Source organism: Streptomyces milbemycinicus, assembly GCF_002154605.1.
Taxonomy (GTDB): domain Bacteria; phylum Actinomycetota; class Actinomycetes; order Streptomycetales; family Streptomycetaceae; genus Streptomyces; species Streptomyces milbemycinicus.
The window spans coordinates 1-56,671 of record NZ_MUNE01000251.1; the positions used below are offsets into that span (position 1 = coordinate 1).

Here is a 56,671-nt window from a genome sequence, read left to right on the forward strand (position 1 = left end):
GGGCGTGGGGGGAACACCACTCACGGGGGGAAGCCTCCTTGCTCCATGATTGCGGTCTGCGTGCAAGTCAACCCAGTGCACTTCGATCAGTCAATCGACTGATTTAAATTTAGCCACGGTGTCTGCGCGGTGTCTGCCGCGGCGTCCGCCACGGCGACGGCGACAGGACGGGCGCGGATCAGGAAGACGCGCGTACCACAAGGCGCGGCACGATCACCGTCTCGCGCGCCTGGGCGCCGGTCATCAGTGCGGCGACCTGCTGCACCGCCGCCCGGCCGAGGAGTTCCTTGTCGACCAGCAGGGTGGTCAGCGGTGGGTCCACCAGCCGGCTGAGGGTCAGCCCGTCACAGCCGACGAACGCGCAGTCCTCCGGCACGCTCACCCCGCGGTCGCGGGCGCGACGCATGGCGCCGATGGCGATCAGGTCGTTGTACGCGAGCACGGCCGTCGCCCCGAAACCGGTGTCCAGTACGTCGTCCATGGCCGCCGCGCCACCGTCGAGGGAATTGGCGGCCGGGAACACCCACCCCCCGTCGGCGGGCAGCCCGCATTCCGTGGCGGCCCGGAGGAACAGCGAGTGCCGGGTGCCACGGTCCCCGGCGTCCGGGCGCCCGCGGTCGTCGAGCATCGCGATCCGGCGGTGGCCACGCTCGACGAGATGGCCGACCGCCTGGCGCATCCCGGTGGCGAAGTCGATCCGTCCCCCGCTCACCGCCGGCGGCCGGTGCTCGTTGTCGAGCAGCACGAAGGGCATACCCGAGCGTTGGATGAGCTCGATGTCGGCGGGGTCGAGCAGAAAGGCGACACAGGCGTCCACATGGTCCACCACGGTCGCAGCCACCGCGCTCTCGCGTTCCAGAGCGGACCCGGTGCTGTAGATGGCGACCTGCCAGCCGCGCTCGTCGGCCGCCGACAGCACGCCGGAGACCACCTCGGGGAAGAAGGGGTTGAGCACATCCGCGATGACGAGGCCCAGCGTGGTGAGCCCCGGGCCGACCATGCCGCGGGCGAACCGGCTCGGGCGGTAGCCCATGGCCTGGGCCACCTCCAGCACCCGCTGGCGCGTGGTGGGGTCGATCTCCGGTTTGTCGTTGACCGCGCGGGAGACGGTCTACCGGGACACCCCGGCCGAACGCGCCACGTCGTCGATGGTGATACGGCGCGACCTGGCGTTCGGGGGCACGGCCCCACCCCTCTCTCCCTCTCCCCACCCCGCGGACGTGGCGCACGAGAGCGCTCACGGATGCGCTCCCGCCACGATCATCGCTGCGGCGACGACGGGCGTCAACGGATCGCATCCGCGTAACATCCCGCCGTTTCACGCATATTGACACAGCGGGCGAGTGGGCCGGACAGTGCTCCATGAACGCTCACGGGAACGTTCACGGAGGACAGGACATGCCCACGCTGAGGATCCCGCTCCGCCCCCTACGCATCCGAGCAGCCCGAGCAGCCCGAGCCGCGCGCAGTTGGTGGCGCACCCTGTGCGCGGCACTCGTACTCGCCCTGGCCGTCGGCCTTCTCACCGCCCCCGCGGCCGACGCCGAGGTCCAGCATCCGCGGCAGGAGTGGCTGCGCGCGTCCACCGCCGGCCTCTTCCTGCACTGGGGCATGTTCACCCACCCCCGCCACCTCGACTGCGCCGAATGGGAGCGCGATGTCACCGAGGGCGGCTGGAGCGCCGACTACTGGGTGGACGAGGCACGCAAGCTCGGCGCCTCGTACATCGTGCTCGCGACCTTCCACAGCAGGCTGGGCTACGCCCGCCCCTGGCCCTCGAAGATCCCCGGCAGCTGTGCCACCGAGCGCGATCTGCTCGGCGAACTGGTCGCCGCCGGCAAGGCCAAGGGCGTAAACATCATCCTCTACATGACCGACGACCCGCAGTGGCACAACGAGTCAGGCACCGAGACGCTGGACTCGGCCGCCTACTCCGCGTACAAGGGCCGGCAGGTCGACCTGACCACCCGCCGCGGCTTCGGCATGTTCAGCTACGACCTGTTCTCCGAGGTCATGGATAACTACCCGGATCTATCGGGCTTCTGGATCGACAACGACAACGAGTACTGGGAGGAAAAGGGCCTCTACGAGCAGATCCGCGAGCGCCGCCCTGACTGGCTGCTGAGCAACAACAACGAGGACACGCCGATCATGGACACGGTCAGCAACGAGCAGAAGACCGGCATGACCCCGGCGTACGACTACCCCGCCGCCGTGACCGTCCCCATGCCACGGCTGACCGAGGCCGACTACAAGCTGCCGACCACCGGCGACTGGTGGTACGACGGCGGCGACCACCAGGTCGACGCCCGGCTCAGCACCGGCCGTTACATCACCAACGCCGGGTCCTCCATCAAATCGCTCATGGCCGAAACACCGATGGTGAACGGAAAACTGCCGCCACAGCAGGAGGAGTTCAACGACTTCATGGGCCGGTGGGTCGAGCCCATCCGGGAGTCGGTGTACGGAGTCGAGGGCGGCGGCTATATGTACGGCGGTATGCAGCCCGGCTTCTGGAACGACGGTGCCCACGGCGTGGTCACCGTGGGCCGGGGCGAGGACGGCGACCGCACCCAGTACGTACACGTGGTCACGCGGCCGCGGACCGACCTGCTGCGGCTGCGCGACAACGGGTACACCGTGCGCCGCGTCACCGACCTGCGCACCGGCGAGGCGATGCGCTTCAGCCAGTCCGGTGGCCACCTGTCCATCCTCGGCATCCGCGACTGGGATCCGTACGACACGGTGTTCAAGGTCGAAACCGACGGCCGTCAGCCCTACTACAAGCAGTCCGGCGTCGACGCCACCGCCTCGTCCGCGGGCGCCGGACACCCGGCGGGCGACCTCGCCGACGGAAACCACGAGACCTACTGGGACAGTGACGGCGAGCTGCCCGTCTCCGTCACGCTCGACCTCGGCGCGCGCAAACACGCCACGGCGCTGGCGGTGAACCAGCGCGAATGGTCCCCGACGCACGCACGGTCGTCCTTCGGCCGCCCCGAGGACTCCGCGCGCATCAAGGACTACCGCATCTACGCCAGTGGCGACGGCAAGCGCTGGACGCAGGTGCGCGCGGGCGCGCTGCGCAGCGCCCGCGGGATGCAGACCATCGACATCGGTGACCACGACGCCCGCTATCTCAAGCTGGAGGTGCGCAGCCTGTGGGGCGGCCCGCAGGCGCCGGAGTTCTTCAACCAGCTGCGCATCGACGAGATCCAGGTGGCGTACGGCCGCCCGAAGCCCACCCGCACCCCGCTGCCGCTGGAGGCCGAGGCGCGGGAGAACCGGCTGACGGGCGCGGCCCGCTCCGTCGAGTGCGGCGCCTGCTCAGGCGCGCGGCGCGTCGTCGGCCTCGGTGGGGGCCTGAGCAACTCCGTGACGTACCGCGATGTCCGGGCCCCCGAGGACGGCGACTACCGGCTCCAGCTGGACCACACGGCGGCTGCCACCTCCTCCCTGTCCGTGAGCGTCAACGGCGCGGCGCCGGTCGAGGTGCCCGTCGTCGCGAACAACCCCGACAGGGCAGGAGGGGCGCCGGAGAGCACGGCGGTGTCCGTGCCGCTGAAGGCCGGCGCCAACACCGTACGGATCTTCTCCACGGCCGCCCGCGGTCCCGGCCTCGACCGGATCGCGGTCGCGCCCCTGCCCCCGGCCTCGTACACGCCCAAGACCACGCTCACCGTCCGGCCGCACGGTCTGCAGTGGGTCGGCCCCGGCCGGCGGTCGATCACCGTCACGGCGTCGCTCCGGCTCGACGACGACGAACAGCTCGACGGCGTCAGCCTCGCCCCGCGGCTGCCGGCCGGCTGGACCGCGGACGGCGGCCCGGTCACGGCCCGCTCGCTACGGCTCGGCCAGACGCTGACGGGCAGCTGGACCCTCACCTCGCCACCCGGTCAGGACGCGGGCTCGCCCGACATCCCCGTCACGGCGGACTTCACACTGCTCGGCCGGCAGAAGTCCGTCTCGGACCCCGTCCGGGTGCGGCCGCTGCCCGACGGCCGGATCTGGGCGCGCGAGGCGGAGGACTCGGCCAACCAGCTCGGCAGTACGGGCATCACGAGCTGTGGACCCTGCTCCGGGGCCGAGAAGGTGCGCAACATCGGCGGCAGCGAGCGGGCTGCCGTGACCTTCCCCGACGTCGTCGTCCCCGACGGCGGGCAGCGCACGCTCTACCTCGACTACACGGTCAACGGCACCCGCTCGTTCCATATCAGCGTCAACGGCGGCCCGCCGACCGTGGTGACGGTGACCGACACCGGGAACACCACCCCGCGTACGGCCTCCGTCCCCGTCACCCTGAAACCCGGCGCCAACACGATCAAGATCTCCAACGCCACCGAGTCCGCCCCGGACCTCGACCGGATCTCCCTCGGCTAGGAGTCAGGCCATGCACCCGAGACCTTCCCGCCGCTCCGCGCTGCGCACCGGCGGTCTGCTGGCGGCAGGCGCGCTGCTTCCCCTCCTGCCCACGGGTCACGCATACGCGGCTGCCGCCCCGTACACCGGGGCGTGGAGCCCGGTGCCGAAGATCCTGGCCCGGATCAGGCCGCCCGCCTTCCCCCGCCGGACCTTCACCATCACCGACTACGGCGCGGTCGGCGACGGGCAGACGATGAACACCGAGGCGTTCCGGGCCGCCATCGCCGACTGCCACCGCGCCGGCGGCGGCCACGTCCTCGTCCCCGAAGGGCGCTTCCTCACCGGCGCGATCCATCTGCGCAGCGGCGTGGACCTGCACGTCACCGAGGGCGCCACCATCGCCTTCAGCCCCGATCCGCGCGACTTCCTGCCGGTGGTGTTCACCCGCTGGGAGGGCACCGAATGCTACAACTACTCGCCCTTCATCTACGCCTACGGTGAGCGCAACGTCGCGGTCACCGGTCCCGGCACACTCGACGGGCAGGCGCGGCTCGGGCCGTGGGAGAGCTGGTACCGCACCAGCGGACCGCAGGGGCCCGACCAGAGCCTGCTGCGCCGGATGGGATCCGCGGGCGTGCCGGTGGCCGAGCGTGTCTTCGGCGACGGCCACTATCTGCGGCCGAAGATGGTGCAGTTCTACCGCTGTCGCAATGTCCTGGTCAGCGGCCTGACCATCGTCGACCCGCCGATGTGGACCGTGCACCCCGTGCTGTCGACCAACGTCACCGTGCGCGACATCACGGTGGACAGCACGCTCTACAACACCGACGGATGCGACCCGGAGTGCTGCTCCGACGTGCTCATCACCGGCTGTCGTTTCAACACCAACGACGACTGCGTCGCCGTCAAGTCCGGCCGCGACGAGGACGGCCACCGCGTCGGCGTGCCGAGCCGGAACATCGTCGTACGCGACTGCCGGTTCTCCGGCCGCTGGGGCGGGATGACGGTCGGCAGCGAGATGTCCGGCGGGGTGCGCGATATCTTCGCCGAGAACTGCGAGATCAACTCACCGGACTTTCCCGGCCGCTACCCCGTCAAGCACGCGCTGTACGTCAAGGCGAGCAAGAAACGCGGTGGCTGTATCGACGGTGTGCACATCCGGAACTTCACCGGGCAGAACGTCGAGCGCGAGGCGGTGTTCGTGAACATGAACTACAACGGTGGCGAGGGCGGGACACTGCCGGTGTCCGTACGGAACATCCACATGGACCGGATGGAGATCGACGGCGCCCGCGCCGTACTGCAACTGGTCGGCCTGGAGACCGACCATCTGCGGGGCGTCAGCCTCTCCCGCTCCACGTTCACCGGCATCCTCAACCCCGACAGCATCGCCTACACCGACGAACTGACCTTCCGACGGGTCTACGTCAACGGTCAGGAGGTGCCGTACCCCTGATTGACGCCTGCCCGACCAGAAGATGGGGCGGATCGATCCCCGTGGTCGAGTAGCCGCCACGCGGTGAGGGCGAGCCTGGCCCGTGTCAGTCCGGTGGGCTCGGTGAGTTCGATGTCCAGGGTCTTTCCGAGCTGTTCGATGCGGCGGGCGACGCTGCTGTGGTGCAGGTGGAGAAGGTCAGCGGCGCGGCGCAGGGAGCCGGTGACGCAGTAGGCGTCCAGAGTCTCCAGATCTTCTGGGCTGCCGGCGATTCGGGCGATCCCTGCCACGTCGGCGTTGTTGCGCAAGGCGTCCTGAGGTATCTCGGCCAGGAGCGCCACTGCGCCCAAGTCGGTGTAGCGGATGACAGGTTCGCGCGGGTTGGTGAAGCGCAGGGCGGTGCGGGCTTCCTGCCAGGACTGGTCGGGGCTGTCGGCGGCGCCGATGCCCGCGCGTACGCCTGCCGGAAACCGCGCCCGGTCCACGGTGGTGGCCAGGATGACGCCGACGTCGGCAAGTGGTGCCGCCTTCACCGGGCGGGCTGGGCAGATCAGGCCGCCGATCTGGTCGAGCGGGAGCTGCGCCCGTACGGCGACGACGCGGACCGGCAGGTCGGCGGCGAAGCCCAGGAGGCGTAGCGCCCGTGCTCTGGCCGCCTCGTCGCTGTCGGAGCTGATCACCAGTTCGACGAGGGCGGGGTCGGCCATGGTGGTGCGGGCCGGGCCGTACCGCTCGACGGCCGCGGCGGTGGCGATGGCGAGCCGGTCCAGCAGCACTTCGTCGAGCGGGTCGGGCGGGCCCGGGCGTTCCAGCCACACCGTGCCGATCTCCTCCTCGTCGAGTGTGATCGGCGCCGTGGTGGACGCGGGTGACGGCGGGTTGGACGCTTCCGTGCCCTCGGGTGAGACGCGGATCGCCCGCCCCGTGCCGTGGAGCCGCATCCCGGCCACACACTCGGCCAGGCCCGCCGAGGCCCGGGCGAGCGCCGGGAGATCCACCCGTCGGCGCATCAGCGTGTCGTAGAACGCGACGATGCGGATCGCGCCGTCGACATACGAATCCAGTCCCGAGAGCCGTACGGCCAATGCCTCCATGGCAAGACGGTAGCGCCGATCGGTGCGTGATCGGGGCAGGATGCGCGACGGATGGCGGCTGATCTCGAGCGCGCCGACGGTGAGGATGGCCGACATGGATCCCGAACTCGAAGCATTCATTCCCCTTCTCCCGCACATCGACATGAACGACCCGGTCACCGCACGTAAGAACTTCGCCGAGCGTGCTGCCGCGCGGCCCGCGCCGGACACCGCGAACATGGAGGTCGAGGACCGCACGGTGTCCGCCGATCCGGATGTGGCAGTGCGGGTCTACCGCCCGCACCAGGCCCAAGGCGCCATCGTCTGGCTGCACGGCGGCGGACTTGTCATGGGTGACCTGGACACCGAGCACCATTGGGCCGCCCATATCGCCGACGGTTCCGGCGCGGTGGTGATCTCGGTGGATTACCGCCGGACCCCCGAGCATCGGTTCCCGGCCGCCCTGGACGACGCCTACGCCGTGCTGGCCTGGACGGCCGAGCACGCAGCCGAACTCGGTATCGGCCCGGAGCGGATCGCGGTCGGAGGGCACAGTGCCGGCGCGGGGCTTGCGGCCGCGGTGGCGTTGCGGGCGCGTGACCAGCAGGGGCCGCCGATCTGCTTCCAATTGCTCAACGAGCCCGGGCTCGACGACCGGCAGGAGACGTGGTCGCAGCGGCACTTCACCGATACGCCCTGGCAGGACCGCGACAAACTCGCCGCGGTGTGGCGGCACTACCTGGGCTCCCAGCCCGCCACCCCGTACGCCGCCCCGGCCCGGGCCACCGACCTGTCGGGCCTGCCACCGGCCTACATCGCCACCGCGGAGTTCGACCCGCTTCGCGACGAAGACATCGACTACGCGCTGCGCCTGCTGCAGGCCGGCGTGTCGGTCGAGCTGCACCAGTGGCCCGGCACCTTCCACGGGTCACTGGCGATCCAGTCCGCCGAGGTGTCTCAGCGGCAGATCGCCACGCTCGTCGCCGCCCTGCGCCGTGCCCTGGCCGAGTGAGGTCATGGGGCGATGACCACCACCGACCTTGCCCAGGCGAGGGAGCAGTCCGCGCCATCACCGGATGCCGATTCCGGGGCGGGACAAAGCGTGACACAGCTGCTGCGCCCTTACCTCCGGAGTTTCGCCGCCGTTGTCATCCTCCAGGTCATCGGCGCTGTCGCGGGTCTGGCACCGCTGCTGGCGGTCGTCGAACTGGGGCGCGTTCTGTTGCCGCCCGGCCCGGTCGATCACGGTCATGTCCGGATCGTCGTGATCGCGGGCGCGGTCGGCTTGTTCGTGCGACTGCTGTTCACGGCCGCGTCGTCGGCAATCGGGCATGTTCTCGACGGCCAGGTGCAACTGTCGTTTCGACGAGCTCTGGCCGCGCGGCTGGGGCGCGTGCCGATCGGCTGGTTCTCCCGGCGCCGGACCGGCGAGCTGGCAAAGGTGGTGGGGGAGGACGTCAGTGCCGTGCACCCGTTCATCGCCCACACCCCCGGCGAGCTCGTCTCCGCCTTCGTGGTACCGCTGGTGTCGCTGATCTACTTGTTCACCATCGACTGGCGGCTCACGCTGATCACGCTGATACCGGTGGTGCTCGCAGTGGCGCTGGTCCCGTTGATGATGACCCCGACCCGGCTGCGTGAACAGGAGGAGTTCGACGGGTCCTTGGGGCGGATTTCGAGTTCGGTCGTCGAGTTCGTGCAGGGTATCTCGGTGGTCAAGGTGTTCGGCGGATCCGGGCGCGCCCACCGTAAATTCCGCACGGCCGCAGACGATTTCGTCGGCGTCTTCTACCGGTGGGTGCGCGGTGTCTCCGGAATCGCCGCGGGGATGCAACTGGTGCTGTCGCCGCCGTTCGTGCTGCTGGTCGTGCTGATCGGCGGTGCGGCTCTGATCACGACCGGTGGCATGGCCCCGGCCGATCTGCTGCCCTTCCTGCTGCTCGGACTGGGCCTGACCGCTCCGGTGGCGGCCCTCGGCCACGGTTTCGACGATATGCAGGCCGCCCGGCGTGCGGTCGGCCGGATCCGGGACGTGCTCGAGGTGCAGTCGCTACCGGAGCCGGCGCACCCGGTCGCACCACAGGGTCACCGGGTGGAACTGCGTGACGTTCGATTCGGTTACGAAACCGATCATGAGGTGCTGCGCGGGATCGACCTGGTGCTCGAGCCGGGGACGGTCACCGCGATCGTCGGGCCGTCGGGAAGCGGAAAGTCCACGCTGGTTCAGCTGTTGCCGCGGTTCTTCGACCCGACCCACGGTTCGGTCGTCCTGGGCGGTGTCGATCTGCGCGAACTCGGCAGCCGGGAGCTCTACCGGATGGTCTCCTTCGTCTTCCAGGACGTTCGCCTGCTCCGCGCGTCGGTCGCGGACAATATCGCGCTGGCAGTACCGCATGCCGACCTCGATGACGTGGTTCGCGTCGCCCGGCTGGCGAATATTCATGATCGAATTCTCGAGCTGCCACGCGGATACGAGTCGGTGATCGGTGAGGATGCCGGACTGTCGGGCGGCGAGGCACAGCGGATCTCGATCGCACGCGCACTGCTCGCCGACGCGCCCGTTCTGGTGCTCGACGAGGCGACCGCCTTCGCGGACCCGCAGACCGAACAGGCGGTGCGCAGGGCCCTGGCGACGCTGGAGGGCGAGCGGACCATTGTGGTCATCGCCCATCGCTTGGAGACGGTCGCCGACGCCGACACCGTCGTCATGCTGGCGAGCGGGTCGATCGTCGAGCGCGGCAGGCCCGCCGAACTGCTGGCACAGAACGGAAAGTTCGCCGCGTTCTGGCAATCCCACCGATCGGCGGTCGCCGACGAGACCGAAACCCACGGTGGCGTGCTGCAAGGAGACGAGCCCCGATGATTCGAATGCTGCTGCGTGTGCTGGGCCGCGAGTACGCCCAGCCGATGCGTCGCACCGTGGCCCTGATGACGACGACCGCGATAGCCGAGGGTCTGTCCTACGCACTGCTGGTTCCCGTGCTGCGGGCACTGCTCGGGGACACGCCCGGAGATGCCTGGCCCTGGCTGATCGCGTTCGGGACCGCGGTCGCGGTCTACACGGCGCTGCGCTATATCAGTGATCTGTCCGGTTTCCGCGTCGGGTCCGCGCTGTTGCGTGGTATGTACCACCGTCTCGGCGATCATCTGGCCCGATTGCCCATCGGCTGGTACAGCGCAGGCCGCCTCGGGGAAGTGTCCGTCCTGGCCGGCCGAGGCGTCCTGCAGGCGATGGCCGTGATCGCGCATCTGCTGGCACCGTTCATCTCCGCCTGTGTGACTCCCCTGACGATCGTTGTCGTGATGCTTGCCTTCCAATGGCAAATGGGGCTGGCGGCGTTGGTTGCCGCACCGATCGTGGCGGCGATCCAGATCTGGACGGGACGCTCGATGGCCGCAGCCGATGCGGAGCGCTCCGAACGCGACCAAGAGGCCACCGGGCGGGTCATCGAATACCTCCAGGCCCAGCCGGTGCTGCGAGCCGGCGGCCGGACCGCCGAACGCTTCCGGTTGCTCGACGACTCGCTGCAGGAAGTCCAGCGCGCGTCCCGCCGTTCCACGCTGGCGTCACTGCCTGGTGCATTGGGTTTGACGCTCGCGGTGCAGGCGATGTTCACCGTGTTGTTGGTCCTGGGCGCCTACCTCGCGCTCGGCGGGAATATCGGTGCCGCAGAGATTTTGACGATCCTGGTGCTGGCCGCCCGCTGCGCGGATCCGCTGCTGTCGCTGTCGGATATCGGCGGCAAACTCCGCGGCGCGCGTTCCGTGCTGGCGAGACTCGACACGGTATTGCGCACCGAGCCGCTACCGGAAGCTTCCGAACCGATCCAGCCGGTACGCCATGACCTGGAGTTCGAGTCCGTCGCATTCCAGCATGGCGGCCGCACGGTGATCGACAACGTGTCGTTGTCCGTGCCGGAGGGACAGCGGCTCGCCGTTGTCGGACCGTCGGGTGCGGGCAAGAGCACATTGCTGCAGTTGCTCGCGCGCTTCTACGACGTGGACGCGGGCGCGGTGCACGTGGGGGGTGTGGACGTGCGCGCGATCAACACTGAGGTGTTGATGGCGCAGATCGCCATTGTCTTCCAGGATGTCTATCTCTTCGACGGCACGATCGAGGAGAACGTGCGTCTGGGCCGTCCCGACGCCGACGAAGCCGAGGTACGGGCGGCGGCGACCGCGGCGCGGTTGGACGACGTGATCGAGCGACTGCCCGGCGGATGGGCGACGAATGTCGGCGAGGGCGGGGCACTGCTGTCGGGTGGTGAGCGCCAGCGTGTCGCGATCGCGCGAGCGCTGCTGAAGAATGCGCCCATCGTGCTGCTGGACGAGGTGACCTCCGCACTGGACCCGGTGAACGAGGCGGCCGTCCACGAGGGCATCGAGCGCCTGATGGCAGGCCGGACTGTGGTGATGGTGGCGCACCGGATGCGGACCGTCCGGCGCGCCGATCGCGTCGTCTTTCTGGACGGCGGCCGGATCGTGGAGGAAGGCAGCCACGACGAGCTGCTGCGCCGCGGTGGACGCTACGCCGACTTCTGGAATATTTCCCTGACACCGGCAGCGAGTGAATGAGTCGGCGCCTCAGCTGCTCGGTTGCGTGCCGCTGGTGTGACGGCCGAAGGAGCGGCGGTAGGCGGCCGGCGTGGTGTGCACCATGGCGTGGAAGCGTCTGCGGAGGTTGGCTGCTGAGGACAGGCCGACCCTGGTGGCGATCGTCTCCACGGGGAGGTCCGTCTCCTCCAGGAGGGCGCGAGCCGTCATGACACGCTGCTGGAGCACCCACCGGCCGGGGCTGGTGCCGAGCTGGTCGGCGAATCTCCGGGCAAGGGTTCGCGGTGAGATGTTGGCCTGTGCGGCGAGGTCGCTGGTGGTGAAGGGCTCGTGCAGCCGCTCGGTGGCCCAGTCGAGGATGGGGGCCAGGGACTCGGGCGGGCGGTCGGCGCGGGGTGGAGCGGCATACTGCAGCTGCCCGCCCTCGCGATGCGGCGGCATGACCATGTGCCGGGCGATCTGCGCGGCGTGGGCCGCGCCGTGGTCGGTTCGGGCCAGGTGCAGGCACAGGTCGATGCCGGCGGCAGTGCCCGCGCTGGTGGCGATGTCGCCCAGGTCGATGTAGAGGGTGTCGGGCTCGACCTGGATGTCGGGGAAGCGGGCGGCGAGTTCGGCGACCATCCGCCAGTGGGTTGTCGCCCTGCGGTGGTCCAGCAGTCCCGCCTGGGCGAGGAGGAAGGCGCCGGAGCAGATCGCGGCGATGCGGGCGCCGCGCCGGTGGGCCTGCCGCACCGCGTCGATCACCGCGGGCGGGGCGGGCTGTTCGCCGTGCTGCCAGCCGGGGATCACCACCGTGTCCGCGGTCCCGAGGTCCGGCAGTCCGCGGCTCACCGCCATGTCGTAGCCGGCCAGGGTCGGTACGGCGCCCGGGTGCTCTGTGCACACGGCGAACTCGTAGCGAGTGGGTAGACCTGGTCGGCTCATGCCGAAGACCTCGGCGGCGCACGCCAGCTCGAACGTGGACTGCGGCGGCAGGACCAGGGCGACCACCCGGTGAACACTCATGGCAGAAAAGTATCCGCCGGCGTCATTCCTGACACTGGGCCGAGGCAGGATCGTCCGCGACGATTGGCTCATGCCGAAAGAGTCCAGTGATGTTCAGATCCTGCACGTTGACGAGGTCGAACCGGTGGAGGTCGTTCCCGGGATCGTTCGGCGGCGCCTGCCGGCCACGGAGTGGGCGCGCGGGTGGATGTACGACTTCGCTCCGGGGACGGAGTGGCCCGAGGTGGATGTGCACGAGGGCGAGGAACGCTATTACGTGGTGTCGGGGGAATTCATCGACCGAGGGCAGCGCCTCGGGCCGGGCAGTTATGTGGTGTTCGCGCCCGGCAGCACGCACCGCCCGCGTACGGAGACCGGCGCACGCATGATCGGAATCAGCATCCTCCCCCGCTAGCCGGCTCGCCGTCGCGCGCCGACCGCAGGGTGCCGGCAGTGCTGGATCTTGGCGCGCCACCCTGGTGGGGCTGATCGCCGGTATCGCCGCGGCTTTCGCCGTGGTCGGCGGATCCCTCGTGCGTGGCGGGTGTCCACCGGATGCGCGTACCGCACAGGGACACCACGGCCGCCGAAGCGGCCACGACACCCAGGCCCCACACCAGACTGCTGGAGTTCGCCACGAAGCCGATGACCGGGGGACCGGCCAGCAGGCCCGTCGTGCCCATGGCGGCGACCAGGGCCAGAGCGTCCGGGCCCTGCTTGGCCGCCGCGACATAGACGCAAGGGGTCACGGCCGCGATGCCGAGGCCGACGCAGGAGAACCCGATCAGGGCCGGAATCACACCGCCACTCAGCAGGGCGAGGGCCAGCCCCGTCCCGGCCAGGGCGCTGCCGAGGACGACGACCCGCCCGTCGCCCCAGCGCTCGCGCCAGCCGTCGGCGAACAGCCGGGCCAGCACCATCATGCCCGAGACGACGGCGATCCCCAGGGGCGCCAGCTGTGCCGACGCCTTGACGACATCCGTCATATAGAGGGCCGACCAGTCGTTGATGGCGCCCTCGGTGACGGTGCCGAAGACCATGGCGCAGCACATCCACAGCGTCATACGGGTCGGCAGGGACCATCCGCTGCGGCTCTTCGTCTCGTCCCGCTTCTCCTCGGCGGCCTCGTCCTCCGTCAGCAGCCCGGTCCGGGCGTACGCGAACAGGAGCAGTAGGACGACGGCGGCCATGCCGAAGTGCACGGCGACCGTCGAGGTCACCGCGTTGACGCCGGAGGCCAGGAGGGCGGCGAGCAGCGAGCCGCCGCTGAACGTCGCGTGCAGTTTGGCCATGGCGTTGCGCTTGTGCCGGACTTCGAGTGCGGCGCCCTGTGCGTTCATGGCGACGTTCAGACAGCCCACGAGCACTCCGTCGCAGCACACGACGGCCAGGGCGACGGGGTAGTTCGGCGCCACGGCCAGGGCGATGAGTACCAGCGTCAGGCCCAGGGCCGACAGGAGTGCGAGGCGCTGTGAGCCCAGCCGCCTCATCAGCACCGACACAAGAGGGAACGACACACTCGCGCCGACCCCCGCGGCCATCAGGAGAAAGCCCACCTCCGCGGCCGTCAGGCCGAGATCGGCCTTGAGGGCGGGGATGCGCGAGGCCCAGGTGGCGTACTGGAAACCGAGGGAGCAGAACAGCGCGGCGATCGCCAGTTGGCTCCGGTAGAAGGGATCTCGGACCCGCGGTATATGGATCAAGCCTGCTCCTCCTGCGATGACGTGCCATGAGCGGACACGCCGGACGGCACCGCCCTCGACATGTAGATGACGTCCGGGCCGTAGCCGTCCGGGGGGACGACCTCCTGGTGGGCGGTGAAGCCACGCGCCGACCAGTACGTCGCGCTGCCCCCGACGGCCACCAGCGAGATCTGCTCGTACCCATGTGCCCTGGCCGATGCGGTGAGGTGGCGCAGCAGGCGCCGTCCCAGCCCTTTGCGCCGGAAGTTCTCCGCGATGACCAGGTCGTGCAGATGCAGATTGGTGGACGGGTACGCGGTCTCCTCAGGCCGTTCCAGGTCCGGGTACCGGTACATCGGATAGGGCAGCGCCAGTGCATAGCCCACGAGCCGGGGGCCCACCTCCAGCGCGCGGCAGGTGGCCGGCGACACCCGCGCGCGGGATTCGAGCGCCACCCGTCCCTCGGACAGGCCGAGGCCGGTGTAGGCGTGGGACTCCAGCGCCGCGATGCCGTCCCAGTCGTCGTCCGAGATGTGGCGGATGCGCACCTCGTCGTTCATCCGCCACCCGTCTTCCCGGACCCGCCCGTGGCGCCGCCGTCGATGCAGGTGTAGGGGAGCGGGCCGAAGCCGTTGAAGCCCTGGGTCGTATAGCTGATCGCGTACGCCCCGCAGGACAGCACCCAGACCGGGTCGCCCGACGCCAGCGCCTCGGGCACCTGGACCAGGCCGTCCTCGTGGGAGTAGGCGTCGTCGCTGTCGCAGGTGGGTCCGGCCACGACGGCGGGCACATGGCGGGTGCCGGGGCCGCCGTGGGTGGGGAAGACGAGCGGGTACTGCAACTCGTCCATCTCGTACAGGCCGTTGAACTTTCCGCAGCTCAGATACAGCCAGTACTGGCGCCGCCCGTCGGGTCCCTGCCGCGCGGACAGCCGGGACACATGGGCCCGGATGGCCCCTTGTCCGGCGACGAGATAGCGGCCCGGCTCCACGACGAAGCCGAGGTGGTGGCCGCCGATGGTGCGCAGGTGGGCCATTCCCTCCCGGATGACGGCGAACAACTTGTCGATCGGGGGATCGAGCGGTCTGCCGTGTTTGTCGAGATACCCCGGGACAGGGAGGCCGCCGCCGAGGTTGATGTGGTCCAGGGCGATCCCGCGGCGGTCCAGGGCGGCCAGGACGTCCGCGAGGCGTTCGAAGGCGTCGCGCCAGGCCTCGGGTGTCATCTGCTGCGAGCCGACGTGTACGGAGAGGCCGGAGGGCACCAGCCCCAGCTTCCGCGCCGTTTCCAGAATGGTCACCGCGTCGGCGGTCGAGCATCCGTACTTGCCGCTCAGCTCCCAGAGCGCTCCCCGGGTGTCGGTGGAGAGCCTGCAGAACACCCGGGCGCCGGGGGCGTGTTCGGCGATGGCCGCCACGTCCTCCAGGCTGTCGGTCGCGAAGTCCCTGATGCCGAGCCGATGGGCGTCGGCGATGTTCCGGTCGGACTTCACGGTGTTGCCGTAGTGCACTCTGCCGATCGGCACACCCGCCCGCAGCGCCTGTTCCATCTCCGGGACGCTTGCCGCGTCGACCCCGGCGCCCGCCCCGGCCAGCCGGGCCAGCACCTCGTCGACCGGGCAGGCCTTCATCGCGAAGCGGACGGCGACCCCGGGCAACTCCCGGAGCAGGGACTCGTAGCGCTCCTCGATTCCGGTGAGGTCGAAGACGATCCGGTCGTCGGCGGTGGCCGCGAGCGCGGCGGACAAGGGTGTGCCCGCTACAGGCTCTATGCCTGCTGTTCCTTCGTGCGTCATCGTGACCTTCGACCCGGATGTCCCGGAGCCTGCACGAGGGCGGTGTCGCGGGCCGCCCGTATCAGCGCCTCCCACGTCTCGATCAGCAGGGCGAAGTCGGCGATGTCGCTCTGCGCCTCGTCGAGCAGACGCTCGCGGCGCGACGCCAGGAAGGCGGCGAAGGTGGCGTATCTGCCGCCGAGCTTCCGGTACGCGGCCTCGATGGTGTCGAGGCGCTGGACGTTCTCCGCCCGGTCGAGCAGGGTGCTCTTCCTGGCCAGCTCGGCGATGGCGGACGCCCGCACCTGACCTTGACCGTCGAGGAGCGTTTCGCCGGCCTCGGCCATCTCGTCGTAGAGGAAGTTGAAGTAGAGCATCGACAGGAAGAACTTGGCGAACCGCAGCTGGTAGGCCATGAACCCCGGGTCGGTGCGGCGTTCCCCGGTGTAGAAGTTCACGATGTGGCGGTTGTGCAGTACGCCGGGCAGCGCGGCGGCGTGGACCAGGTGGATGAGGAAGTAGTCGCTGCCGATGGTGTCGGTCGCGGGCGGCAGCGGCACTCGTTCATGCACCTGGTGGAAGCTGATGTTGCACATGTCCACGTGCATGGGGTCGACGACGGTCAAGGTCGTCCGGTCTCCGGTGAACGGGCCGGTCCTGGGCCCTTGGAAGGACTCCTCGACGAGTTCCCGCTTCTGCTCGTCCGACCAGTGGCCGGGCGCCCACAGGCCGACCACGTCGTAGTAGACGTCCGGGTCGAGCCGGCGGATCTCGTCGATGTCCACGGACAGCTCACCCAGGAAGGAGCCGGCCACCATCGCCACCCGCTTGTGGGTGTTTTCGGGAGCGAGCACCGTCTCACCGACACCGTGCGCCGCGTCGGCCGCACGCTTGCCGAGCGACAGAAGCTCCTGGTGGACGGGGAACACGGTCTCGCCGCGCAGCACCTGGTAGCGGCTGTCGGAGTCCCTGCGGTGGACGGATTCGCATCCGAGGGCCACGGCGATCAGGAACGCGCGGTTGGTACAGGCGCCGTAGGAGAGCCCGGCCGGAAGCATGAGGTCGAGCAGCAGCTCATGCTTGGTGTGCTCGGTCCGGTGGATCACCCGGCGCAGAAAGTCGCGCTGCTCCGCCTCGTCGAGGTGGCGGACGAAAACGCGCGGCAGCCCGTGCGCGGAGCGCAGGGCCCGTGCGTGTTCCCGATACGCGTCGGAGGAGTCCAGGACGAGCAGATGCACCTCGACGTCGAAGTGCGCGGCCGCGTAGGCGGCCTCCTCACCGATGGCGGTGACCATCGCAGGGCACGCCCGGTTGGTGGGGAGTGTCAGGCAGATGCGTCGCACGCTACTTCCCCGCCGCTTCGGTCGCCTTGGTTGACGTTTTTCCCGTCCCACGAGGTGAGCCCGAGCAGCTTGGCGCCCAGGTCGCTCAGCGTGGCGGTGTCGTACCTGAGGGCTTCGGGCTTGTCGGCGTCGCCGAGCAGGGTGCCGTTCCAGGTCGGCGTGGTGAGGTGGCGCCATGACTCGACCCGTGAACGCCGCAGCTCCTCATGGGATTCGAGGGCGGGCATCATCGCGAGGTACTGGACCGCCCGCACACCGTTCTGCGAGGTGTTGGGCGCCACTCCATGGGCCAGCAGCCCGTTCCAGATGAGCAGGTCCCCGGCCTCGAGTTGCGGCCGTACGACGGGCATCTCGGCCCGGTCGATCTTGGGCCGGATCGGATCGCGGTCGGCCGGCTGGAGCGTCCGCCACTGGTCGAACCGGTGGAACAACTCGGGGCAGCACTGGAAGCCGCCGAGCTCCGGCTCGGTGTCATGGAGGGCGATGATGCCCTGGACCCGCTGCGGCAGCACACTGAGCGTGGTGTCGACATCCCAGTGCAGTGTGATGTCGAACCCCCGCTCCGTGGGGGCGATCAGGGCCCGGTCGCGGTTCTTGACGTTCGGCGGGTTCAGGTTCAGCCGGTCCAGGCTGACCCACAGTTCCTCGCAGTCCCATACGTCCACGAACGCGTCGTAGACCCGCTGCGTCTGGCGGCTGTCCCAGATGAGCTGGTGGTGGTACGCCTCGACGAACCCGTAGATGTGCAGCTCACGGTCCAGGTCGGAGCGGTACTCGCGGTCCTGGTACCAGGTGTCCGGGCGGCCGGGGTCGAGCCCCTGGAAGTCCCAGGTGAAGTCCAGTAACCGGCGCGCGGCCGAGGCGGGGATCGCCTGCTTCACCACGACGTAGCCGTAGGTCTGCCAGAAGGCGAAGTCGTCCTCGGACAACACGCGCAGCTGGTGGGTCTTGGTGAGGTCCCGCAGCTGAGTCCGGGCGAGGTATGTCTCGCCGTCCGAGCTGAAGTAGGGGACGTCCGAGGGGGATCGGTACAAGTAATGGTCGGGCTTTGGCATGCAGTGCTCCAAAACTGAAAACTCTCCGTCGCAGACCGCGAACAGTGCCGTGTCCGCCGGGCCTGCTGATGACGAAGACAGGACGGCGTCAGATGCCGGAGCGTAGTGTCCGCTGCGCTCCTTGGTGGACTGACGCCTTCATAAAAATGGACTAGACCATATACGTTGTCAACAAGGGAATCCCCTAGTGCTGTTGGCCGAAGCCCACCGCGTGGACCGCTCCTTGACACCGGTGATTCGACTGGGCGAGTATCCGTTGGTCTGTACCAAAGATCATCGATGTCGTGGGCGGCGTCGGTGTTATCGGTGTGTTGGCGCTCTTCGAAAGGCGTGATCGATGTCCACCAGCAAGCCCGGCACGGACCTGCGACGACTCGCACTCTCCGTCCTGCAACCGGGGTTCGTGGGCACGGAGGCGCCGGAGTGGATCCTGCGTGACATCGGTAACGGCCTGGCGTCCGTCGTGATCTTTTCACGCAATATCGAATCCCCGGACCAGCTCGCCCGGCTGACCGCGCAACTCCGCGCCGAGAACCCGTCGTTGATCGTAGCGATCGACGAGGAGGCCGGTGATGTCACCCGGATCGAGTCCGCGACCGGCTCCACCCGTCCCGGCAATCTCGCCCTCGGGACGGTGGACGACACCGAGCTGACCGAGTCCGTCGCCGCCGATCTGGGCCGCCAACTGCGTGGAGCGGGCATCAGCCTGAACTTCGCGCCCACCGTGGACGTCAACTCCAACCCGGACAACCCCATCATCGGGGTCAGATCCTTCGGGGCGGACGCCAAAACGGTGTCCCGGCACGCCGCCGCGTGGATCAAAGGACTCCAGTCGGCCGGGGTCGCCGCCTGCGCCAAACACTTCCCCGGCCATGGGGACGTCGCCGTCGACTCCCACCACGGCCTGCCCAGTTACGACGCCGACCTCGACCGGATCGCCGCACAGGCCCTGCCGCCGTTCCGCGCCGCGCTGGACGCGGGGGTCCGCGCGGTCATGAGCGGCCACCTGCTGGTGCCCGCCTACGACCTGGATCTGCCCGCCACCCTCAGCCGCCGAATCCTCGACGGCCTGCTGCGCCAGGAGCTCGGATTCGACGGGCTGATCGTCACCGACGCCATCGAGATGGGGGCAGTCGCCGACCGCTACGGGATCGACGCGGCCGCGGTGCGCGCCGTCGCCGCCGGGGCCGACGCCGTCTGCGTCGGCGGGGAGAGCGCCGAGGAGGCCACCGCCCAACTGCTCGCCACCGCCCTCGTCGACGCCGTGGCCGCCGGGGAACTCGCCGAGGAGCGGCTGGCGGAGGCGTCGGAGCGGGTCCGGGCGTTCGCCGAGTGGTCGACGGAGCTGGGCCGGTCCGCCCCGGCCGGTGCGGTCGACGGCGCCATCGGCTTCGTCGCCGCCCGCCGGGCCATCCGTATGACCGGCTCCGTAGCGGGGTCGCTGCCCCTGGCCGCGCCGCCGCATGTGGTGGAGCTGGTGCCCGCCACCAACCTGGCCATCGGCAAGGAGACCCCCTGGGGCGTCGCCGCACCGCTGAGCGAACGGCTTCCCGGCACGACCTCCGTCCGGATCCACCCGCAGGAGTTGCGGACGCGGGCAGCCACTCTGGAGGCGTCCGCGCTGACCCCCGCCTCCGGACGTCCGCTGGTGGTCGTCGTCAGGGATGCTTCCCGGCACCCGTGGATGGGCGGCGCCCTGACGGACCTCGTCACCGCGCGCCCGGACGCGATCGTCGTGGAGATGGGCCTGCCGGGCGCCACCGCCCCCGGCGCGGTGCACATCTCCACCCATGGCGCGACCACCGCGTCCGGGGTGGCCGCGGCGGAGGTCCTTGCGGGGACGAGGTAGGGCCCCGCGCGCCACGGCCCGTACGCGGGCGCTACGAGGACTTGCCCCGGGCCGATGTGTTGATGAGCTCGTCGGCGACCCACCGTGCCACGTTGACGGGGTAGGGCGTCGACAGTCCGAGGACGATGTGCAGGAAGCCGGCGTCGATCGCCTCGCCGATCGCGTCCCGGGTGGCGCCGGGCCGGTCGTACGAGACGGGCAGGTGGATCGAGCGGGTGATCGAGGCGGGGTCGCGACCGATCTCGGCGCAGTAGCGGTCCAGCAGCGCACTGCGGCTCACGACGTCGTCGATGTCGCCTCCGGGGATGTTCCACAGATCGGCGTGTTCGGCGGCCACGCGCAGTGTCGGGGCCGAGCGTCCGCCGATGAGGATCGGCGGATGGGGGCGCTGGACGGGTTTCGGGTTGCCGAACGCCCCGGTGAGCTGGTGGTAGGTGCCGTCGAAGTCGAACGGCTCCTGCTCGGTCCACAGCCGCCGGATCACCGTACAGGCCTCGGCGAGGCTCCCCACGGCGTGCGCGGTGTCATGGAAGGGCAGGCCGTGTGCCGCGTACTCGCGGTGGGCCGCGGGAGGGCTGGGGCGTGAGCCGACGCCGATGCCGAAGTCGAGCCGTCCACCGGAGACGATGTCCACGGTCGTGGCGATCTTGGCCAGCATCGCGGGCGGCCGGAACCGGTTGCTGGTCACCAGCAGGCCGAGCCGTAGCCGTCGGGTGTGGGCGGCGAGGGCCGAGAGCAGTGTCCAGCCCTCGTACGTCGGTCCGTTCGGGTCGCCGCCGATCGGCATGAGGTGATCGAACAACCAGGCGTGCTCGATCTCCGGGATGGTGTCCGCCTCGCACCAGACCCGCAGGACGTCGTGGTAGTCGACCTGCATGGGGGCGGTCATGATGCCGAAACGGGGTCGGGGTGTATGCGGCATGGAGCTGTTGATCCTTTCCGGACGGTCAGCGGCGCCGCAGCGACGGGTCGAGCAGCGCGGGCGGAGTGTCGTGCTTCTCGTGCGCGGCCAGGTCGACACCGGGCGCGACGATCGCGTCGATGGCGTCGAGCACATCGGCCGAGAGCACGGTGTCGGCGGCGGCGAGTTGCGTGTGCAGATGGTCCAGGGTGCGGGGGCCGATGAGCGCGCTGGTCACGGCGGGATGCGCGGTCACAAATCCGAGTGCGAGCTGGATCATGGTCAGACCGGCCTCTTCGGCGACTTCGGCCAGCCGCTCGACGGCGTCGAGCCTGGCCCGGTTGGCGGGGATGGTGGTGTCGAAGCGTTCCGGCATGAACGTCGAGCGGCTGGTGGCGATCTCCCGGCCCTCGCGGATCGCGCCCGACAGCCAGCCCGAGGCCAGCGGGCTCCACACCAGCACACCGAGCCCGTACTGCTCGGTCACGGGCAGCACATCGCTCTCGATACCGCGCTGCAGGATCGAGTAGCTGGGCTGCTCGGTGACATAGCGGCTCAGGTGGTGCTCGCGGGCGGCCCACTGGGCCTGCACGATGCGGTATGCGGGAAACGTCGAGGAGCCGAAGTGGCGGATCTTTCCGGCACGCTGGAGGTCGGTGAGCGCCGACAGCGTCTCCTCGTCGCTGGTGTTCGGGTCCCAGCGGTGGATCTGGTAGAGATCGACATGGTCGACACCGAGCCGGCGCAGGCTGTTGTCCAGTTCGGTGACCAGCCAGCGGCGCGAACTGCCCCGATGGTTGCGCTCGTCGCCCATCGGCATGCCCGCCTTCGTGGCCAGCACGATGTCGTCGCGGCGGCCGGCGATGGCCTTGCCGACCATCTCTTCCGACTCGCCCGCGCTGTACATGTCGGCGGTGTCGATGAGGTTGATCCCGCCCTCGAGAGCGGCATCGACGATGGCGGTGGCCTCGTCCTGGGTGGTGCGCCCGATCCTGCCGAAGTTCATGGCGCCGAGTGCGAGAGAGCTGACCTGCACACCGGTGCGGCCCAAGGTGCGGTACTGCATGACTGTGTTCCTCCACTGCGGATGAAGCGTGGCGGTTTCGCGTGATGACAATGCGTGGTTTGGAAGCCGGGTCCCCGCTCTGGCATCATGAGCAAGCGGAACCTCGTTCCGGAAAAACGATACGGAACGTTGTTCCGCTTTACAAGTCCGGTCATGGCTCGGCAGCGATTCGGCAGTGGGCTTGGCGGCGGCTCGGCAGTCTCTGCAGTGGAAGGAGCGGTGCGGTGAACGACAGCGACGGGGGCGCGGGACGCGCGGCCCGGTCCAAGCGGGCGGACGCCCGGCGCAACGAGGAGACCCTGCTCGACGCGGCCGCCGCGGTCTTCGTGGCGTCAGGCGTGGAAGCGCCTGTACGTGACATCGCGGCCAAAGCCGGCGTCGGGGTGGGCACGATCTACCGCCACTTCCCGACGCGAGCGGATCTGATCATCGCCGTCTACCGGCACCAGGTCGAGGCATGCGCCGAGGCCGGTCCTGCCCTGCTGGCGAGCAGCGCGACCCCGCACGCCGCGCTGGGGCAGTGGATCAACCTCTTCGTCGATTTCCTGGTCACCAAGCACGGACTCGCCGCCGTGCTGCAGTCCGACAACGCGGGCTTCGAGACGCTGCACGCCTACTTCCTCGACCGCCTCGTGCCCGTGTGCACCCAGCTGCTCGACGCCGCGGTCGATTCCGGCGAGATCCGATCCGACGTGGAGGCCATCCAGCTCATGCGCGGCGTCGGAAACCTCTGCATCGGCGCCGAGCACAACCCCCACTACGACGCACGACGACTGGTCGAACTCCTCATCGCGGGGCTGCGCCTGCCGCCTGGGTGACTCAGGCGGTGCCGGGCGCCGCCACGGTCAACGCATAGTCCACTGCGACCGTGAAGTCTGCGGACCTGCCCCGGATTTTCAGCGTGTGCTTCCCGGCCTTGAGCGGGGGCAACTGAACCCACAGCCCGCACCCCGTCCCGCTGAACCGGCCGCTCGAATCGGTCACGGGGTTTCCGGGCGCGGCCGTCCCCGTGATCGTCGTCCCGAGGTAGCGATCCGGGCTGATGTCCCGGCCGTCCAGGCTCGCCGTGCCCGAGGCCGTTTCCATGAAGTCGGCGCAGTCCGCCGGGCCGCCCACGAGGTTGATGAGGGGAAAGGCGACGGGACGGCCACTTGGCACGGTGCAGGTCCGTTCGGCCTGCCCGCCGAAGGTCCCGGCCAGAAACCACACATCGTCCGGCTGGTTACGGTGGCACGACCGCCCGTCCTCGTCGGCGACCGGGTTCGTCGACGTCTCTTCCGACGCCGCCCATGTCCACCACCGCCCCTGCAGATCCGCGGGGGAGAGCCGGGTGGCGGCCGGTGCCGAGGGCGAGGAAGCCGAGGGCGACGGTGCCGATGGGGAGGGCGCCGCTGACGTCCGCTGCGGTTCCGATGGCCGGTCGGACTCAGCGGCCCGCGATCCGCTGCCGCCCCCTCCACCGCATCCGGCGACCGCGACCACCGCCGCGGCGGCGACCCCTATCCATCCCGTCCGGCTGCTCATCCCCTCGCTCCTCTCAGGCACCGGACACGATATCCCGGCGTGGCGACGCACGGAGAGCCATTGTCGTAATGTTGACAATGATTCCAACATGCTCAAGTTAACATTGCGACATTGGGGAGGTTGAGATCATGGGTGAAACGGGCAAAGTGTCCCCGGCGCGGCGTCGTGGTCTTGCCGAGGAGGTGGCGGACCAGATCCGGGAGGCGATCTTCAACGGAGCCTACGCCCCTGGTGCGCAGCTGCGTGAGGTGGAGCTGTCGGGCGTGATGGACGTCAGCCGTGGCCCCGTGCGGGAGGCGCTGCGGATCCTGGAGCGCGAGGGCCTGGTCCGGTGTGCCTGGCACCGCGGCACGGTGGTGACCACCCTGTCGTCCGAGGATGTGGCGGAGCTGGAGAGTCTGCGCGGCGCGCTGGAGCGGCTGGCCGTCGAGCGGATCATCGCTCATGCCTCGGAGGAGGACTTCGTGTCCCTGGAGAAGGTGGCGGGGCTGATGGAGCGGGCGCGGGACGAGCACGAGATGGTCCGTCTGGACATTGGATTCCATGACGCGGTTTTCGCCACTGCCGGCCATCAGCGTCTGGCGGAGGCGTGGGAGGCCATCCGCTGTCAGGTCCATCTGTTTCTGCTGACCCGGATCGGTCACAGCACCGAGGGCTACCTCACCCGGGTCCCCGAGGAGCACCGCGAGCTCGTCGCCGCGCTGCGGTCGCGTGATGTTCAGGGCGCGCTCGACCTGTTCGCCGCCCACCGCCGCGTCGCCGTCGACGTGGTCAGCGCGGAGCGCGTTCCGGGCTGACCCGCGTCTCGTCCCCGCGACCGGTGACGGTCAGCCGGGCTGGGCGGTCCGTCAAACCTTGACGCTCGTCGGCATTCGACGGGCGTCGTACTATGACCTGAACACGCAGAAGTCGCTCCAAGGAGTCGCCATGGCCCGCCCCCGCTCCTCTTCACGGACGGTGGAGCACCCTGCCATGGCGGAGGTCTCGTTGCAGCAGGTGCTGGACGCCCTGGTGGATCCGGTGCGGCGCGCCGTGGTGTCCCAACTGGCCCGCGCCGACGAGGACATCAGCTGCGGCACCTTCGATGTGTCGGTGTCCCGGTCCACGCTGACGCACCACTTCAATGTGTTGCGGGAGGCGGGGGTGATCCGGCAGTACTACGTCGGGACAACGAAGATGAACACGCTCCGCACGGACGAGATGGAGGGGCGCTTCCCGGGCCTGCTGTCGGCGCTGGTGGCCGCATCCGCCCCGGAGACAGGCGTCTCCGCCCGCTGAGACATCCGGTCGCAGTCGCTTCCGGACAGTCGCTGCGCAAAGCATTGACACGATTCAACTCTGACGCGACAGTGAACGTCGCTGCTTCCGGGCGCCAAAAGTGTCCACCGTTGTCGTGTAGCACTCACATGGGTGTGCGGGTGTGAGTCGCAGTGCGCCCAGTGATTGAATCGTTTCACGTCGCGGATAGGTGCAGCCCTGCCCTGCTCTTGCCAAGCCCTCCTCACCCGGGAGACGCATGTGATCAGCAGAAGGAACCTCCTCGGCACCGCCACCGCTGCGGGCCCCGCCCTGACGGGCCTGACCGCCCTCGCGGCAACCACCGGGAAAGCCGAGGCAGCCGAGCCCGGATACGGCGGGCTCCGGGTCGAGAAGACCACCGTGGAATACGCCGACCGCCCGCTCGGTCTGGACGCCCCGCACCCTCGCCTCAGCTGGCAGCTCGGCTCGGACCGCCGCAACCAGTCGCAGAGCGCGTACCAGCTGCGCGTCGCGACCTCCCCGGGCCGGATCGGCGCCCCGGACGTCTGGGACAGCGGCAAGGTGAGCTCCCACCAGTCCGTTCTGGTCCCGTACGACGGCCCGAAGCTGCGCGCCCGGACCCGTTACCACTGGGCCGTCCGGGTCTGGGACGGCCAGGGCCGGCCCTCGCCCTGGAGCGAGCCCACGTGGTGGGAGACCGGGCTGGGCACCGAGGACGAGGGGGCGGCGAGGTGGGTCGCCGCGCCGGACACGGTGACCCGGGGCCCCGACCTGGCCAAGGCCGACTGGGTCTGGTACCCCGAGGGCGACCCGGCCTCCAGCGCGCCCGCCGGGACCCGGTACTTCCGGGGCTCCCTCGACGTGTCCGGAAGTGTGCGGCTCGCCCGTCTGGCGCTGGTCGCCGACGACGGGTTCACCGCATGGGTCAACGGCACCGAGATCGGGGGGCGCGCTCCCGTTCAGGAGAACTGGCGCCATCCGGTGGTCGTCGATGTCACCGCCCTGCTCCGCGAAGGGGCCAACACCATCGCCGTCGCCGCGGTCAACGCCTCGTCGAGCCCCGCCGGACTGCTGGGTGTCCTGGAGCTGACGGACACGGACGGTGTCCGTTCCCTCACCACCTCCGCCGCCTGGAAGGCCACCGACACGGAGCCGTCCGGTGACTGGCACCTGCCCGCATACGACGACGGCGGCTGGGCCGCCGCCAAGGTGCTCGCCCCGTGGGGCGGCGGGCCGTGGGGCAGGGTGCGGGCGGCGCAGCGGCCCGCCCTGGTGCGCCGCGACTTCCGGCTCGCCGCGAAGCCCGTCGCGCGGGCGCGGCTGTACTCGACGGCACTCGGGCTGTACGAGGCCGAGATCAACGGCCACCGCGTCGGCCGGGACCAACTCGCCCCCGGCTGGACCGACTACCGCAAGCGCGTCCAGTACCAGACGTACGACGTCACCGATCTGCTCCGGCACGGCGCCAACGCCATCGGCGTGATCCTCGCCTCCGGCTGGTACTCCGGCAGCGTCGCGTGGTTCGGGCAGGAGCTGTACGGCGAGCGGCCCGCCCTACGGGCGGAGCTCGAGGTCACGTACGCCGACGGCAGCACCGACCGCGTCACCGCCGACACGCACTGGCGCTGCGCCACGGGCCCGATCCTGACCGCCGACCTGATGGCCGGAGAGGAGTACGACGCCCGGCTGGAAGTGTCCGGCTGGTCCTCTCCCGCGTTCGACGACTCCCTCTGGCAATCCGTCGACGTGGTGCCGGCCGACACCACATCCGCCGTGTCCGTGGTGGCCCAGACGGATGCCCCGGTCCGGGTGGCGAGGGAGCTGGCCGCCGTCCGCGTCACCGAGCCCAAGCCCGGTGTGTACGTCTTCGACCTGGGCCAGAACATGGTGGGCTCGGTGCGGCTGCGGGTCCGTGGCGAGGCCGGGCGGACCGTGCGGCTGCGCCACGCCGAGGTCCTGGACAAGGACGGCATGCTCTACACCGCCAATCTGCGCACCGCCCAGGCGACCGACTCGTACACCCTGAAGGGCTCGGGGACGGAGACGTTCGAACCGCGCTTCACCTTCCACGGCTTCCGCTATGTCGAGGTCACCGGCTATCCCGGCACCCCGGACACAAAGTCCGTCACCGGGCGCGTCATGCACACCGGAGCCCCCTTCACCATGTCGTTCACGACCGATGTGCCGATGCTCGACCAATTGCACCGCAACATCACCTGGGGCCAGCGGGGCAACTTCCTGTCCGTCCCCACCGACACTCCGGCCCGCGACGAACGGCTCGGGTGGACCGGGGACATCAATGTGTTCTCCGCCACCGCCGCCTACACCATGGAATCCGCCCGCTTCCTCGCCAAGTGGCTCCGGGATCTGCGCGACGGGCAGTCCGACGCCGGGGCGTTCCCCGATGTCGCGCCCCGTATCGGCAACCTCGGCGAGGGCACGGCCGGCTGGGGCGACGCCGGCGTCACCGTGCCGTGGAACCTCTACCAGGCCTACGGGGACCGGCAGATACTGGCGGACAACTTTCCCGCGATGCGGGCCTGGATCACGTATCTGGAGCAGCACAGCAGCGGCTGTCTACGGCCCGCGGAAGGATACGGCGACTGGCTCAACGTGGCCGACGAGACCCCCAAGGACGTCATCGCCACCGCGTACTTCGCGCACAGCACACAGCTGGTCGCCAAGGCCGCGAGGGTGCTGGGCCACGACCCCGCGCCGTACGACACGCTGGCCGCGAAGGTCCGCGAGGCGTTCAACCGGGCGTATGTGTCCGCCGACGGCACCGTCAAGGGCAACACCCAGACGGCTTACGTCCTGGCGCTGTCCATGGACCTGCTGCCGGACAGCGCGCGAACACCCGCCGCCGAACGGCTCGTCGAGCTGATCCGAAGCAAGGACCGGCATCTGTCCACCGGCTTCCTCGGCACCCCGCGCCTGTTGCCCACGCTCACCGCCACCGGCCACACCGACGTCGCCTACCAACTGCTGGAACAGCGGACGTTCCCCTCCTGGGGATATCAGATCGACCGGGGCTCGACGACGATGTGGGAGCGCTGGGACTCCCTCAGACCTGATGGGAGCTTCCAGGATCCCGGTATGAACTCGTTCAACCACTACGCCTACGGCTCCGTCGGCGAGTGGATGTACCAGAACATCACCGGCATCGGCATGGGCGAGCCCGGCTTCCGCAGCATCGTCATCCGGCCCCGCCCCGGCGGCGACGTACACGAGGCGAACGGGCGCTACGACTCTCTCTACGGCCCGATCACCACACGGTGGACGCGGGCGAATGACGGCGCGTTCACGCTGGACGTGTCCGTGCCGGTCAATACGACCGCCGAGGTATGGCTGCCGGCCGCCACCTCCCGGGCCGCGTCCGGGATCAGCCACGCCGGGGCGACCTTCCTGCGCCTCGACGATGGCTGCGCCGTCTACGGCGTGGGCTCCGGCCCGTATCGCTTCACCGCCCCTTGAGATGGCGCTCGCCCGGGCAGAGGACGGCGGCCCGGGCGAGCGCCACCTCCGAGAGCGGGCCGACGATCCTCATTTCAGCCCTCCTCGCTTGACGAGCTGAGCCGCGATCACATTGCGCTGGATCTCGTTGGTGCCCTCACCGACGATCATCAGGGGCGCGTCGCGGAAGTAACGCTCCACGTCGAACTCGGTGGAGTAGCCGTAACCACCGTGGATACGGACGGCGTTGAGCGCGATCTGCATGGCGGTCTCGGAGGCGAACAGCTTCGCCATGCCCGCCTCCATGTCCACGCGCCGGCCCGCGTCGGCCTCGCGCGCCGCGTACAGGGTGAGCTGGCGCGCCGCGGTCAGCGAGGTGGCCATGTCGGCGAGGTAGTTGCCGATCGACTGGTGTTTCCAGATCGGTGTGCCGAACGACTCGCGCTCCTGCGCGTAGGCCAGCGCGTCCTCGAACGCCGCCCGGCCGACCCCGAGCGCACGGGCGGCGACCTGGAGCCTGCCGGTCTCCAGTCCCTTCATCATCTGGGCGAACCCCTTGCCCTCGACACCTCCCAGCACAGCGTCGGCCGGTGCCCGGTAACCGTCGAAGGAGAGCTCACAGCTCTCCACACCCTTGTAGCCGAGCTTGGGCAGATCGCGCGAGACCGTCAGACCGGGCCCGTGCTCGGCCAGCAGGATGGAGATGCCCTGGTGCGCGGGGGTGGCATCGGGGCCGGTCTTGCACAGCAGGGCGATGAGCTGGGAGCGGCGGGAGTTGGTGATCCAGGTCTTCGAACCGCTGACCACATAGCCGTCCGCCTCCCTGTGGGCGACGGTGCGCATGGCCTGGAGGTCGGAGCCGCCGCCCGGCTCGGTGAGCGCCATGGTGGCCCGGATCTCGCCGGTGGCCATCCTCGGCAGGTAGTGGCGTTTCTGCTCCTCGGTGCCGAAGTGCAGCAGCAACTTGGCGACGACGGTGTGGCCGCCCATCGCGCCCGCCAGGCTCATCCAGCCGCGGGCGAGTTCTTCGGTGATCAGGACGTAGCAGGGGGTGGAGACGGGGGTGCCGCCGTACTCCTCGGGGACGGCGAGCCCGAAGATGCCGAGCTGCTTCATCTGCTCGATCAGGGCCTCGGGGTAGGTGTTGGCGTGTTCGAGGGCCTGGACGACCGGTTTCACGTCCTTGTCGACGAAGTCGCGCACCGTACTGACGATGAACTGCTCGTCCTCGGACAGGATATCGAGGGTGCTCATGCTGTGAGGCTCCTGGAAGACGCGGAGTGTGCGGACCGGGCGGATCAGATGACGTGCTCGGCCCGGAGGGTGTCGATATCGGCTGCGCTGTGTCCCAGCCCGGCGAGGATCGTGTCGGTGTGCTCGCCGACGGCCGGGACCGCGTCCATACGGGGGGTGACCCCGGCGAGGTCCACGGGCGGCAGCAGCGCGGGCACCACGGCCCCCGGGATGCGTACGTCGCGCCAGCGGCCCCGGGCGTCCAGTACGGGATGGCCGAGGAACTGCTCGACGCTGTTCACCCCCGCGTTGGCGATGCCCGCCGCGTCCAGCAGCTCCATCGCCTCCCCGCTCGCCAGGGTGCGGAACCGCTCGGCCACGATCGCGTCGAGCTCCTGGCGATGGGCCACCCGGGCCGGTCCGGTGGCGAACCGAGGGTCGTCCACCAGCTCCGGCCGGTCCAGGAACCGCTCGCACAGCGCGGTCCACTCCCGCTCGTTCTGGACGGAGAAGAGGACTTCCCCGCCGTCGGCGGCCGGATAGGCGCCGTACGGGGCGATGGTGGCGTGCCGGGTGCCGAGTCGTGGCGGCTGGGTTCCGCCGTGGCGGGTGTAGTACGCGGGCTGGCTCAGCCACTCGGCCAGCGCCTCGAACAGGGACACCTCCACGGGACGGGCGATGCCGCTGGTCGCGCGGGTGAAGAGCGCGGTGAGGATCCCCGAGTACGCGTACATCCCGGCCGCGATGTCGGCGATCGACACCCCCACCCGGGCGGAGCCGTGTTCGTTGCCGGTGAGCGAGACCAGACCGGTCTGGCACTGCACCAGCAGGTCGTACGCCTTCCGGTCGGCCCACGGCCCGCTGGTGCCGTAGCCGGAGATGGTGCACGGGATGAGGGTGGGGTGGCGCTCGGTGAGGGCGTCCGCGCCCAGGCCCAGCCGGGTGGCCGCGCCCGGCGCGAGGTTCTGCACGAACACATCGGCCTCACCCAGCAGCCGCTCCAGGATGTCCCGGCCGCGCGCCGACTTCAGGTCCAGGGTCAGGGATTCCTTCGACCGGTTGAGCCATACGAAGTAGCTGGACTCGCCGTGCACCGTGGTGTCGTACCGGCGGGCGAAGTCGCCCCCGCCCGGGCGCTCCACCTTGATGACCCGGGCGCCGAGGTCGGCCAGCTGCCGGGTGGCGAACGGGGCCGCCACCGCCTGCTCGACGCTGACGACGGTGATGCCGGAGAGCGGCGGCTCGGTCATGGGCGACCTCCAGACGGCTGACCAGGACATGCTCCGTGACATGGCCCGTCACACCCGATCCCCGTGTTCCGAGCCCAGTGTCATCATGGACACTCATGATGTTGTTCGTGAAATAGCAATCTGTGATGCGGCCATGCCGGGTCAGGATGGCAGGGAGCGCGGGCGGTGGACGTCAAACAACTCAAGGCACTCGTCACGGTCGCCGAGGTCGGCAGCGTCACCCGGGCCGCGGAGCTGCTGCATCTGGTGCAGCCCGCGGTCACCCGGCAGATCCGCACCCTGGAGCAGGAGCTGGGCGTCGCCCTCTTCGAGCGGACCCGGCAGGGCATGCGGCCGACCGGGGCCGGCGCCATCATGGTCGACCGTGCCCGCCGTGCGCTGAATGAGCTGGAGCGCGCCCGTGTCGAGGTCCAGCCGACCCCGGGCGTGGTGACCGGCATCGTCACCGTGGGCCTGCTCGAGAGCACCACCGAGCTGCTGGCGGAGCCGTTGGTGTCCGCGCTCGCCCGCGACCATCCCGGGATCGAGCTGCGCCTGATGACGGCGTACTCCGGACACCTCCAGCAGTGGCTGGACGACGGCGACCTGGACCTGACGCTGCTCTACAACCTGGCCGGCACCCCGTCGCTGAACGTCCGCCCCCTGGTGCGCGAGCATCTGTGGGTGGTCGCGCCCCCGTCCGAGGGGCTGCGCGGCGATCGCCCCGTCCCCTTCGCGCGGGTCGCCGAGCATCCACTGGTCATGCCCGCGGCCGGACACGCCCTGCGCAGCCTGATCGACGGGGCCGCCGGCCGGGCCGCGGTCGAGATGGACATCGTCGTGCAGACCAACTCCATGCCGGTGCAGAAACAGCTCGTCCGGGCCGGCCACGGCTGGACCGTCCTGCCGGGGGTGGGCATCGCCGAGGACGTGGCCGAGGGCACGCTGAGTGCGGCCCCGCTGTGCGACCCCGACGTATGGCGCTCGATCGTCCTGGCCACACCGCGCAACGGGCGGACACCACCCGCGGCCGAGGTCGTCGCCCGGGAGCTGGTCCGGCATATCGCCTCGGCCGTACACCAGGGGCGATGGCCCTCTGCCCAGCTGCACGCGCAGATCGACCGCACCGACGACACATGACGTCCGCGGGTAAGGGAAATGCCCGCCGGACAGCCCGGTGAGAACCGGACAGCTCAACCAGGAAAGGCAAGAAACCCGCATGGCACCCACCGACAGCCACCAGCCGAACGGCCACGCCCGCGCACTGGACGGCACCCTCCTCGCCTATCAGCGCCAGGGCACCGGACGGCCGCTGGTGCTCCTGGCGGGCCAGGCGAACAACCACCACTGGTGGGACGGCATACGGGCGGATTTCCACGCCACGCACACCACCCTCACCATGGACTGGCGTGGCACGGGGGAGAGCGGCAAACCCGATGAGCCCTACTCGACGCAGGGCTTCGCCGACGATCTGATCGCCGTCCTCGACCACCTGGGCATCGACCGCGCGGACCTGTACGGGACCTCCATGGGCGGGCGGGTCGCCCAGTGGGTCGCCGCCCGCCACCCGGAGCGGATCCGGCGGCTCGTCCTCGGCTGCACCTCACCCGGCGGACCCCAGGCGACGGAACGCGACATGGCGGTGCGGCGCTCCCTGGCCCAGGCCGACGCGCGGGCGGCGAGGGAAGCGCTGATCGACCTCATGTACACCCCGGCCTGGCGCTCCGGACACCCCGGGCCCTATAAGACCCTCGGCGACCCCGCCATGCCGCCGCACGCCCGGCGGCGCCACCTGGTGGCCAGCAATGAGCACGACGCCTGGGACGCACTCCCGCTGATCAGCGCACCCACCCTGATCCTGCACGGAGCGGAGGACCGGCTCACCCCCGCCGCGAACGTACCGCTGCTCGCCGCCCGCATCCCCGGGGCGCGTACCCACATCTTCGAGGGCGCCCGGCACGGATATTTCGAAGAGTGCCGCTCGGCGGCCGGGGCGATCGTGGCGTCGTTCCTGGCGGAGCGGGAAGGCCCGGACGACGTGTGAGTCTCATGCCACCACGGCATGTGGCCATCACCGCTTTCTATTGTCCAATCCCAGCCATCAGCGCACATGATGTGGGGCGACCGAGCCGACCGAGCAGTGGAGTCGCAGCGGATGACCCAGACCCATGCACCGGCGCCTGCGTGGCAGGAGGCCGTGTTCACCGCCCTGAAGAAGCGCGGAGTCCAGCAGATCGCCTACGTTCCCGACTCCGGACACTCCCATGTCATCAGGGAGGCCCAGCGGGACCCCGCCATCCACGACGTGGTGCTGACCACCGAGGAGGAGGGTGTCGCCGTGGTCAGCGGGGCGTGGCTGGGCGGGCAGCGGGCGGTGCTGCTGATGCAGAGCAGCGGCGTGGGCAACTGCGTCAACATGTTCTCGCTGCCGCAGATGGCCCGGTTCCCCTTTCTGGCGCTGGTGACGATGCGCGGCGAGTACGCCGAGTTCAATCCGTGGCAGGGCCCCATGGGCCGCACCACCCAGCAGGCCCTGGAACTCATGGGCATCACCGTCGTACGGGCCGACACCCCGGAGCAGGTCGAGGACACCGTCGAGGCGGCTCTGGACTCGGTGTTCGAGGCGGGTGAGCGCGTCGCCGTGCTGCTCGGACAGAAGCTGATCGGCCGCAAGAAGTGGGAGCGCCACTGATGACCGCCACCGACACCACTCCACGCCTGGAGCGGCGCCGCTTCGTCGCCGATCTGATGGCTCGCATCCCCGAGGACACCCTGGTGGTCACCGGCCTCGGATCGCCCGGCTACGACGTGTTCGCGGCCGGCGACCGCCCCGGCACCTTCTATCTGTGGGGCGCGATGGGCGCCGCCGCCCCGCTCGCCCTCGGCCTCGCTCTGGCCCGGCCCGAGCGCCCCGTACTCGCGGTCACCGGCGACGGAGAACACCTCATGGGCATCGGTGCGCTGGCCACCATCGGTGCCGAGCTGCCGCCCAACCTCACCCTCGTCATCCTGGACAACGCCCACTTCGGCGAGACCGGTATGCAGCCCAGCCACACCGGCCTGGGCACCGACCTCGTCGCCGTCGCCCAGGGCTTCGGCATCCGCGACGCCGTACGGATCGCCGACCCCGCCCGCACCGAGGACCTGGCCGCCCGCATCCGGGCGCGCGCCGCCACCACCTACGCCCAGGTGCTCATCGACACGGACGAGCCGCCGCGCGCCCTCCCGCCGCGTGACGCCGTGGCCAACAAGAACTCCTTCCGCGCCACGCTGGGCCTGACCACCTTCTGACCGGACGCGGCCGTGTGCCGCTCACCCACCGGGCCCCCGCTCACCTGAGGGCCGTTGAGCCGTACGCAAGGACAGAGCATGCCAGCCACCCCGCCCCCGATCGGCTCCTACGTCACATCGTGGCGCCCCGCCCCGGTCACCGAGGAGGACCCCCTGAACCCGGGTCCGGTCGGCGCCGTGTCCGCGCTCCTCGATCTGTCCGACCCGGTCGCCGGAGCCGGAAATCCGCTGCCACCCCTGTGGCAGTGGTTCTACTTCCTGCACTGGCCCGCCCAGCACGAGCTGGGCGCCGATGGCCATCTGCGTGACGCCCGCTTTCTGCCGCCCATCCCCGACCGGCAGCGCATGTTCGCCGGGGGACGCTGCGAGATCAGCGAACCGCTGCGCCTCGGCGAGCCCACCGAACGCGTCAGCAGCCTGAGCGCGGTGACACCCAAGCAGGGCCGCACCGGTGAGCTGCTGTTCATCACCGAGCGCCAGGAATTCCGGCAGTCCGGCCGCCTGTGCCTGGTCGAGGAACAGGACATCGTCTACCGCTCGGGCCGCGGCCCCGCCGGAGCGCACCCGACCGCACTCGACGACCAGGCCACCGCCACGGCCGAGGACCCGTGGCGGCTGAGCCTGCAACCCGACCCCACGCTGCTGTTCCGGTTCAGCGCCCTGACCGCCAACGCGCACCGCATCCACTACGACGCCCCGTACTGCCGCGACACGGAGGGCTATCCGGGCCTCGTCGTCCACGGCCCGCTGCTGGCCCTGCTCATGCTCGAACTGGTCCGCCGCAACGCCCCCGAGCGCCGCGTACGCACGCTGTCCTACCGACTGCGGCGACCGGTCTTCGCCGGTGAGCGCATCCTGGCCGACGGCGCTGCCGCCGACGGGCGGGCCGAGCTCCGTATCGCCACCCATCGGGAGGCACGGCACGCCACCGCCGAGGTGACGTTCGCATGCCGCCAAGACTGAGCGGGAGGGAGGGGGCATGAGCGCCCCGAACGGCGGCCGTTCGAGCCCGGCCACGGACCACCTCACCACGGCGCGCACATGGCTCTTCGTGCCCGGACACCGGCCCGACCGCTTCGACAAGGCGGCCTCCTCCGGCGCCGACCTGGTCATCATCGACCTGGAGGACGCGGTCCCCGCCGCGGACAAGGACCGCTCCCGTGGCCATGCCGCCGCCTGGCTCGCCCGCGGCGGCCGGGCGGTCGTACGGATCAACCCGCCCGGAACCCCCTGGTTCGAGGCCGATCTGCACACGGCCGCCGACCACGGCTGCCCGGTGCTGGTGCCCAAGGCGGAGGACCCGGCCGTGCTCGCGGGCATCTCGGTCCGCACGGCCGGGCGCTGTCCGCTCGTCGCGCTCATCGAGACGGCCCTCGGAGTGGAACGGGCCCGTGAGGTGTGCGCCGCCCCGGGCGTCGTCCGGGCCGCCTTCGGCAACGTCGACCTCGCCGCCCAGCTCGGCGTCGCCCACGACGACCACATCGCGCTGGCCCACGCGCGCTCGCGTCTCGTGCTCGCCTCGGCCGCGGCCGGCGTCCGGCCACCGGTCGACGGTGTCACCACCGCCGTGCGGGACGCGGAAGCGCTCGCCGCCGACGTCGCCCACGCCCGACGCCTGGGCTTGACCGGAAAGCTCTGTGTCCACCCCGCACAGCTCGGGGCGGTCGCCGACGGACTCACCCCGTCCGAGAGCGAGGTGCGGTGGGCGCGCGCCGTCCTGGACGCGGGTGAGGCGGTCACCACGGTCGACGGGCAGATGGTCGACAAACCGGTCCTGGCCCGCGCGCGGCGCGTACTGGCGCAGCGGGCTACCGGAAACTTTTCGGGCCTGTCCACCCCTAGATCCTCATCGCGACCGGGTGCCTTCGAATCGTGCTGAGAAGGCACAGCTCAGACGGTCATCGGTGAATGCAGGAAGGGGAGTTCCTTCCGGAATAATTCCGGAAGGAAGCGTTGACGTTGTATCGGTCTCGCAGCATACTCCGCAGCGATCGCTATCGATTGCTATCGATCCGCGCTCAAGGAGGAAGAATGCTCGGAAACGCGCGCAACCGCTTACGGATCACGCTCATCGCCGCGGCCACGGCCGCCATGGCGGCGTTCTCAATGGCTGCCTCCCCGGCGGCGGCCTCCCTGGCGGCCACGCCTGGTGCGGCACACACCGACGCGGCCTGGGCCAACTGCCCCAACGGATACGTGGGTCTGACGTACGACGACGGACCGAACCCCGCATCGACGCAGGCGCTGCTGGGCGCTCTGCGGGCGGGCGGGGCCAAGGCCACCTTCTTCATCTGGGGGCAGCACGCCGAGCAGTACCCGGACCTGCTCAAGGCCGAGCAGTCGGCGGGTATGTGGATCGCCAACCACACCGCCACCCACGCCCACCTCACCCAGATCGGCGAACCGGCCGCGTACAACGAGATCGCCACCGCCCAGAACACCATCAAGCGCATCACCGGACAGTCCCCCACCCTCTTCCGGCCGCCTTACGGGGAGACCAATGCGCAGGTCAAGGCGGACGCGGCCCGTCTGGGGCTGACCGAGGTCCTGTGGAGCGTGGATTCCCAGGACTGGAACGGCGCCGGCACCCAGCAGATCGTCCAGGCCGCCGCCACCATGCGGGCCGGCAGCATCATCCTCATGCACGACGGTGGTTACCAGACCACCGTCAGCGCCGTGCCGCAGATCCTCAGCGGGCTCGCCGCCCGGGGGCTGTGCCCCGGACGGATCACCGCCGGAGCCGGCGGTGGCGCGGTCGTGACCGCTCCCTGAGCCCGTCGCCGACCGAGCCGACACCGGGTCAGATGAACCGGTGGCCGCGGAAACCTTAACAAGCGGCCACACCTGCCGCGTTCTTGTCGTATGTTGCACGGATGAGCTCACATGATTTGGAGCCCCGAACTCCGTCCACACTGGTCGGCAAGATAGACAGCGCCCTGGCGGTGCTGATCATCATCGGGATCGCCTACGGGCTGTACTGGTTGGTTTCTGCCCTCGTCTCGTCCTACATAGGGTTCTTCACCGGATAGGCGTGTCGAGTCGGCCCTGGTCGCGGGGGGCGAGGGCGACCTCGTAACCCTCGCGGCCGGGGCTCCGGGTGACGGCGGCGCCCGGGCGGGGGTCTGCGCCGGTGAACCCATGCCGGATGGTCGAACGGCGGCGCTCCGCGATGTAGTCTCATTGATTGATACCGCGTTTCAATCACGGAGGCTGTATGACCTCGCCCGCCACCACCTCCTCTGTTCTCGGGCCGGGCTCCGGCGCTCTGGACCGCGGTCTGGCCATCCTCGACCACATGGCTGTGGCCCGCGCATGCTCCACCCAGGACCTCGCCGCGGCGCTGGGGCTCAGCCGCAGTACCGCCTACCGGCTGGTCGACCGCCTTGTCGAGGGCGGCTGGCTCGCCGTGGAGCAGGGGAGCGGGCTGTTGCGGCTCGGGCCTTCGGCCACGCGACTGGCCTCCGCGGCGGTGGGCTCGACGGATCTGACCGCCACGGCGATGCCGATCATCTCCCGACTGATGCGGGAGACCCGGGAGACGGCCAGCCTCGGGGTGCCGAACGGCGTGAACATGGTGTTCGTGCATCGCGAGCGCGGTCCGCGTCCGGTGGCGGTGACGAGCGAACTGGGGGCGGGGCGGCCACTGCACTGCACCTCGCTGGGGCGGGCCTATCTGGCGGCTCTTCCGCAGCAGGCGCTGGAGGAGAAGCTGGCGGAGCTGGTGGCGTCGAGCGAGTCCCCGGTGGATGAGGATTCGGTCGGTGATCTGCGGAAGATCCTCCAGGAGACGCGGGAGCGCGGCTGGTCGGAGGATCGGCGGGAGTTCGACGAGTCCAGTTGCTGCTGCGGGGCCGCTGTTTACGACCACACCGGTATGCCCGTCGCGGCGATCAGCGTCGCCGGAGTGGCGGAGCGCATGGAGCGGATCCTGAGTGACGTAGGTCCGCTGGTGGCCGAGGCGGCCGCCGAGATCTCAGCGGGCCTCGGCCACGTACGGCGCTGAGCGCCGGCCCCGTGCCGCCCCGGGGGCGGCACGGGGCCATGAGGTCAGCGCGCCCGGACCAGGACGCTGTGGTCCTCGAGACGGTGGGCGCGTACCCATTCCTCGTCGACGGTGACCCCGATGCCGGGGCCGTCGGGGATGGCCACAGTGCCGTTCTCCGGTGTGAGAGGAGTCGCGAGGACGCCCTCACGCAGGGGGTTATCGCCCCGGTCGAATTCGAAGATCAGCGGCTCCCCGCCGGCCATGCCGAAAGGCGCCCGGGGTGTCGCCGACAGCAACTGGAGCGTCGCGGCCTGGGCGACCCCGGTGCCCCAGCAGTGCGGGGACAGCCGCAGGTTGAAGGCCGCGGCGAGCTGGCGGATGGCCTGGGCCTCGGTGAAGCCGCCGCATTTGGCCAGGTCCGGCTGGACGATGTCGAAGCGGTGCTCGGCGATGGGGTCGCGGAAGCCGTAGCGGGTGTAGAGGGCTTCGCCACCGGAGAGCGGCAGGTGTACATCGCGCAACTCGCGCCACCCGGCGCTGTCTTCGGGCGGCAGTGGCTCCTCCACCCAGTACGGGTCGAGGTCCCGTATCCGGGCCAGGGAGCGGCGGACGGTCGCGACGGTGCAGTTGGCGTTGTAGTCGACGATCACCAGACCGTCCTCGCCCATGGCCGCGCGGGCGGCGGCCGTGCGCTGCCGGTCCTCATCCGGCGTCAGCCCGATCTTGATCTTGACGGCGGTGAAGCCCTCGGCGGCGTGGGAGGCCATCGTGTCCCGGAATTCGCCGGGGTCGCGGGTGGCGGTGACATAGCCGGAGGAGGCGTAGGCGTCGACCCGGTCATGGAGCCGACCGCCCAGAAGGTGGGCCACCGGTACGCCGAACGCGCGGGCCTGCGCGTCCCAGAGCGCGATGTCGATACCGCTGGCCGCCGCCACATGAGGGCCACCGGCGGTGAGGTGGTAGCCGAGGGAGAGCCGGTCCAGGATGCGGTCCTCCCGGATGTCGGCGGGCTGTCCCACCAGCGCCTGGGCCTGGTCGGCGAGGAACGGGGCGATCAGCCGCGGCGGGCCGAAGGACTCGCCCCAGCCGACGGCGCCGTCCGAGGTGGTGACCTTCACCAGGGTGGCGACGCGTACCGGCAGCCGGACCTTCGAGGCGCCGTAGCCGCCGTCCGGCAGATGGGCCTCGAGGGGAAAGGTCTCGACTTCGGTGACGACGGTTCGTGTGCTCATGCCCGCCTTTCCAAGGTGGCGTCGTAGTCGTCGATGTTCCGCGGTGTCCACACCGGGCCGTTCTCGGTCTGCGGCGGACGGGCCTGCGCCGCCATGCCGCCGTCGACGTTGAAGACCTGTCCGGTGACCCACTGCGACAGCTCGGAGGCGAGGTAGACCGCGCTGGTGGCGATGTCGTCGGGGGTTCCCTCGCGGTTCAAGGGGATCTGCGCGGCCCGGAAGTGGCGGGCCTGCGGGTCGGGGTCGCTGGTGTCGACCTCAACGGAGCCGGGGCGCACCGCGTTGACCCGGATGTTCCACGGGGCGAGATCGACGGCGACGGCCCGGGTGAAGGCGTCCACACCGCCCTTGACCGTGTCGTAGGGGATGTGGTTGCGGTGGGCGCGGGCGGCGGCATGGGAGCTGATGTTGACCACCGTGCCGGGCTTTTCCGCGTCGGCGAGCGCCCTGGCCATGCGGTGGGTGGGGTGGAACAGCAGCCCCAGATTGACCCGGTGGAACTCGTCCCACACCTCCCCAGTCAGTCGCAGGAAGGGGCCGAAGGCGCGCGCGTCCACGCGTGCGTAGGCGTTGTTCACGAGGATGTCGACGAGGCCGAAGTGGCTCTCGGCGGCGGCGAACGCCTGCTCGGCGCCGGCTTCCGTGCACAGGTCGGTGACGACGGCGAGGGCGTTTCCGCCACTCGCGCGGATGTGTTCCACCGTGGCGTCCGCCGCGTCGGCCGCGGTGTCCGCGACCACGACCCGTGCGCCTTCGGCGGCGAAGCGCAGGGCGATACCCCGACCGATGTTGCGGGCGCCCCCGGTGACCAGTGCCGTCCGCCCGCGCAGCAGACCGTACCCGCGGGGCGGGCCGTCGCCGTGCTCGGCCTCGGGATCGAGGGGGTGGTTCATGAGGTGCTTCCGTTCTCGTTCTGAGCGCTCTTGCCCTGCTGCTTGCGGTCGTACCGCTCGCGCAAGTCTTCCTCGATCTCCTCCAGAGTGCGGCCCCGGGTCTCGTGCACGAAGACCTTGCAGAAGAGGAGGCCGAGGATGTTGCCGCCGATGAAGAAGATCATGGTGTTGGTCAGGCCCCAGGCGTCACGCATGACGGGGAAGCCGAAGGTGATGCCGAGGGTGGCCAGCCAGGTGACCATGCCGGCGACGCCCATCGCCGCGCCCCGGACCCGCAGCGGGAAGATCTCGCCGAGCACGACCCAGTTCACGGGCCCCCACGTCAGGGAGTAGCTGACGAACATGATGCTCATCGCGGTGAGCATGGCGCCCGGACTCATGGCGTCCCCGCGCGAGGCCTCGTACGCCATCAAGCTCATGCTCACGGCCATCGCCGCGCTTCCGGCGAGGAACAGGAACCGGCGGCCGAGCCGGTCGATCAGCTGAAGACCGACCATGACGGAGAGGACCTTCACGGTGCCCAGGATGATCGTGAAGTAGAGGGCGTTCTCATGCGGCAGACCCAGGCTCTCGAAGATCGTCGGAGCGTAGTAGGTGACGATGTTGAGCCCGGTGTACTGGGTCAGGATCGGAATGCCGATGCCGATGATCATCGCCGGCCGGATCCAGCCGGCCAGCAGCTCGCGGCGGTGCGGGGTGTGCGTGGTCACCTCGCGGATGGCCGCGATGTCGCGGTCGGCCTCCTCGGCCGAGCGGGTGCCGGCGAGCAGCGCCCGGGCTTCCTCTTCGCGGCCGTGGAGGATCAGCCAGCGGGGGCTCTCCGGCAGCAGCTTCAGCCCCGCGATCAGGACGACGGCCGGGGCGGCTCCCGTGGCCAGCATCGTCCGCCAGTCACCGCTGCCGGACAGGGCGAGGTTGGTGAGATAGCCGAGCAGCAGCCCGGTCACGATCATCAGCTGGTTCAGTCCGGCGAGCCGGCCCCGGGTGCGGGCCGGCGCCATCTCCGACAGATAGACCGGCACCAGGGAGGAAGAGCCGCCCACCGCGAGCCCCAGGAAGATCCGGGCGGCGATGAGCCAGGTGTTGTTCTGGGCCACCGCGCAGGCGAGGGAGCCGACGATATAGATCAGGCCGATCACGAAGATCACGGGTCGGCGGCCGAACCGGTCGGCGAGCCGCCCGGCGACAAGGGCGCCGAACACGGCACCGCCCGCGATGCCACCGACGATCAGCCCCGTGGTGACCGCACTGGCAGGGAAGCCCGGTGTCTTCTGGATGAAGGTCAGGGCGCCCGCGATGACGCCTGTTTCGTAGCCGAACAGAATGCCGCCGAGGGCGCCGAAGAAGTAGATCACCGCCGGGCGCGGGGAGCGCGGGTGCGGCGTTCCCGCTCCCTTCGTCGGCTGGTCTGCGGCTCTGGCAGCGGCGCTGACTGAGTTCGTCATGGTCGCCTCCTTGCGACGCCCACCCTATCGTCCCAACAATTGGGAATTGGCGTCATTCAGTGGGAAGTAGTGTATTGAAGGTAGGGCAGGACGCCCCCGGCCGCAATGGCCGGTTCATGTCGTAGGGAGCTACAGATGTCACGGATTCGCATCGGCGCCGGTCGGGTGACGGCCGAGATCGACGAGCAGGGCGCCGAGTTGTGCTCGCTGCGATACGGCACGGAGGGGCAGCCGGGGGCAACGGAACTGCTCTGGCAGGCGGAACGGGCCTGGCCCTGGCATGCGCCGCTGCTCTTCCCCGTCATCGGCCGGATGAACGGCGACCGGCTGCGGCACGACGGCACGTACTACGCCATGCCCAAGCACGGATTCGCCCGCGACAGGCGGTTCACGGTCGCGCGCCACGACGCCACCACCGCCGTCCTCGCGCTGAGGGACGACGCGGCATCTCGTCGGCTCTTCCCGTTCCCCTTCCGCCTCACGGTCGGCTACGCGGTCGAGGGCAGCCGTCTCACGGTGTCGTACTCCGTGCACAACCCGGGCCCAGGGACGCTGCCGGCGTCCCTGGGCGTCCATCCGGGCTTTCGCTGGCCACTGCCCGGCGCGACTGACAAGCGCGGCCATACGGTGCTCTTCGAACGGCCGGAACCCGCGCCCGTACGACGGGTCGAGGACGTGCTGCTGCTCCCCGAGCGGCACCCCACGCCGGTCCGCGGTCGGACACTCCGCCTGGACGGGGCCCTGTTCACCGATGGCGCCGTGATCCTCGAAGCGCTCAACAGCTCGAGCCTCATCTACAGCGCCCCTGGCTCGCCCAGGATGACGCTGAGCTGGCACGGATTCCAGCAGCTGGCCCTGTGGTCGCCGCCCGAGGCCGATCTGCTGTGCCTCGAGCCGTGGTACGGCCTGCCCTCCCCGATCGGATCCGACGGCGAGTACGCGGCAAGCCCCGGCCAGTTCCACCTCGCGGCGGGCCGGTCACGGACGTTCGGCTTCGGCGTCGAGGTCAGTCCGGCGCGGTGAGCCGCCCGTCGACGCGCCGGGGAATCCCGGCGAAGCCGTCCCGCAGCTCTTCGGGAAGCACCTCCTGCGGCGCGTTCTGCCAGGTGACAGGGCGCAGAAAGCGCCGCACCGCGTACGGACCCACGGAGGTGTGCAGGCTGTTCGTCGACGGCCAGGGACCGCCGTGGTGCTGTGCCCAGGAGACCAGGACGCCGGTGGGAAAGCCGTTGTAGAGCAGACGGCCGGCCAGGGGCCGCAGCACGCCGGTGAGACGGCGCACCGTCTCCGTCTCATCGGCCTCGGCGTGAATGGTTCCCGTCAGCGAAGCGGGCAGCGACCGCAGAACGGCCTCCGCGCGGCCTGGCGCATAGCGGACCACGACGGCGGCCGGGCCGAAGCACTCTCCGACGGGCTCGTCCTGAAGCGTTTCGGAGTCGATCTCGAACAGCCGCGGCGTCACCGAGAACCCGGACCCGGACGGGGCGCCGCCCTCGGCGGCCGCCATCCCGCCGGCACGGTGGCGCAACTCCTCCGTGCCGGCCTCGTACGCGGTGGCGATGCGGGAGCCCAGCAAAGTGGCGGCCGACGCCTGGTCGATGAGCCGGGCGGCCTCCGAGACCAGCGCGTTGCCCGCTTCCCCGGCCGGAACGAGGACAAGACCGGGCTTGGTGCACAGTTGCCCGGCCGAACCCGTCACCGAGGCGACGAGTCCCGCCGCGATCTCGGAATGCCGGGCCCGCGCCGCGCCCTCGGTGACGACCACCGGGTTCAGACCGGCCAGCTCACCGTAGAACGGGATCGGATCCGGGCGCGCGTTGACGATATCGAGCAGCGCCCGGCCGCCCGTGAGGGAGCCGGTGAACCCCACGGCCTTGATGTCCGGGTGGGCGACCAGGGCGGTGCCCGCCTCCCGGCCGAACACCAGCCCCAGCAGCCCGTCCGGACCGCCGGCCGCCGCGATGGCCGCGACCATTGTCTCGAAGACCAGCCGCGACAGGGCCGGGTGGGAGTCGTGGGCCTTGACGACGACGGGACAACCGGCGGCCAGCGCCGACACCGTGTCCCCGCCCGGTACGGAGAACGCCAGGGGGAAGTTGCTCGCCCCGAAGACCGCGACCGGCCCGAGCGGGACCAGCATGCGGCGCAGATCGGGCCCGGCGCCCATCGGCGTCTCGCCCGCGTGGTCGATCGTCGCCTCCAGGAAACCGCCGTCCTCGACGACCTCGGCGAACAGACGGGCCTGGTAGACGGTGCGGGTCAGCTCGCCGCCGAGACGCGCCTCGGGCAGCGCGGTCTCCCGCATCGCGAGGGCGACGATCTCCGGCCGCCGGGCCTCCAGTCCGTCGGCGACGGCCCGCAGGACCGCGGCACGCAGCGGGCGGCCACCGGCCTCGTACGGAACGGATGCGGCGGTGGCGCGTTCGACGACGGCGTCGAGCTCCTTGGGGGTGGTCGCGGTCGCGACGTCGTCGACGGCGCGGCCGGTGCTCGGGTCGATGCTCTGTATGACGTTCACGGGGTGTCCCTGGCCAGGTGTGGTGCGGTCAGTGTTCGGTGGCGGCGTATTCGGCATCGGGATGGGGGCGCTTCACGGGCGGCTCCATGTGGTGGCCGCCCGCGGCGTAGTCGTAGCCCTGGAGCGTCACCTCGGAACGCCCGTCGGACGCCGAGGCGTAGAAGGCGCGGATCTCGGTGATCAAGCCCGTATCGGGGTCGAAGCGGTACCACTCGTCACCCCGGAGGTAACCGCCGGGCCTGGTCTTCCAGTGCGTCCACTCGATGACGGCCTGGAAGGTCTCGGGCTCGACGACGAGGCGTTCTATGGACCAGGCGGAGCCGATGGTGAGGACCAGCCGGCGCCAGTTCTCGGCGATCGTCGTGTTGCCGGCCCACGGCCCTTCCAGGCCGGGCGGGAAGTAGTGGACCGCGTCGGGGGTGAACTGGGCGGCCATCTTGGCCACGTCGGCTTCGTTGCAGCCGTCGAAGTACGTACGGATCGTGGACTCCATCCGGGCGCGTTGCGCGGCCGGGGGAAGATCGGCGAACCGGCTCATGCGCGGGCCTCCTGGGTCTGGTGTTCCGGGCGTTCTGCGTTTTCCTGGTGTTCTTGGCGGGCGGACTTCCACTCCTCGTATTCCTTCAAGGTCTCGGCGCTGGGCGGGTAGGTGCCCCACAGCGGCTGCCCGTCCCGCACCCGCTGCTGTAGCCACCCCTCCAGCCGCTCCTGCTCGACGGAGGGCTCGGCGATCTCCGCTGCGAGGGACCGCGGCACGACGATGACCCCGTCGCGGTCGCCCACGAGGATGTCTCCCGGGTAGACCGCGACCCCCGCGCAGGCGATGGGCACATTGAGGTCGGCGACATGGAACGCCGCGGGCCGGGTGGTGGCCGTGGTGGCACGCGCATAGGCCGGGAAGCCGAGTTCGGCGATCGCGGCGCCGTCACGGAAGGCGCCGTCGGTGACGAAGCCGGCGGCGCCGCGCTTCATGGCCCGCGTCACGAGCATGTCGCCGGCCGACGCCGCCGATGTGTCGTTCCGGCTGTCGACGACCATCACCTGGCGAGGGCCCAGGCTCTCCACCGCCTCCCACTGAAGGACATTTCCGGTCCGGTAGGGGTCACCCACCGGGTCGGTGTCCTCGCGGGACGGGATGAAGCGCATGGTGAACGCCTCGCCCACGAAGCCGTCGAAACCCCCGCCGACGGGGGAGAGGCCCACGAGGAACGGCTGTCGTATCCCGCGTTTGTACAGCTGGGTGGCGAGGGTCGCGGTGCTCACCTGGCCGAGTTGGCCGAAGACGGCGCCGTCCAAGGGCGCCGATGCGTCTGGGGACACCTGATCGTCCTTTCTGACCGCTGTGGCGCGTACGTCCGTCGGATGGGAGCGGCCACGCGGTCGCGACTGGTGTGTCGGAACGCTAACACCGCAGCACCCAAGATTCCCAGTGGAAGGAACGTGTTCCCGCTCAATGGGAATCCGATGTTGTCCTTGACGCTGCCTCGGGGTGAATCTACGGTGTGTCCCGCCAGTCGATACACCATCCCATCCATTGAGACCGGAAAGTGTTCGGCTGACTCCTGTCAATGACGACGGAAGAGACGGCTGCACCATGACATCCCTGACCGGCAGTACCGATTCCCACAGCCCCGCGTCCCCGTCGCAGACCCCGAAAGCGACACCCCTCTCCAGTGCCGTCGCCAAGATCATGCGCAGAGTCATCCCGCTGTTCGCCATCATGATGATGTGCAATCAGCTCAACCGCTCCAATATCGGCTACGCGGAAAGCCATCTCGAAGCCGATCTGGGAATAGGCGCCACCGCCTACGGACTCGGTGCGGGACTCTTCTTCATCGCCTACTTCATCTTCGAGGTGCCGAGCAATCTGCTGATGAAGCGATTCGGCCCCAAGATATGGCTGTCCAGAATCTGCGTCAGTTGGGGCATCGTCTCGGCGTGCATGCTCTTCGCACAAGGGCCCACCAGCTTCTACGTTCTGCGGTTCCTTCTCGGTATGGCCGAAGCCGGCTTCGTACCCGCCGTTCTGTACTATCTGGCGACCTGGCTGCCCAACGCCTACCGGGGCCGGGCCAACGCCCGGTACGCCGTCGGCGCGCTCGTGGCGTTCTCCCTCTCGGGTCCCCTGTCGGGTCCGCTGCTGGGGATGGACGGCACCCTCGGACTCCGTGGCTGGCAGTGGATGTTCCTGGTCGAAGGGGCCATGTCGGTCGCCATCGGTGTCTTCGCCTTCTTCCGTCTCGACTCCCGGATCGAGGACGCGAGCTGGCTCACCGCCGACGAGAAGCGCGAGCTCACCGCCGCCATCGACGCGGAGGACGCGGCGTATCTGAACCGGCACGGCGATGACCGCCCGACCTTCTGGTCCGTACTGCGCGACCCCAAGATCCTGCTGTTTGTCTTCGTCTACTTCTCGGTCCAGATGTCGATCTACGCCAACACCTTCTGGCTGCCGTCGATCGTCCGGGACATCAAGGGCACCAACGACGTCACCGTGGGCCTGCTCTCCTCCGTGCCGTGGGTCTTCGCCATGGTCGCCATGTTCCTGCTCGCCCGGATCGGAGACCGCACCGGCCGGCGCAAGCCGCTGCTCATCGGAGCCCTCGTCGCCGCGGCTGTCGGCTCCTACCTCGCCGCCGTCGCCTCCCCCTGGCTCGCCCTGGTGATGCTCACGGTCGCCGCCATGGGCTTCAAGAGCATCAGCCCCATCTTCTGGCCCATCGTCCAGCGCACCGTCCACCCGATGGTGATCGGCGTGGCCATCGCCGTCATCAACTCGATAGCGAATCTCGGCGGGTTTGTCGCGCCTTACGGGTTCGGGGTCGTCAAGCAGCAGACAGGGAGCACGCAGTGGGGTCTGATCGGCCTCGCCGTCTTCTCTCTCATCGCCGCACTCGCCTCCTTTCTCATCCGTGAAAACGAGGACGAGAACCCTGGCCTCTCCCGGAAAAAGGAATCCGCAAAGGCCGCACCGCAAGTACCCGCACCTCAGCTGAGAAATTGATCCGGGAGGGTCCACCCATGCGTCTGAGTACCATCGTCCACGACGGCCGTCGAACGCTCGCCATCGCCGAAGGGCCCGGCGACACATGGCGACTCGCCCCCGGCCACCTCCGCCTGGAAGACATCATCGCCGGCGCCCCCATCCCGGCCGGCGGCGCATCGCTGACCGCCGACGAGGTCGTGCCCGTACTGCCCCACCGGCCCGGCACGATCTTCGGCATCGGCCTCAACTACCTCGACACCATCACCGAGATGGGCTGGCCGCGCCCCAAAGCGCCGTATCTCTTCACCAAACTCTCCTCCAGTGCCATCGGCACCGGCGAGGCCATCGTCATCGACGCCGCGGTCACCCGGCGCGTCGACTGGGAGACCGAACTCGCGGTCGTCATCGGTGCCGAGGCCCGCGACATCCCCGAGGACAAGGCGCTCGATGTCGTGTTCGGCTACACCGTCGCCAATGACGTATCGGCCCGCGATCTCCAGGCCGACGACGGCCAATGGGTGCGAGGCAAGGGACTCGACACCTTCTGCCCGCTCGGCCCCGTCGTCGTCACGGCCGACGAGATCAAGGATCCGCAGGCGCTCGCCGTACGGACGTGGGTCAACGGAGAGAAGGTGCAGGACGGCACCACCGCCGACATGCTCTTCTCGGTCCGCTCGCTCATCGCCTACCTCAGCCGCTTCTTCACGCTCCGGCCCGGCGATGTGATCCTCACCGGAACCCCCTCGGGATGCGGTGACTTCATGGACCCGCCGCGCGCCCTGCGCCCCGGGGACACGGTGATGTCGGAGGTGGAGGGCATCGGCCGCCTCGTCAACCCGGTGCGGGCGGCGGGGGAGTAGGGCGCACCGGACCGTTCCACCGCCGATCCGCCCTCGCTCGCGGATCGAGCATCAGCGCAGGCATCAACGCAGGCATCAACGCAGGCATCAACGCAGGCATCAGTTCAGGCATCCAGGAGCACCTCATGAGCATCGCCCCCAGCGAGTCGGTCGTCTTCAAGCCCTGGGCATCCGCCCCGGGCGAGGCGACCACCGACCGTATCCAGTCGGTCCGCCTCTCCCTCGTCAATCTGCCCCTCCACGCGCCCATCAGCGACGCCAAGGTATTGACCGGCCGCCAGAAGCCGCTCACCGAGATCGCCTTCCTCTTCGCCGAGATCAGGACCGAAGGCGGCCATGAGGGCCTGGGCTTCAGCTACTCCAAGCGCGCCGGCGGACCCGCCATCTACGCCCACGCCAAGGAGATCGCCCCCGAGCTGATCGGCGAGGACCCGAGCGACACCGGCAGGCTGTGGAGCAAGCTGGTGTGGGCCGGCGCCTCCATGGGGCGCAGCGGTGTGGCCGTCCAGGGCATCGCGGCCCTCGACATCGCTCTGTGGGACCTCAAGGCGCGGCGGGCGGGTCTGCCGCTCGCCAAACTGCTGGGCGCTCACCGCGACTCGGTGGACGTCTACAACACGAGCGGCGGCTATCTGTCGATGCCGATCAAGGAGGTGCTGGAGAACGTCGACCTGGCCCGGGCCCGTGGCGTCGGCGGCATCAAGCTCAAGGTCGGCTCGCCGGACCCGTCGGTCGACCTCAAGCGCGTCGAGGCGGTGCGGGAACACCTCGGCGACGACGTTCCGCTGATGGTCGACGCCAACCAGCAGTGGGACCGGATCACGGCGACCCGGGTCGGCCGTGTTCTGGAGAACTTCAACCTCACGTGGATCGAGGAACCGCTCGACGCGTACGACGCCGAGGGGCACGCGGCCCTCGCGGCCACGCTCGACACCCCCATCGCCACGGGTGAGATGCTGACCAGCGTGGGCGAACACGCGGCGCTCATCGAGGCGGGATCGTCCGACTTCGTCCAGCCCGATGCGCCCCGGGTGGGCGGCATCACCCCGTTCCTGCGGATCGCGGCGCTCGCCGACCACAAGGGCCGGGCTCTCGCACCGCACTTCGTGATGGAGATCCACCTCCACCTGTCCGCGGCCTATCCGCGTACGGCGTGGGTGGAGCACTTCGAATGGCTGGAGCCGATGTTCAACGAGCGCCTTGAACTCAAGGACGGTCGCATGATCATCCCGAACCGCGCCGGACTCGGCCTCTCCCTCAGCGAGCAGGCGGCCGCATGGACCACGGAGTCGGCGGTGTTCGGCAGCGGCGCCTGAGAAGCGGAAGGATGCAGGGTCACCCGAGGGTCACCCCTGGGCCATGCGGAGCGCCGTCGGGGCGTGGCCGGGGCTGGTGGCCAGCTCCTCGAACTCGGTGATGTTGTCCAGTTCGGTGCCCATCGAGACGTTGGTGACGCGTTCGAGGATGACCTCGACGACCACCGGCACCCGGTGTTCGGCCATCAGCTTCTTGGCCTCTTCCAGAGCGGGTGCGATGCGGTCGGGCTCGAAGACGCGGATGGCCTTGCATCCCAGTCCTTCGGCGACCTTGACGTGGTCGACGCCGTAGCCGCCCACCTCGGGGGCGTTGATGTTGTCGAAGGACAGCTGGACGCAGTAGTCCATGTCGAAGCCGCGCTGGGCCTGCCGGATCAGGCCGAGGTAGGCGTTGTTGACCACCACATGGAGGTAGGGGATACGGAACTGGGCACCGACGGCAAGTTCCTCGATCATGAACTGGAAGTCGTAGTCGCCAGAGAGGGCGACGACGGTGGCGTCCGGCTCGGCCGTCGCGACCCCCAGGGCGGCGGGCACGGTCCAGCCCAACGGTCCGGCCTGACCGGCGTTGATCCAGTGCCGGGGACGGTAGACATGGAGCAGCTGCGCGGCCTGGATCTGGGAGAGCCCGATCGTGGAGACGTAGCGCGTATCGCGCCCGAAGGCCTTGTTCATCTCCTCGTAGACCCGCTGCGGCTTGACCGGCATCTGGTCGAAGTGGGTCCTGCGGAGCAGGGCGCCCTTGCGCTGCCGGCAGCTGTCGGCCCAGTCGCCGCGGTCCCTGAGAACTCCGGCGGCCCTCAGCTCCCTCGCCGCCTGGACGAACAGTTCCAGTGCGGGCTTGGCGTCGGAGACGATGCCCAGGCGCGGGGCGAAGACCCGGCCGATCTGGGTGGGTTCGATGTCGACGTGGACGAAGGTGCGGCCCCGGGTGTACGTGTCGAGGCCGCCGGTGTGGCGGTTGGCCCAGCGGTTGCCGATGCCGAGGACGAAGTCGGACTCCAGAAGCGTGGCGTTGCCGTAGCGGTGCGAGGTCTGCAGACCCACCATGCCCGCCATGAGGGGGTGGTCGTCGGGGATGCTGCCCCAGCCCATCAGCGTGGGCACCACCGGCACCCCGGTCAGCTGGGCGAACTCCACCAGCAGCTCGCTCGCGTCGGCGTTGATGACCCCGCCCCCGGCGACGATCAGCGGCCGCTCGGCGGCCTGGAGCAGTTCGACGGCCTTGTCGATCTGTGCTCGGGTGGCCGACGGCTTGTACACCGGCAGCGGCTCGTACATCTCCGGGTCGAACTCGATCTCGGCCATCTGGACGTCGATGGGCAGATCGATCAGTACCGGCCCGGGCCGGCCCGAGCGCATGAGGTGGAAGGCCTGCTGGAACGCGCCGGGCACCTGGGCGGGTTCGAGGACGGTCATCGCCATCTTGGTCAGCGGCGCCGCGATCGAGGCGATGTCGACGGCCTGGAAGTCCTCCTTGTGCAGTTTGGCCACCGGCGCCTGGCCGGTGATGCACAGGATCGGGATCGAATCGGCGCTCGCCGAGTACAGCCCGGTGATCATGTCGGTGCCCGCGGGGCCGCTGGTGCCCACGCAGACCCCGATGTTCCCGGCCCTGGCGCGAGTGAAGCCCTCGGCCATGTGTGAGGCGCCCTCCACATGCCGGGCGAGGACATGGGTCAGGCCACCGTTCGTGCGCATCGCGGAGTAGAACGGATTGATCGCCGCACCGGGCAGGCCGAAGACATGGGTGGTGCCCTCACGCTTGAGGATCTCCACCGCCGCCTGGGCCGCGGTCATACGGGCCATGAGGATGCTCCTGTCGGTCGGTACATCGAAGTCGGTACATCGAAGAGGCGTGGGTTGTGTTGGTGCGGGTTCAGCGCGGGTCGCGGCCGGCCAGCCGCTCGACCCCGCGCAGCAGCGCGGAGTGGTCAAGGCCGCCGTCGCCGCAGGCACGGGCCGAGGCGACCAGCTGGGCGACCACGGCTCCCACGGGCAGCGGCGCACTCACCGCACGTGCGGCGTCGGTGACGATGCCCATGTCCTTGTGGTGCAGATCGATCCGGAAGCCGGGCTTGAAATCACGGCTGAGCACCGCGCCCCGCTTACGGGCCAGGACGGTGGAGCCGGCGAGGCCGCCACCGAGGACTTCCAGCGCCGCCTCCAGGTCCACTCCGGCGTTCTCCAGGAACACCACGGCCTCGGCCAGCGCCTGGAGGTGGATGGCGACCATCAGCTGGTTGGCGGCCTTGACCGTCTGTCCGGCCCCGTGCGGGCCCACATGCACGATGGTGGTGCCCAGCGCCTCGAACACCGGCCCGGCGTCGGCGAAGTCGTCCGGATCGCCGCCGACCATGATGGACAGCACGCCCTCGATGGCGCCTGCCTCTCCGCCGGACACCGGGGCGTCGAGCGTACGCAGGCCCTTGTCCCGCGCGGCGGCCGCCACCTCCAGCGAGGTCTGCGGGGTGATGCTGCTCATGTCGATCAGCAGGGTGCCGGGCGCGGCGTGTTCCAGGACGCCGCCCTCGCCGAGGACGACCTCCTTCACCTGCTGATCGGCCGGGACCATGGTGATCACGACCTCGGCGTCGGACACCGCCTCGGCGATGCTGTCGGCGCCCCGGCCACCGGCTGCGACCAGGGTGTCGGTGGCCGCACGGCTGCGGTTGTGTCCGGTGACGGTGTGTCCGGCCCGTACCAGGTTGGCGGCCATCGGGCCGCCCATGATGCCCAGGCCGATGAAGGCGATCTTCCGGGAAGTGGCACTCATCGTAGGTTCCTTCGTGTCATCGGTGTGTGGTCGGGGTTGTCCGGGTGGTCGCGGGCGTCCCGATCCCGGTCAGGCGTGGCGGTCGCTGCCGCGCCGTTCGCGCGGGAGCCAGTCGAAGCTGTCCGCGGTCGGGCCCTCGGACTTGTACTCCAGGCCCACCCAGCCGGCGTAGCCCACGGCCTGGAGGTCGGCCAGCAGCCCGTCGAGGTCCAGCCCTCCCGTACCGGGCGCTCCCCGCCCGGGCGCGTCCGCGATCTGTACGTGTCCGATGCGGTCGGCGTGGGCGGCGATGGCACCGGCCACGTCGTCTCCGTTGACGGCGAGGTGGTAGAGGTCGGCCAGGAGGCGGAGGTTGCGGCTGCCGGACTCGGCCGCCACCCGGTCGATGACGGCGAGCGCGTCCGCGGCGGTGCGCAGCGGATACGCGGGGGCGCCGCTGACCGGCTCCACCAGGACCGTGCCGCCGATGCGCTCGACGGCCTTGGCCGCCAGCGCCAGATGCTCCACCGCGAGGTCGTCCTGGTGCGCCGGGGCGACGCCGTCGAGCCGGTTGCCGTACAGGGCGTTGAACGACCGGCAGCCCAGTTGCTCACCGATCGCCACGGTGACGTCGATGTTGTCGCGGAACTCCGCTGCCCGGGCCGGCCAGGACACCAGGCCACGGTCGCCCCCGGGCATGTCCCCGGCGAAGAAGTTCAGCCCGGTCAGCCGGACACCGGCGTCACGCACCGCCCGGACGAAGGCGTCGGCCTCCGCATCCGTCGGCACGGCCGTCGCGTAGGGCCACCAGAACTCGACCGCGTCGAACCCGGCGGCCTTCGCGGCGGCCGGACGCTCCAGCAGCGGCAGTTCGGTGAAGAGGATCGACGCGTTGACGGTGTAGGGAAGTCGGTGCTTCATCAGTTCTCCCGGCCGAGGCTCTTGAGGTACGGACGCCAGCCGCCGAAGGCGGTGATCTCCTTGTGGATGCCCTTCTCCAGCTCGCCACGGCGAAGAACCATCGAGAAGGACGACGAACCGTCCTGGAGCCGGATGATGCCGAACTCCAGCTCCGGCGGCTCGGAGGGCAGCAGATGGTCGCGCAGCACCTCATCGGGGACGTCGTAGACCTCGCCGTCCATCACGGTGTCGACGCCGGGGTCGGGCAGCAGCCCGGGGCAGGTGTCCCGGATCGAGAAGAAGCGGTAGCCGGAAGCGGTACGGGTCCGCGCCACGAGCGGGGCTCCGCGCAGGTGGTGATGGAAGGGGCCGCCCTCCATTGCCTGACCGTTGAGGAACATGCGTGCCATGGGGATCTCCTTCGGGAGACGAGTGGCTTCTGCGATGCGGATATTATTTTCTGCATCATGGAATAACAACCCCCCTCGCCTGCTCTCGTCTGTCGCTCCCCGCGGGCGCCTCGCGCCGCGCCCCGCCGACTCGTCGATGCTGTGGCGGGGCTCGGGTGGGAGAGTGCGTCGGTGGCGGTGAAAAGCCTTGACAGGTCCTTGAGGTGGACCTATACATCTGCCAATTGAAAAATTGTTTCCGCATGGTGAAAAGCCTGCCTCGTCTCGTCTGCCGGCAAGGCATGTGTTGGCAAGGCATGTCCATGCGAGGCGTCCCGGCGGCACCGCACGAGACGTGCCACCCACCCCAGACGGCCTCGCCCCATCAGCGGTGTACGGCCCGGCCCAGGAGGTTCTCGACGTGAAACCCATCCATCTGCTCGGCGCGATCCCGTTCATCGGGATCCTCGGCGGGATCTTCTTTGCGAACCGGGTGACGCCCTACGTCCTCGGTATGCCGTTCATCCTCTTCTGGCTGGTCATGTGGGTTGTGCTGATCTCGGCAACCATGGCCGTCATCTACCGTCTGGACCCGGCGAACCGGGAGGAGCAGAACGCATGATCGCCCTCGCCATCATCTTCGTCTTCCTCCTCGCGGCCCTGGGCCTGGGCCTGCGCGCCCGCCGCGGCAGGGACATGGATCTCGAACAGTGGTCGGTGGGCGGCCGCGGCTTCGGGACGGTCTTCGTCTTCCTGCTGCTGGCCGGCGAGATCTACACGACCTTCACCTTCCTGGGCGCCTCGGGATGGGCCTACGGCAAGGGCGCACCCGCCTACTACATCCTCTGTTACGCCTCACTGGCCTACGTCCTGTCGTACTGGCTGCTGCCGGCCGTGTGGCGCTACGCCAAGCAGCACCGGCTGATCTCGCAGTCCGACTTCTTCGTCGCCAAGTTCAACAGCCCGCTGCTCGGCGCGCTGGTGGCCCTCGTCGGAGTCGTCGCGATGGTGCCCTACCTCGTCCTGCAGCTGAAGGGGCTGGGGATCATCGTGTCCGTCTCCTCCGACGGCCGTGTCTCCTCCCACTGGGCCATTGTGATCGGCACGGTGGCGCTGACCCTCTACGTGACCATCTCCGGCATCCACGGCTCGGCCTGGACCTCGGTGCTCAAGGACGTCGCCATCCTCGCGATCGTGCTGATTCTGGGCATCTACCTGCCGATGCACTACTACGGCGGCATCGGGGAGATGTTCCGGGCAGTGGACCAGGCCCACCCTCAAGCCCTCACCCTGCCCTCGAGCGGTATGAGCACATCGTGGTTCGCATCCACCGTGCTGCTGTCGGCGGTCGGCTTCTATATGTGGCCGCACACCTTCAGCGCCTCCTACAGCGCCCAGAACGAACGCGTCTTCCGCCGCAACGCCATCTTCATGCCGCTCTACCAGCTCATCCTGCTCTTCGTCTTCTTCGTCGGCTTCACCGCCATCCTGGTCGTGCCCGGCCTCAAGGGCGCCGACGCGGACCTGTCCCTGCTGCGCATCACCACCGCCACCTTCCCCTCGTGGTTCGTCGGCATCGTCGGTGGCGCCGGGCTGCTCACCGCGCTGGTCCCCGGGTCCCTGCTGCTCATGACCTCCGCGACCTGCCTGGCGAAGAACGTCTACCGCCTCGCCCGGCCCCACACCAGCGACCGGCACATCGCCCGTCTCGCCCAGCTGCTCGTACCGGCCCTCGCCCTGATCTCCCTCTACTTCACCTTCAACGGCGGCAGCTCGATCGTCTCGCTGCTGCTCATGGGCTACGCACTGGTCACCCAGCTCTTCCCCGCCCTGCTGGCGAGCCTCGCGCCACGGCAGATCGTCACCAAACAGGGAGCGGCCGCGGGCATCGTCGTCGGCGTCACCACGGTCGCCGTCGTCACCCTCTCCGGCGTCACGGTGGGCAGCCTGCTGCCGGGGCTGCCGCAGGCGGTGAAGGACCTCAACGTAGGTGTCATCGCCCTCGTCCTCAACGCCGTGACGATGGCCGCCGTCTCCGCCGTCACCCGCACCGCGAGCCCGGCCACCGCCGTCCGCCTCCGGCCCGAATCCGAAGCCACGGCCGGCACCGGCTGACCCGACCCGCCCCTCGGGCCGGGACCGCGTGCGGGCGGTCCCGGCCCGTCGGCCCGTCGGCCCGTCGGCCCGGAACAGGCTATCTACGAAGGGGGGACCCATGGCCCTCGTGTCATGGGCGCGGCGTGCTCGAAGGCGTCGTCGACGAGTACGACCTGGCGGCCCGCGGCGGCCAGCAGGGAGGCCGCGATCGCGGCCCGGAAGCCGCTGTGGCAGTGCACCCAGATCTCGGTGTCCGGCAGGGCTGGAAGGGTGTGGGGCAGTTCGGGCAGCGGTATGTGCCGGGCGCCGGGCAGATGTCCGCGACGCCACTCGCCGCCGTTCCTGACGTCCAGGATTTCCATCGGCCGTCCGGCCAGGGCGGCGGCCAGGGTGGTGAAGTCCGCGCGCGGGTAGGAAGTCAGCCATCGTGGGCCCGCCCATTCCAGCGGGTTTCCGGTGGCGACGGCCGCGGGATGGTCGAAGCCGATCCGTAGGAGCTCCGTCCTGACGGCTTCCAGCTGTTCGTCGTCGGCCGCCAGCAAGGTGACCGGGGCATCGAACGGCACCAGCCAGCCCAGATAGGTGGCGAGGGCCCCGCGGGCGTCGATGTTCACGGTGCCTCGCAGATGGGTGTGCGCGAATTCCGCGCGTGGCCGTACATCCACCACCCACTCCCCGGCCGCGACGCGGTCGGCCAACTCGGTCAGATCGGCGGAGCGGGGGGTGCCGAGGTCGGCCAGGGGTGTCGGCCCGCCGGTATTGATCGTGGCCATCCGGCGGTAGTACGTGGGGTAGGGCTCGAGGCCGGACAGGGCGCTGGAGACAAAGGCGTCCTCGTCCAGCGTGAAGACGGGATTGGTGGCACGTTCGCGGCCGATCGTCGAACGCTCGACCGCGCCGGCCGTCGCCGCCGCACAGAAGCTCCCGAAGCCATGGGTCGGCAGGAGCACGGTGTCATCGGGCAGCACCTCGGCGAGATGGCGGGCCGACCGGTACTGCCGACGGGCCAGTGGCTCGGCCATCCCCGCCCCCATCAGATCGGTGCGCCCGGTCGTCCCATACAGCACCGACCCCCCGGTGCAGACGAGCCGCGGCACGCCACCACGGAGTGCGAACGCATACGCCACATGATGGTCGGTGTGCCCGGGCGTGGCGATCACCTGGATGCTCAAGTCCCCGGCCGGGATCTCGTCCCCGTCGCCCGTCCGTACGGCGTCGAAGCCCAGC

The 56,671-nt window shown here is 69.8% G+C and carries 50 protein-coding genes and 1 pseudogene (1 of these 51 cut by a window edge); 26 read left to right on the top strand and 25 right to left on the bottom strand.

Annotation, left to right across the window (positions count from 1 at the left end):
• Positions 1-178 precede the first annotated feature (178 nt).
• A complete protein-coding gene (locus CCN51_RS20760) occupies positions 179-1,033 on the bottom strand; it encodes a LacI family DNA-binding transcriptional regulator (protein ID WP_014173385.1) in 855 nt (284 codons plus the stop codon).
• Positions 1,028-1,099: pseudogene (locus CCN51_RS60035) on the bottom strand (hypothetical protein); the annotation flags it as partial. The gene CCN51_RS20760 and the pseudogene CCN51_RS60035, both read right to left, overlap by 6 nt.
• Before the next feature lie 299 nt (positions 1,100-1,398).
• On the opposite strand from CCN51_RS60035, the gene CCN51_RS20765 reads away from it, so the two are divergent.
• Positions 1,399-4,380: an alpha-L-fucosidase gene (locus CCN51_RS20765; protein WP_014173384.1), complete on the top strand. Its 2,982-nt coding sequence runs from the start codon at positions 1,399-1,401 to the stop codon at positions 4,378-4,380.
• Between the two features lie 10 nt (positions 4,381-4,390).
• The gene (locus CCN51_RS20770; RefSeq protein WP_014173383.1) at positions 4,391-5,818 is read left to right on the top strand and encodes a glycoside hydrolase family 28 protein; all 1,428 of its coding nucleotides are present in this window, start codon (positions 4,391-4,393) and stop codon (positions 5,816-5,818) included.
• Here CCN51_RS20770 and CCN51_RS20775 read toward each other — a convergent pair.
• Positions 5,797-6,987: a helix-turn-helix domain-containing protein gene (locus CCN51_RS20775; RefSeq protein WP_014173382.1), complete on the bottom strand. Its 1,191-nt coding sequence runs from the start codon at positions 6,985-6,987 to the stop codon at positions 5,797-5,799. The two genes, CCN51_RS20770 and CCN51_RS20775, sit on opposite strands and share 22 nt — an antisense overlap.
• Here CCN51_RS20775 and CCN51_RS20780 point away from each other — a divergent pair.
• Genes CCN51_RS20780 through CCN51_RS20790 form a run of 3 tightly spaced genes read left to right on the top strand, consistent with a single transcriptional unit; the run spans position 6,986 to position 11,445 of the window.
• On the top strand, positions 6,986-7,882 hold the full coding sequence (locus tag CCN51_RS20780) for an alpha/beta hydrolase (RefSeq protein WP_014173381.1): 897 nt from the start codon (positions 6,986-6,988) through the stop codon (positions 7,880-7,882). The genes CCN51_RS20775 and CCN51_RS20780 overlap by 2 nt on opposite strands.
• Before the next feature lie 12 nt (positions 7,883-7,894).
• Positions 7,895-9,733, top strand: coding sequence for an ABC transporter ATP-binding protein (locus CCN51_RS20785; protein WP_043486088.1), 1,839 nt, complete (start codon positions 7,895-7,897; stop codon positions 9,731-9,733).
• Positions 9,730-11,445: an ABC transporter ATP-binding protein gene (locus tag CCN51_RS20790; RefSeq protein WP_043486086.1), complete on the top strand. Its 1,716-nt coding sequence runs from the start codon at positions 9,730-9,732 to the stop codon at positions 11,443-11,445. Before CCN51_RS20785 ends, CCN51_RS20790 begins: the two co-directional genes overlap by 4 nt.
• Positions 11,446-11,454: 9 nt before the next feature.
• On the opposite strand, the gene CCN51_RS20795 is transcribed toward CCN51_RS20790, so the two are convergent.
• Positions 11,455-12,429 (bottom strand): helix-turn-helix domain-containing protein, encoded by a 975-nt coding sequence (locus CCN51_RS20795; RefSeq protein ID WP_043486084.1) that lies wholly within the window; start codon positions 12,427-12,429, stop codon positions 11,455-11,457.
• A 70-nt stretch (positions 12,430-12,499) separates the two neighbouring features.
• Here CCN51_RS20795 and CCN51_RS20800 point away from each other — a divergent pair, with 70 nt between their 5' ends.
• The gene (locus tag CCN51_RS20800) at positions 12,500-12,823 is read left to right on the top strand and encodes a cupin domain-containing protein (protein ID WP_043486082.1); all 324 of its coding nucleotides are present in this window, start codon (positions 12,500-12,502) and stop codon (positions 12,821-12,823) included.
• Here the strand turns inward: CCN51_RS20800 and CCN51_RS20805 are convergent.
• The 5 genes from CCN51_RS20805 to CCN51_RS20825 are packed head-to-tail and all read right to left on the bottom strand — an operon-like array spanning position 12,804 to position 18,262.
• Positions 12,804-14,102 carry an MFS transporter gene (locus CCN51_RS20805; RefSeq protein WP_078610847.1) on the bottom strand — a complete coding sequence of 433 codons (1,299 nt, stop codon included), beginning with the start codon at positions 14,100-14,102 and terminating at the stop codon, positions 12,804-12,806. The two genes, CCN51_RS20800 and CCN51_RS20805, sit on opposite strands and share 20 nt — an antisense overlap.
• Before the next feature lie 5 nt (positions 14,103-14,107).
• On the bottom strand, positions 14,108-14,650 hold the full coding sequence (locus CCN51_RS20810) for a GNAT family N-acetyltransferase (protein WP_014173375.1): 543 nt from the start codon (positions 14,648-14,650) through the stop codon (positions 14,108-14,110).
• Complete coding sequence (locus CCN51_RS20815) at positions 14,647-15,885, bottom strand: type III PLP-dependent enzyme (RefSeq protein ID WP_055413841.1); 1,239 nt, start codon at positions 15,883-15,885, stop codon at positions 14,647-14,649. Before CCN51_RS20815 ends, CCN51_RS20810 begins: the two co-directional genes overlap by 4 nt.
• Positions 15,882-17,207, bottom strand: a complete 1,326-nt coding sequence (locus tag CCN51_RS20820; protein WP_043486080.1) for a DUF6271 family protein — start codon at positions 17,205-17,207, stop codon at positions 15,882-15,884. Before CCN51_RS20820 ends, CCN51_RS20815 begins: the two co-directional genes overlap by 4 nt.
• Positions 17,189-18,262, bottom strand: a complete 1,074-nt coding sequence (locus tag CCN51_RS20825; protein ID WP_043486078.1) for a phytanoyl-CoA dioxygenase family protein — start codon at positions 18,260-18,262, stop codon at positions 17,189-17,191. The genes CCN51_RS20820 and CCN51_RS20825 overlap by 19 nt, the downstream gene beginning before the upstream one ends.
• A gap of 337 nt (positions 18,263-18,599) precedes the next feature.
• Here CCN51_RS20825 and CCN51_RS20830 point away from each other — a divergent pair, with 337 nt between their 5' ends.
• Positions 18,600-20,111, top strand: coding sequence for a glycoside hydrolase family 3 protein (locus tag CCN51_RS20830; RefSeq protein WP_014173371.1), 1,512 nt, complete (start codon positions 18,600-18,602; stop codon positions 20,109-20,111).
• Positions 20,112-20,142: 31 nt separating this feature from the next.
• On the opposite strand, the gene CCN51_RS20835 is transcribed toward CCN51_RS20830, so the two are convergent.
• Both CCN51_RS20835 and CCN51_RS20840 read right to left on the bottom strand, forming a co-directional pair.
• A complete protein-coding gene (locus tag CCN51_RS20835) occupies positions 20,143-21,033 on the bottom strand; it encodes an LLM class flavin-dependent oxidoreductase (protein ID WP_043486076.1) in 891 nt (296 codons plus the stop codon).
• Between the two features lie 25 nt (positions 21,034-21,058).
• Entirely contained in the window at positions 21,059-22,078 is a 1,020-nt protein-coding gene (locus tag CCN51_RS20840) for an aldo/keto reductase (protein ID WP_014173369.1), read from the bottom strand.
• Positions 22,079-22,302: 224 nt separating this feature from the next.
• On the opposite strand from CCN51_RS20840, the gene CCN51_RS20845 reads away from it, so the two are divergent.
• A complete protein-coding gene (locus CCN51_RS20845) occupies positions 22,303-22,896 on the top strand; it encodes a TetR/AcrR family transcriptional regulator (RefSeq protein WP_014173368.1) in 594 nt (197 codons plus the stop codon).
• 1 nt (position 22,897) lies between these two features.
• Here CCN51_RS20845 and CCN51_RS20850 read toward each other — a convergent pair whose 3' ends face one another.
• Positions 22,898-23,602 (bottom strand): hypothetical protein, encoded by a 705-nt coding sequence (locus tag CCN51_RS20850; protein WP_043486074.1) that lies wholly within the window; start codon positions 23,600-23,602, stop codon positions 22,898-22,900.
• Positions 23,603-23,748: 146 nt separating this feature from the next.
• Here CCN51_RS20850 and CCN51_RS20855 point away from each other — a divergent pair, with 146 nt between their 5' ends.
• The 3 genes from CCN51_RS20855 to CCN51_RS20865 all read left to right on the top strand — a co-directional run bounded on the left by CCN51_RS20855 (position 23,749) and on the right by CCN51_RS20865 (position 28,336).
• Positions 23,749-24,399: a GntR family transcriptional regulator gene (locus CCN51_RS20855; protein ID WP_014173366.1), complete on the top strand. Its 651-nt coding sequence runs from the start codon at positions 23,749-23,751 to the stop codon at positions 24,397-24,399.
• Between the two features lie 130 nt (positions 24,400-24,529).
• Positions 24,530-24,880: an ArsR/SmtB family transcription factor gene (locus tag CCN51_RS20860; RefSeq protein ID WP_043486070.1), complete on the top strand. Its 351-nt coding sequence runs from the start codon at positions 24,530-24,532 to the stop codon at positions 24,878-24,880.
• 240 nt (positions 24,881-25,120) lie between these two features.
• Positions 25,121-28,336, top strand: coding sequence for an alpha-L-rhamnosidase (locus CCN51_RS20865; protein ID WP_014173364.1), 3,216 nt, complete (start codon positions 25,121-25,123; stop codon positions 28,334-28,336).
• 69 nt (positions 28,337-28,405) lie between these two features.
• On the opposite strand, the gene CCN51_RS20870 is transcribed toward CCN51_RS20865, so the two are convergent.
• Together CCN51_RS20870 and CCN51_RS20875 are read right to left on the bottom strand one after the other, a co-directional pair.
• Complete coding sequence (locus CCN51_RS20870) at positions 28,406-29,569, bottom strand: acyl-CoA dehydrogenase family protein (RefSeq protein ID WP_014173363.1); 1,164 nt, start codon at positions 29,567-29,569, stop codon at positions 28,406-28,408.
• Positions 29,570-29,613: 44 nt separating this feature from the next.
• Positions 29,614-30,798, bottom strand: a complete 1,185-nt coding sequence (locus tag CCN51_RS20875) for a CaiB/BaiF CoA transferase family protein (RefSeq protein WP_014173362.1) — start codon at positions 30,796-30,798, stop codon at positions 29,614-29,616.
• 165 nt (positions 30,799-30,963) lie between these two features.
• On the opposite strand from CCN51_RS20875, the gene CCN51_RS20880 reads away from it, so the two are divergent.
• The 9 genes from CCN51_RS20880 to CCN51_RS59265 all read left to right on the top strand — a co-directional run bounded on the left by CCN51_RS20880 (position 30,964) and on the right by CCN51_RS59265 (position 38,071).
• Positions 30,964-31,917 carry a LysR family transcriptional regulator gene (locus CCN51_RS20880; protein ID WP_014173361.1) on the top strand — a complete coding sequence of 318 codons (954 nt, stop codon included), beginning with the start codon at positions 30,964-30,966 and terminating at the stop codon, positions 31,915-31,917.
• Positions 31,918-31,996: 79 nt separating this feature from the next.
• A complete protein-coding gene (locus tag CCN51_RS20885; protein ID WP_014173360.1) occupies positions 31,997-32,821 on the top strand; it encodes an alpha/beta fold hydrolase in 825 nt (274 codons plus the stop codon).
• Positions 32,822-32,932: 111 nt separating this feature from the next.
• Positions 32,933-33,469 carry a thiamine pyrophosphate-binding protein gene (locus CCN51_RS20890; RefSeq protein WP_014173359.1) on the top strand — a complete coding sequence of 179 codons (537 nt, stop codon included), beginning with the start codon at positions 32,933-32,935 and terminating at the stop codon, positions 33,467-33,469.
• Positions 33,469-34,068, top strand: a complete 600-nt coding sequence (locus CCN51_RS20895) for a thiamine pyrophosphate-dependent enzyme (protein WP_014173358.1) — start codon at positions 33,469-33,471, stop codon at positions 34,066-34,068. Before CCN51_RS20890 ends, CCN51_RS20895 begins: the two co-directional genes overlap by 1 nt.
• 78 nt (positions 34,069-34,146) lie before the next feature.
• Positions 34,147-35,031 carry an HTD2 family dehydratase gene (locus CCN51_RS20900; RefSeq protein WP_014173357.1) on the top strand — a complete coding sequence of 295 codons (885 nt, stop codon included), beginning with the start codon at positions 34,147-34,149 and terminating at the stop codon, positions 35,029-35,031.
• Between the two features lie 16 nt (positions 35,032-35,047).
• A complete protein-coding gene (locus CCN51_RS20905) occupies positions 35,048-35,947 on the top strand; it encodes an HpcH/HpaI aldolase/citrate lyase family protein (RefSeq protein ID WP_014173356.1) in 900 nt (299 codons plus the stop codon).
• Positions 35,948-36,099: 152 nt separating this feature from the next.
• Positions 36,100-36,840: a polysaccharide deacetylase family protein gene (locus CCN51_RS20910; RefSeq protein ID WP_014173355.1), complete on the top strand. Its 741-nt coding sequence runs from the start codon at positions 36,100-36,102 to the stop codon at positions 36,838-36,840.
• 101 nt (positions 36,841-36,941) lie between these two features.
• Complete coding sequence (locus tag CCN51_RS55915; protein WP_170061325.1) at positions 36,942-37,097, top strand: hypothetical protein; 156 nt, start codon at positions 36,942-36,944, stop codon at positions 37,095-37,097.
• Between the two features lie 185 nt (positions 37,098-37,282).
• On the top strand, positions 37,283-38,071 hold the full coding sequence (locus CCN51_RS59265; RefSeq protein ID WP_014173353.1) for an IclR family transcriptional regulator: 789 nt from the start codon (positions 37,283-37,285) through the stop codon (positions 38,069-38,071).
• A gap of 44 nt (positions 38,072-38,115) precedes the next feature.
• Here CCN51_RS59265 and CCN51_RS20920 read toward each other — a convergent pair whose 3' ends face one another.
• The 3 genes from CCN51_RS20920 to CCN51_RS20930 are packed head-to-tail and all read right to left on the bottom strand — an operon-like array spanning position 38,116 to position 41,623.
• The gene (locus CCN51_RS20920; RefSeq protein ID WP_014173352.1) at positions 38,116-39,285 is read right to left on the bottom strand and encodes a mandelate racemase/muconate lactonizing enzyme family protein; all 1,170 of its coding nucleotides are present in this window, start codon (positions 39,283-39,285) and stop codon (positions 38,116-38,118) included.
• The gene (locus CCN51_RS20925; protein WP_014173351.1) at positions 39,282-40,178 is read right to left on the bottom strand and encodes an SDR family NAD(P)-dependent oxidoreductase; all 897 of its coding nucleotides are present in this window, start codon (positions 40,176-40,178) and stop codon (positions 39,282-39,284) included. The genes CCN51_RS20920 and CCN51_RS20925 overlap by 4 nt, the downstream gene beginning before the upstream one ends.
• Entirely contained in the window at positions 40,175-41,623 is a 1,449-nt protein-coding gene (locus CCN51_RS20930) for a sugar porter family MFS transporter (RefSeq protein ID WP_014173350.1), read from the bottom strand. Before CCN51_RS20930 ends, CCN51_RS20925 begins: the two co-directional genes overlap by 4 nt.
• Positions 41,624-41,758: 135 nt before the next feature.
• On the opposite strand from CCN51_RS20930, the gene CCN51_RS20935 reads away from it, so the two are divergent.
• Entirely contained in the window at positions 41,759-42,646 is an 888-nt protein-coding gene (locus tag CCN51_RS20935; protein ID WP_014173349.1) for an aldose 1-epimerase family protein, read from the top strand.
• Here CCN51_RS20935 and CCN51_RS20940 read toward each other — a convergent pair.
• The 3 genes from CCN51_RS20940 to CCN51_RS20950 are packed head-to-tail and all read right to left on the bottom strand — an operon-like array spanning position 42,630 to position 45,461.
• Positions 42,630-44,141 (bottom strand): aldehyde dehydrogenase (NADP(+)), encoded by a 1,512-nt coding sequence (locus CCN51_RS20940; protein WP_014173348.1) that lies wholly within the window; start codon positions 44,139-44,141, stop codon positions 42,630-42,632. The two genes, CCN51_RS20935 and CCN51_RS20940, sit on opposite strands and share 17 nt — an antisense overlap.
• A 28-nt stretch (positions 44,142-44,169) precedes the next feature.
• Positions 44,170-44,679, bottom strand: a complete 510-nt coding sequence (locus CCN51_RS20945) for a nuclear transport factor 2 family protein (RefSeq protein ID WP_014173347.1) — start codon at positions 44,677-44,679, stop codon at positions 44,170-44,172.
• Positions 44,676-45,461, bottom strand: coding sequence for an RraA family protein (locus CCN51_RS20950; protein ID WP_202948287.1), 786 nt, complete (start codon positions 45,459-45,461; stop codon positions 44,676-44,678). The genes CCN51_RS20945 and CCN51_RS20950 overlap by 4 nt, the downstream gene beginning before the upstream one ends.
• Before the next feature lie 370 nt (positions 45,462-45,831).
• Here CCN51_RS20950 and CCN51_RS20955 point away from each other — a divergent pair, with 370 nt between their 5' ends.
• The 3 genes from CCN51_RS20955 to CCN51_RS20965 all read left to right on the top strand — a co-directional run bounded on the left by CCN51_RS20955 (position 45,832) and on the right by CCN51_RS20965 (position 49,303).
• The gene (locus CCN51_RS20955) at positions 45,832-47,145 is read left to right on the top strand and encodes an MFS transporter (RefSeq protein WP_202948286.1); all 1,314 of its coding nucleotides are present in this window, start codon (positions 45,832-45,834) and stop codon (positions 47,143-47,145) included.
• Positions 47,146-47,162: 17 nt separating this feature from the next.
• Entirely contained in the window at positions 47,163-47,987 is an 825-nt protein-coding gene (locus CCN51_RS20960; protein WP_014173344.1) for a fumarylacetoacetate hydrolase family protein, read from the top strand.
• Between the two features lie 125 nt (positions 47,988-48,112).
• Entirely contained in the window at positions 48,113-49,303 is a 1,191-nt protein-coding gene (locus CCN51_RS20965) for an L-talarate/galactarate dehydratase (protein ID WP_014173343.1), read from the top strand.
• A gap of 30 nt (positions 49,304-49,333) precedes the next feature.
• Here CCN51_RS20965 and gcl read toward each other — a convergent pair whose 3' ends face one another.
• The 4 genes from gcl to CCN51_RS20985 all read right to left on the bottom strand — a co-directional run bounded on the left by gcl (position 49,334) and on the right by CCN51_RS20985 (position 53,368).
• The gene (gene gcl / locus CCN51_RS20970) at positions 49,334-51,112 is read right to left on the bottom strand and encodes a glyoxylate carboligase (RefSeq protein WP_014173342.1); all 1,779 of its coding nucleotides are present in this window, start codon (positions 51,110-51,112) and stop codon (positions 49,334-49,336) included.
• A gap of 70 nt (positions 51,113-51,182) precedes the next feature.
• On the bottom strand, positions 51,183-52,079 hold the full coding sequence (locus CCN51_RS20975) for a 2-hydroxy-3-oxopropionate reductase (RefSeq protein ID WP_014173341.1): 897 nt from the start codon (positions 52,077-52,079) through the stop codon (positions 51,183-51,185).
• Between the two features lie 69 nt (positions 52,080-52,148).
• Positions 52,149-52,979, bottom strand: a complete 831-nt coding sequence (locus CCN51_RS20980; protein WP_014173340.1) for a hydroxypyruvate isomerase family protein — start codon at positions 52,977-52,979, stop codon at positions 52,149-52,151.
• Positions 52,979-53,368, bottom strand: a complete 390-nt coding sequence (locus tag CCN51_RS20985) for an allophanate hydrolase-related protein (RefSeq protein WP_014173339.1) — start codon at positions 53,366-53,368, stop codon at positions 52,979-52,981. The genes CCN51_RS20980 and CCN51_RS20985 overlap by 1 nt, the downstream gene beginning before the upstream one ends.
• A 334-nt stretch (positions 53,369-53,702) precedes the next feature.
• Between CCN51_RS20985 and CCN51_RS20990 the strand changes: the two genes are divergently transcribed.
• Both CCN51_RS20990 and CCN51_RS20995 read left to right on the top strand, forming a co-directional pair.
• Entirely contained in the window at positions 53,703-53,969 is a 267-nt protein-coding gene (locus CCN51_RS20990; RefSeq protein WP_238545267.1) for a DUF3311 domain-containing protein, read from the top strand.
• Positions 53,966-55,462 (top strand): sodium:solute symporter family protein, encoded by a 1,497-nt coding sequence (locus CCN51_RS20995; protein WP_014173337.1) that lies wholly within the window; start codon positions 53,966-53,968, stop codon positions 55,460-55,462. Before CCN51_RS20990 ends, CCN51_RS20995 begins: the two co-directional genes overlap by 4 nt.
• 83 nt (positions 55,463-55,545) lie before the next feature.
• Here CCN51_RS20995 and CCN51_RS21000 read toward each other — a convergent pair whose 3' ends face one another.
• On the bottom strand, positions 55,546-56,671 hold the 3' portion of the coding sequence (locus CCN51_RS21000; protein WP_014173336.1) for an MBL fold metallo-hydrolase. Its footprint extends 332 nt past the window's final position; the window shows 1,126 of its 1,458 coding nt (coding positions 333-1,458); its start codon lies beyond the right edge, outside the window; its stop codon occupies positions 55,546-55,548.

Bases quoted from the DNA above. Each gene is read 5' to 3' on its own strand.
- CCN51_RS20810 (WP_014173375.1), bottom strand. From the start codon at position 14,650: ATGAACGACGAGGTGCGCATCCGCCACATCTCGGACGACGACTGGGAC.
- CCN51_RS20840 (WP_014173369.1), bottom strand. From the start codon at position 22,078: ATGCAGTACCGCACCTTGGGCCGCACCGGTGTGCAGGTCAGCTCTCTC.
- CCN51_RS20900 (WP_014173357.1), top strand. From the start codon at position 34,147: ATGCCAGCCACCCCGCCCCCGATCGGCTCCTACGTCACATCGTGGCGC.
- CCN51_RS20985 (WP_014173339.1), bottom strand. From the start codon at position 53,368: ATGGCACGCATGTTCCTCAACGGTCAGGCAATGGAGGGCGGCCCCTTC.
- CCN51_RS20790 (WP_043486086.1), top strand. From the start codon at position 9,730: ATGATTCGAATGCTGCTGCGTGTGCTGGGCCGCGAGTACGCCCAGCCG.
- CCN51_RS20955 (WP_202948286.1), top strand. From the start codon at position 45,832: ATGCGCAGAGTCATCCCGCTGTTCGCCATCATGATGATGTGCAATCAG.
- CCN51_RS20905 (WP_014173356.1), top strand. From the start codon at position 35,048: ATGAGCGCCCCGAACGGCGGCCGTTCGAGCCCGGCCACGGACCACCTC.
- CCN51_RS20890 (WP_014173359.1), top strand. From the start codon at position 32,933: ATGACCCAGACCCATGCACCGGCGCCTGCGTGGCAGGAGGCCGTGTTC.
- CCN51_RS20800 (WP_043486082.1), top strand. From the start codon at position 12,500: ATGCCGAAAGAGTCCAGTGATGTTCAGATCCTGCACGTTGACGAGGTC.
- CCN51_RS20775 (WP_014173382.1), bottom strand. From the start codon at position 6,987: ATGTCGGCCATCCTCACCGTCGGCGCGCTCGAGATCAGCCGCCATCCG.
- CCN51_RS20965 (WP_014173343.1), top strand. From the start codon at position 48,113: ATGAGCATCGCCCCCAGCGAGTCGGTCGTCTTCAAGCCCTGGGCATCC.
- CCN51_RS20760 (WP_014173385.1), bottom strand. From the start codon at position 1,033: ATGGGCTACCGCCCGAGCCGGTTCGCCCGCGGCATGGTCGGCCCGGGG.
- CCN51_RS20920 (WP_014173352.1), bottom strand. From the start codon at position 39,285: ATGAGCACACGAACCGTCGTCACCGAAGTCGAGACCTTTCCCCTCGAG.
- CCN51_RS20870 (WP_014173363.1), bottom strand. From the start codon at position 29,569: ATGAGCACCCTCGATATCCTGTCCGAGGACGAGCAGTTCATCGTCAGT.
- CCN51_RS20935 (WP_014173349.1), top strand. From the start codon at position 41,759: ATGTCACGGATTCGCATCGGCGCCGGTCGGGTGACGGCCGAGATCGAC.
- CCN51_RS20770 (WP_014173383.1), top strand. From the start codon at position 4,391: ATGCACCCGAGACCTTCCCGCCGCTCCGCGCTGCGCACCGGCGGTCTG.
- CCN51_RS20815 (WP_055413841.1), bottom strand. From the start codon at position 15,885: ATGACGCACGAAGGAACAGCAGGCATAGAGCCTGTAGCGGGCACACCC.
- CCN51_RS59265 (WP_014173353.1), top strand. From the start codon at position 37,283: ATGACCTCGCCCGCCACCACCTCCTCTGTTCTCGGGCCGGGCTCCGGC.
- CCN51_RS20995 (WP_014173337.1), top strand. From the start codon at position 53,966: ATGATCGCCCTCGCCATCATCTTCGTCTTCCTCCTCGCGGCCCTGGGC.
- CCN51_RS20835 (WP_043486076.1), bottom strand. From the start codon at position 21,033: ATGCCGCATACACCCCGACCCCGTTTCGGCATCATGACCGCCCCCATG.
- CCN51_RS20945 (WP_014173347.1), bottom strand. From the start codon at position 44,679: ATGAGCCGGTTCGCCGATCTTCCCCCGGCCGCGCAACGCGCCCGGATG.
- CCN51_RS20925 (WP_014173351.1), bottom strand. From the start codon at position 40,178: ATGAACCACCCCCTCGATCCCGAGGCCGAGCACGGCGACGGCCCGCCC.
- CCN51_RS20860 (WP_043486070.1), top strand. From the start codon at position 24,530: ATGGCCCGCCCCCGCTCCTCTTCACGGACGGTGGAGCACCCTGCCATG.
- CCN51_RS20960 (WP_014173344.1), top strand. From the start codon at position 47,163: ATGCGTCTGAGTACCATCGTCCACGACGGCCGTCGAACGCTCGCCATC.
- CCN51_RS55915 (WP_170061325.1), top strand. From the start codon at position 36,942: ATGAGCTCACATGATTTGGAGCCCCGAACTCCGTCCACACTGGTCGGC.
- CCN51_RS20780 (WP_014173381.1), top strand. From the start codon at position 6,986: ATGGATCCCGAACTCGAAGCATTCATTCCCCTTCTCCCGCACATCGAC.
- CCN51_RS20980 (WP_014173340.1), bottom strand. From the start codon at position 52,979: ATGAAGCACCGACTTCCCTACACCGTCAACGCGTCGATCCTCTTCACC.
- CCN51_RS20895 (WP_014173358.1), top strand. From the start codon at position 33,469: ATGACCGCCACCGACACCACTCCACGCCTGGAGCGGCGCCGCTTCGTC.
- CCN51_RS20875 (WP_014173362.1), bottom strand. From the start codon at position 30,798: ATGACCGAGCCGCCGCTCTCCGGCATCACCGTCGTCAGCGTCGAGCAG.
- CCN51_RS20850 (WP_043486074.1), bottom strand. From the start codon at position 23,602: ATGAGCAGCCGGACGGGATGGATAGGGGTCGCCGCCGCGGCGGTGGTC.
- CCN51_RS20885 (WP_014173360.1), top strand. From the start codon at position 31,997: ATGGCACCCACCGACAGCCACCAGCCGAACGGCCACGCCCGCGCACTG.
- CCN51_RS20930 (WP_014173350.1), bottom strand. From the start codon at position 41,623: ATGACGAACTCAGTCAGCGCCGCTGCCAGAGCCGCAGACCAGCCGACG.
- CCN51_RS20975 (WP_014173341.1), bottom strand. From the start codon at position 52,079: ATGAGTGCCACTTCCCGGAAGATCGCCTTCATCGGCCTGGGCATCATG.
- CCN51_RS20785 (WP_043486088.1), top strand. From the start codon at position 7,895: ATGACCACCACCGACCTTGCCCAGGCGAGGGAGCAGTCCGCGCCATCA.
- CCN51_RS20825 (WP_043486078.1), bottom strand. From the start codon at position 18,262: ATGCCAAAGCCCGACCATTACTTGTACCGATCCCCCTCGGACGTCCCC.
- CCN51_RS20830 (WP_014173371.1), top strand. From the start codon at position 18,600: ATGTCCACCAGCAAGCCCGGCACGGACCTGCGACGACTCGCACTCTCC.
- CCN51_RS20765 (WP_014173384.1), top strand. From the start codon at position 1,399: ATGCCCACGCTGAGGATCCCGCTCCGCCCCCTACGCATCCGAGCAGCC.
- CCN51_RS20795 (WP_043486084.1), bottom strand. From the start codon at position 12,429: ATGAGTGTTCACCGGGTGGTCGCCCTGGTCCTGCCGCCGCAGTCCACG.
- CCN51_RS20910 (WP_014173355.1), top strand. From the start codon at position 36,100: ATGCTCGGAAACGCGCGCAACCGCTTACGGATCACGCTCATCGCCGCG.
- gcl (WP_014173342.1), bottom strand. From the start codon at position 51,112: ATGGCCCGTATGACCGCGGCCCAGGCGGCGGTGGAGATCCTCAAGCGT.